Source organism: Candidatus Ichthyocystis hellenicum (genome assembly GCF_001460935.1).
GTDB lineage: Bacteria > Pseudomonadota > Gammaproteobacteria > Burkholderiales > 2013Ark19i > Ichthyocystis > Ichthyocystis hellenicum.
Window position 1 is genome coordinate 877310 of the sequence record NZ_LN906597.1, and the last position, 57671, is coordinate 934980.

A 57671-nucleotide genomic window follows, 5' to 3' on the forward strand; every position below is an offset into this window, starting at 1 on the left:
TTTTAAAAATATTGACAATAAATTAATATGTTTGATTGCAAAAGAATACAATTTAATAATTGATAAATAGGAAACTAGATATATATTTTCTAATGAATTAATAATAGGTAGTTAAATTGAATCAGTAAATGACTTCCAAGGTAGTATTTTTTTGTTAATAAAATTATATTATTTAATATTTGCTTATTGAGAAACAGGTCCTTTTTACCTATAAGGATGTAATTATTACTAATTGAAAGTTATGGTTTGGTATTTACTCTGACGTTGAGCATCGTATTTGTTTTTAGGGATATATTTTTCTTCTAATGTTATAAATTGAGTACATAATAAATTTTGCGGAATTTTTAAAGAAAGTCTTATTCTTATTAATATGGTTAATTGCTTTGAACGTTTTACTTATAAGGCCTATGATAATTGCAAATTAGTGTTTATATATTCCAAAAAGAAAATTGAGTTAATTTTTGTTAATCTACGGCTATTATTTTCTAGGAATTACTGTATTTGAAAATATTAATTTGGGAGTGGGAGCAAATATAGTATGACTTATGGAAGTTTGCTTTTTACTAACATTAATTTTTACTATAAAAATGTAGATTTATCTATCAGAAATTATGTTTCTGACGGAATTTTCTAAAAATTAAATTTGAGCTTTTAGATATGATTGATAAATATAGGTCATGGCTTCTGTTTTTTGATCTATTATTTGTTGCTAAAACGGATATTGCGAATCTTGTTAGTGACCTATGTTTAGGTTTGTTTTATAGTGTTAATAGAGGACAATAAATTTTTGTTACTACCATAGTTACAGCTGATGGGTTACTGCAGCATAAATAAAAGTTGTATGGTATGAAAATTATTGAGGGGGGGGGGTAATAGTCTGTTGATGCATATCGTTAGTATAGCGCCACTATTACTAAGTGATATTCGTCATCTTTGACCACATGCCTTCCTAAGTATAATGAAATTGTGTTTCCTATATCTATCACTGATTATTAGTATAATTTTATTTCAATTAATTACTTTAGTAAATCAACATTTGATCATGAGTTATTTTAGTGCCTAGTGATTATAATTTTTTTGGGAACAATGTGTTGGTACGGATGTATATGGTACAGATGTATATTTAGTTTATTTTGAACATGTTTTGGGTACACTGCTACCAGTTATAAGTAAAACTTGTTATAGATTATTTGCAGATAGAACGTTATCTGTTATATTTACTATAGCTATACACATATGATGAAGTGCTACATATTTTACCATGATTTATGGGAGGTATTGATAGGTGTAAGGATGGTATTACTGGTGCATTGTTATTTGAATCAATTGTTAACAAGTATACTTAGTCTTGTTTTTTATAGTTATTTTAATTTAGAGTTATCCCTTTCTATTTAATTGGATAGCTTTATAATGTAGTCTGTTCCTAGATGTTGTGTGTCCATTTATGATTTTAACATCTGTTCATCTAGGATAGGTGTCTGTTGTTGGGTAATTTGATTGTGCTTTTGTACGGCCTTTGAAAATCCAAAAATTATAGGTCTTTATAGGTCATTACATTGAGTAATTTTAGTGTCCAGTGTTTGAATCACCTAAATGTTGTAGTGTGCTCGGCACGAGTAAAATATTGATGGTTGCGGTTGATTTGGTTAGGTATAATTTAGAGCTACTGCTCCTCGCGCAAGGTTAGGTGATAAAAGATCGTCAGGGTTGTTTGCGAATCTATGCAGATACTATAATTTATAATAAAAAATGAGAGATATAAAATTTTTTTTATGCTAGTAATTGTAGTGCTGATCATTATTTTGATAATCTATGTGGATTATCAAAATAATTGCATACATTTTGCATAATTAATTGTAGTAGAATTAGGCCCTCATTGTTAATGCAATGCGTTTTTATATTTTTATTTCATTGAAAATTAGGGTAATTGTAATATGGACAATTTACAGGTGCATGAATTGAAATGCCGTTCTGATCAGATTGCCTGCGATTTATATCGTGGATTAAATGAAGGCGAATCTACGAGCGATAATAATTATACTGCAAATATAACTCAAAGTTTATTTGATCACAATGATGATATAGGTATTTTATCTGCCAAGAATAGTGATGGATATGGCAATGTAAATAATGTTCCATCTTTACATATTTTATTTACTCAACAAAATATAGGTGTTGAGGACGAGTGTTGTTTGCATGTTAAATCGATAGATGAGGTTTGTGACCGTAGATTTTTTCAATTATATGCTACAAAAAAAGGATACTGTCTTACTGAAAGTTTTTTGTCATCTATGAATAAATACAAGATGAATTTTATAGATGTAGTTGATAATGCTCTATCTGTGCTAGATGATAGTTTTAATTTTTTAAGAGATTCACTTAGTGGCACTGTAACAAATTTGGAGGACGAAGTTTTATCGTTTATTAGCAGGTATAAACTTAATTTTAGACCAGACTGTATTTCAATCCTGCAGTCTGATTTTATACCTTCAATGGTAAAAAGCATTTCTGAAGGCAAGGTTGTTTATTGTAATAACGACATTGAAGTTGAGGATAGCACTGGATGTGAAATGAAGTGCCTAGATATGGAACGGTTTTTTTTATACTCTGTTTCTGTCTTGGAGAGCATTTTAATGATAAAGGAAGAAATTTATTACAGAAATTTTTTTGATAAAAATAAGATCTTCTTATTGTCTTTTCCTAATGTTAGTTGCAGTGATAGTTTTATTTATGCTGCTTCTAATGATGGGTCTGGTACACCTAAGGTTGTTCATCCTGTTTCCTTAAGCAGTAGGTTTGGGGTATGTATATCGTTTATGGCAAGTTATAAGATAGATTGTATGGTGTCAGCTTTCATTGATGAATGTTCTTTTGTATTAAAAAATATTGTTAGTTCCAAATATAAAGATGTTCATGATTATGGTTATCCTACAGTTAGGGATCTTAAAAAGTTACGAGCGGAAATACTGAACTTAATTGAAGAGGAATTTTATAAAAATATATTTGAAAAATCAATTGCAGGTAAACTTAATGATTTTTTGACGGAAATAATAATATGTAATCAGCATGATATTAGCACTGAAGATGATCCTCTGAATAGGCTATTACTTCGTGATAAAATTATCAGTTATATGCATGGCTTAGTATATGATAGATTAACTAGTGATAATTGTATTGTGCTTGGAGATTTTCGTTGTAAATTAGAAAGATCTAAGAATTATTTATTGAAAGTAGAATCTATTGGTAGGGCAGATAAAGTAATTGCTTGTTTGTCTAATCTTCATCCTGATGACAGTAGTAAAATTTCATTCATGAGGAAAAAGTTTTTTTCAAATGTTGTTGAAGTCGTTATGAATAAGTTTTACAAAATTTTAGAAGAGAAGTATGTATTTTCGGATGGTACGATTATTAGAGATGTTTCTTGGAGTAAAGTTGCTAAGGAAATTCACCCAATTATTCAAGAAGAGGTCAGACCGTTTGTTGATGAAGAGCTCAATAAAATTTCTCAGGTATTATCTAAATCACGCATAGTAGAAAGTTCTGGTAGTGCCTGTGGTAATTTGGATTTTTCTGGTAGTTTTAGGGATGTTACTCTCGAGGAAAAAAAACAAATTATGAGTATCATTAGTAATTTTTTTGATGTTCGACTAGAATCTTTGTTTAGAAAATCGTGGCGTAGTTTGATTAAGATTAGGAGTAAAAATTGTATCTCAGGATACATTGGCGGTGAGATTTCAGAGTTATCTAGGGAAGGTCTTTCCAATGAGATGGCTTCTTCTACTTTGCCTGCTCAATCGACACTTGATGGTAATTTTTCTTCAGTGGTTGTAGATCTTACTGGGGAGGCAGAATCTTCTTCATCTGCGGATTTAGGACGTACTTCTTCAAGTACGGTAAGGCTAGGGAAAGTTACTAATACATGGGGATTAAATCTTTGCCCCGATGATAGGAATATGATTTTATTAGCTAGAAGAAGATTTTTGAGTGATATTAGGATTTATGTTAGAGGTGTTTTTTTCTATATGCTGGAAAGAAAGCATATTCTTCCTGACAGCTCGGTTTTGTCTGAATCTCCATGGAATTTAGTTTCCAGTTACCTATTACCAATTGCATTAAAATCAGTGAAATCAATTATCAATTGTCAATATATGGAGCTAGATTGTATCTTGTCTAAATGTCGTGTTGTTGTTTATGCAGATTCGCAATTATTTTGTAATTTTAGAAGAATTACAGATTATGAAAAAAATAATATAAGGATTATTTCTAAGAAATATTTAGGAAAAGAGTTAAGGAAGTGTATTAGGTTATCATGGTTGGATGTGCTTGGTTCTGCAAGGCGCAACCTAAAATTAGGTACAGTTGAATTACTTACTAGTATTCGTTTGGGATTAAATATAAGTAAAAGTGATAATGTCGACATTTTAAATATACGAAATGGATTTTTGTCTAAGATAGGAGATATCATATATGATAAATTTTATGAAATTATTAATGATAGGCATACGTTAAAGGAAGGTGGTTTTACTAATGCTAAAGGTTGGTCAGAGGTATCGTCTATATTGTTACCGATTGCTAGAAAAGAAATTAAATCTCTTGTAGAAAGCGAACATAGATTTATAGAGGGAGTTTTGTCTAGAGCGCGTGTGATTGTTGATTACGTTAATGATAGAAAAATTACTGATGATGAGATATCAGCTGTTTTAGAAAACATTAGAAGGTGGATTAATATAGAATTGGTTTCTTTGGCTAGTGACATATGGAATAGCATTCTCAGTTCTACGAAGGGAGGAAGTTTTAATACTAACATGAGAAATGATGGTGTTGTGGATTTATGTAATGATGATAGCGAGCTGGGTTTATATGATTGTATTCCTGATGAATTTGTCAAATTTGGTAATTTATATATTGATAAAGATCATGTTAGAGCCGTAGAAGCTAGGGTTGAGAGTAGTTTGGGTGATGCGCGGGACGTTGTTACTGATCTTATCAATGGTATGCATAAAAGCGATTATCTTGTTTTAGATTTTTATGATCTTGATTGTATGATGGGGGATGAATTTAGGTCTGCATCTGGACGTGTTTTATCTAAATTTATGGATGAGTTGGATCATTTTTTATCTGATTTTTTTGTATGGGATGATGGTATTAGGATAATTAGTGATGAGGAAAAACGTAACTTGTTAAAATATGTATATGTGTATGTTTCTGGTCAACATGATCAAATTGTATCTAGTGCAAAGCTAGATTTTTTCTCAAGTGTGCTTGAGAAAAAACATGTTTGTTAGGTAGCTATTTAATTTTATTAGCATTCCTGCTTAGTTGGAATAGTGCGTGAGTGATAGTTTTAGCATTGCCCATGTTGAGATTGTCCTTTATTGAATTGGGCAGGGTTTGTAGTTTGATTGTGTTACATGTGTTTTGGTTGTCTTAATTTTTCAAATGATATTGTCTGTCAATTTAATAATTATTGTAGATGGTAATTGTTGCTATGAACTTATTGTAATTGAGATATTAGCTTAGAGAAAATAATTCTTTGTTTATTACTGTCTGGATTTTCTATGAAGTGTTTGTTGTTTTTGCGTGGAACTCTTAGACATGTAAGTGTCTTCCTTGTCTCATAGTGCAGCATGTGAAAATAATAATTTGCTAGTTATTGGTAAAAATTTCATGTGCATATCAGTGCAATTAAAAATAGTATTTGAGTAGGCTATTTTTATTCTACTTCTAGGGATTTTAGAAGTGCATTGTTATAATTTATGAAATATAAATCACAATTTGAGATTGTTTGATATTTTTAATGTACAGATAATGAGTTATGTTTAATGCCAAGTACGTTTGAGTTGCTTTATTCCTAGTGTGTAAGTTTTTCTTCAACTTTTTTCTTCAATTTATATTTTTCATTGATATATTTGATATTTCATTCGTTTTAATTAGTCTAATAATATTAATTAAACTAGAAACTAGAAGGGAAATGTTTATACTTCTACTATTGGCACCAAGATCTCAGATGATCTAATTATAGATGCTGTTCGTTTTTTATGGTGATAATAGTTATTACTGGTTTAGTAACCACAACTAAATCTTATGATGTATAACTGCATTATGTTGTTTATTGATTTGGTATGTTATTTTATATCTTCTCAATTACTTGTATGTTGGTGCTATGGTTGGGGGTAGTTTATAATGCGGTATGATTAAAGCATTATGATACTAGCTGAGATTTGTTTTTCTTGGTTTTTAATCGTTTATTATCAATAAGTATGTTGATTATTTGATAAATTAAATTAGTTTGATGTGATATTTTCTCACACATGACAATATGTTGTGTCCAACTAAAGCAAATAATATTATCTGCTATGGTAGTTATTTGGGTAACAAATTTTTATTTGTAGATGGGAAAGTTGTGATGACATAGGTCTCAATTGGAGTATAATCTGGATACGATTGTTGGTATGTAGTGTTACAGTTATTTTATATAAAATGAATGCGGTGATGATATGAATAGTATAGGGTTGCAGAAAGTTTGTTCTTGTCCTAATTCAAGTGGTGAGTTTGTGGATCCTAGTCATGAGTGTTTGGAGTCTGGTCGTGTGCTTTGTTCTTTAAAGATAGTTGATGTCAAAGGGGGAGGGGCTATTGCGGGTGGTATATCTTCATCTTATGATAGTTCTGCTGTAGCTGCTTCTTCTATCACAGGTATTGGAGGTAATGAAGGTTCGGAGTCTGGTAGTGGACTTTGTTCCCTAAAGATAGTTGATATTCGGGGTCATGATGATAGTAGTACGGCTTCATTTTGTACAAGCTCTTTGCCTGATGAGTCGTTACAGGGTATATGCTATGGGTATGCTTCTTGTGATGATTTAGATGCGATCAAGGACGTTTATAAGGATGACTTTTTTCAACTGTATGCTAAGGGTAACGGGTATGAGCTTACTGAAGATTTTTTGTCCAAAATAAATGAATATAAAGCTGAATTTTCATCTAAGGTTGATCTTATATTATCTAATTTAAATGTGTTTTTGGCAGAAGAAGTTGTAACTACGACTATTGAAGATTTTATGAGTAAAGTTTGTTCATCTTTTTGTAGATCATTTTTTAGTATTAGACCAAAATGCATAGATTTTTTGCAGTCATATGTTGTTCCTCTTTTGGAGGAAAAGTGTTTAAATTCTAGTGTTATTTGTGCTGGAACTAAGCGCAATATGACTTATCCTGAAGTGGAGAGATTTTTTCTGTACTATGTTACAAGCTTGGAACGATTAGTTATGCTCAGGGCCGTTGGGTTCTGGGATAAATTCCGTAATGCTAATGAGTACGTTCTTTCATTAGCTTCTAGTATTGATTACAGTAATCCATTTAATCATTTCGATTCAGGATCTCAAACGGATATAACGAATATTAATCATCCATCTGCATTTGTATACAAATTTGGAAGGTATATATCGTTTGTAGCTTCTTCTAAAGTTGATTCCGTTGTGTCTTATTTAGTTAGTAAATGCTCTGTGGAGTTGAAAAAAACCGCTTATTCCAAATGTTTCAACATCGCTTTTAATGGACATGATCCTTATATTGGTATTAAGCAGTTTAGAAATGGTTTGAAAGCGTTTATTCTAAAAGAATTTAATGACAAGATGGTTAAAGAAAAAGTAAATGATACCTTGGGTAAATTTTTTGACAGATTGGTGGTTTGGGATGATGTTAATGCCATAGCTGTAGAGAGAAGTAGTTCGGTTGTATTCGACGATATTACTAAGTACAGTTACAAATTGTTAGAAGGTAATATACATAGAAGTATAGATGATACTGCTATGCATTTTCAGGTAGTGCTATCATCCTATAGAAAGTTTCAACTTAATGTTCATCCTGATGATTTTTTATGTGATAAGTATGGCTACATCATTGATCCGGGATCAATGGACGTTTATAAGGATGATTTTTTTCAATTACATCCTGAGAGGATGGGATATCAGTTAACCGAGGATTTTTTATCGGTTGTTAACAAATGCAGAGGGGAATTTATAACTAGGGTTGATACTATTCTTTCCAGTTTGAGTGGTATCTTTTTTGGTAGGTTCTCGAAGTCGACAATAGTTTGTTTTATGAATGGAATTAGCTCTTCTTTTTGTGAGGCAGTATGTGATCTTAGGCCGAAGTGCATTGAAGTATTGCAATCTTATGTTGTTCCTCTGATAATAAAGACAGTTTTTTATTGTAATGTTGTTGATAATAACTCCTCTCGTAGCATGACTCATAATGAGATGGAACAGTTTTTTATGCACTATGTTACCAGTTTAGAGCGTGTAATAATGCTAAGGGCAATTAATCATTGGCATAATTTATGCAAATCTAATGGGCATATTTTAGCTCTTGTTCCTGGTATTGATTATAGCAATCCGTTTCATCATTTTTATTCTGGCGAAAAAAATAGTGACAATCTTCTTTCTCACCCACCTGCGTTTGTGTATAACTTTGGGTCATATATATCATTTGTTGCATTTTATAAGATAGATGAAATTGTCTCAGATTTTGTTAAAAGAAACTCCATAGTATTAAAAAATACTGTTCATCGCAAATGTTGTGATACTAGCAAGTATAGTCGTGATCCTTATGTTGATTTTGGTAATTTAATAAAGGGATTGAGGAATTTTGTTTTAAAAGAATTTCGTAGCAAAATAATTGAAGAGGGAGTGATAGACAGTTTAGGTAGTTTTTTAAGTAGGTCAATAATATGGGATAAATATGAAATTGGATCCGAGGATGCAGAAGGACATCATTCTTCCATTATTGATGAAATAATTGATTATATGTATAAATCACTAGAATATTCTGTTTATGATGACATTCGTAATACTGCTATGCATTTTCAGTGTATATCGGTATTGGCTTCTTTTTCTAAGAAACCAAAGGTTATTTATAAATTGGGGGCTATTATTGACAGGTTTGAATTAAATGTTCATCCCGATGATTGTAGTCGTATTCTATTTGTAAGAGAAAAAACTTCACTCAGGATTGTGCGTCATCTTACTAACATCTTTTCACGTATGTTGAAGGATAAGGTTGCTCTCAAAAGTGGTGAGGTGGTATGCAAAGAATCATGGAGCAGAGATTATGACGAACTTAGAGCTGTTGCATTGAAATCTCTAGAACCGATTTTTAAAGATGAGCATGTAGAATTGATTAAAGCTTTATCTAAATCTCGTATAGTAGATATGACTAAGGGTGTTGTTGCCTCTTGTGTTATTAGAAAAATTTCGGATGATGATAAAATTAATATTGCAGAACGAGCTAAGTATAGGGGGAAAGAATTGGATTCTTCTATTAGGAGGGCTTGGTCGTATGCAATTAGTGATTTAGATTCGGAAAATGTTGATGGTAGTTCGTCTGTAAATGTTGGTTTGTATGAACCAGATTGTAAGTGGGGAGTAGAGTTTAGTTATTGTGATAGTTTTGTTATCAGCAATGCCAGGGAAAGATTTTTATCTAAATTTAGGGTAATTATCTACAATAAATTTTGTGAAATGTTAAAGAGCAAACATGAATTGTATGCAGATAAAGTTATTGATGATGATTATTTGAATGATGTGTTGAAGGAATTGTCACCTATTGTTCAGAAGGAATTTAGTAACTTTGTTGAATCTGGAAGTGCATTTGAAGAAATATCAAAAATTATGTCTGGTTTGCGTGCAGAAATAGATAGCGATAACGACAGAGAGCTTACTAATCAAGAAGTGTCTGTAATTTTGGGAAGATTTGTCAAACTTTCAGATAATGAATTAAAGTACTTATTTAGGAAAGTTAAGGAAGAATCTGTTAATTATGTTGTTTTACTTTCTGCTCCTAATTCTGAAGAAGGTGGTGTTTCTAAGTCATTGGATTCAAATATTTTGCTTAATGTTGTTGATTATGAGAGTAATAGAAAACTAGCTGATATTAGATTTTCGTTTATAGAAAAATTTAGACCAGTTGTAATTAAAACTATCAATTCACTATTTATGTCATCTGATTCATTGCTGGATAGTCTGGATGACATTTTGGAACATGTAACTCCAGGGTTAAGTAAACAGTGCCAAGATATGTTCAAGGATGAGGGCTTTTTGTCTAGAGCAGAGTCGTTGTTGGAAGATAGTGTGAAAGTTGAGTCATTTGCGAGTGGTTATCATAGTCTGAGCGATAAGAATAGAATTTTGGGTTCATTTATAAGTAGTATTTCTGTTGCTCTGGATTCTCTTATTAGGGAGTGTGCTACTTCGTTAATTGTTGGGGCTACAAGTTCTGATGATCAACAGTTAGATTTAGATCGAAATGTTTTGGTTAATAATGTTGATTCTGAGTGTAATAAAAAACTAGCCGATATTAGGTTTTCATTTATTGAAAGATTTAGACCTATTGTAGTTAGCGCTGTTGAATCATTGACTGTGAGTTCCGATTTATCTCCTCATAATGATTTGGATAATATTTTGAGCCGTGTAAGGGTAGGTCTGGTGGGTAAACAGTGTCATGATATGTTCATGGAAGAGGGTTTTTTTGCTAGGGCTGAATCATTAGTGGAAGAGGTCATGAAGGGTGGGGCATTTGTGAATGATGCTCACGTTCTGAGTGAGAAAAATAGAATTTTAGGTTCATTTGTAGGTAGTATCTCTGTTGCTTTGGATTGTCTCATTAAGGAGTGTGCTGCTTCGTTGATTAGTGTAGTTGCGAGTTCTAGTGAACGTAAACGGGTAGATGTTAGTCTGGGTGATGCTGATGATTTGGATGGTGCTGGTAGTAAAGACTTGGGTAAAAGGATAACTGTTTTCAAAGTGGAAGATGATGATGTTCCAGAGGTAGTCGTTAATTTGGATGATGATGGTAGTGAGAATATTGGTAGAAAAAGAACTAGAAAACGTAGGCACATAGATAGTGATTTTTCTTGTAAAGTAGAAAGTGATGGTGAACCAGAAGTAATTGTTAGTTTGGATGATGATGATTTTGAGTGCGGTGTTAACAGGAGTATGGTTAAAAGAGTAACAGGTAGACGGACGAAGCATTTGGACAAAGATAGTACTTCTTCTCATGGTGAAGATGTATTGTGGGTATAATGTTTTCATTTTCAAACCTTGGAGATATTATTATATTTACTATGATACAGTTTTTATGAAAAAAATTTAGTGAGTTATCGTGATGGTGTGGCAAGTATGAAGTATGCGGTGGTTATGTTATAGCGATTGGTTAGTTATTTTTTCTTCCTTAGTTCCGCTATATTATGTTTTTGGTGTTGTGTGATTAACTGGTCATGTTGTTTGCGTTGTGTTTAGTGTTTATTAAGGTGTAATTGTTTAGCTTAAGTAGATTTTTATTGTGTGGAAATGTGGCGTTGTCATTGCTGATGTGGCTTTGTGTTTCTTGGGTGTGTTGTGTGGTGATATTTATTTAATATTGTTGATTAGTAAGTGCTGAGATGTTGCCTAATATTTTTCTGTGTATTACTTGTCAAAAGGAGTTGTTACTTTTATGGTTGTCGTAGTTTTTTATGATGTTTGTATATTTGGGTACTGGTAAAATTATATTACAATTAATTGTTTTGTTGATATCCTTGCTGATTTATTTTGGTGGTGGTATTTTTATTGGTTGTGTATTGATATTTTTGATGGTGTTTATCTGGCTTTATGAGAGCAGTATATGTAAAAAGGTGTACCTATATAAATAGCTGTATTTTCTTTAAGAAATATAAGCAAGTTTGGTAAGGGTATTGAATGTTAATTAATAGAAAAACGATCATCGTATAGATAAAGATAATTTTGGCAATTATTCGTTGTCGTTTCTACTCAAAGGTGACGGCTTGTTGGATTGTATTCATTAGCATACATAGGGTTAATATTTTACACTTACACCAGTGGTGCCCATTTAATTGGGCATTGTTGTTATGCAGCTAATGCATATTAAATTGCTGCTAGGATGTAAATGTTGTCTTAAATAATACTTAGTTTTGCACCAAAAATAGTAAATTTGTAAGTGAGTTATTTTATCATTACGATTATTAATTAGACTAGGATTCATATTTAATTTTTACGCGGCCATAGTAACATTACTAAATAAAATGTGGGTGGTCTTAATGGATACTGTATATGATCATGGATTGCGATGTTATGTTTCCCATGCCAATAAAGATGAATGCCATACTATAGAGTATAAAGTTACAGATCATGATTATGCATCCGGAGATCGTGGTTGTAGTCTATACCAAGATCATAGTTATGCATCTCAAGGTAGTGATTCTATACTTCATGGCATTAGTCATGTATCTCAAGATCACAACTACACAATTAATAATCATGATTATGTAACTCACGATCATAACTACATGGCTAAAAATAGCGGTTGTGTATTTATTCATAATGTTAATGCATACATTAATGTAAACTACAACGATTCATATCATTTTGGTAAATTAGGTAGGGATCGCATTTGTTCTCCTTCAACGCCAGTGATGGATACTGCTACTTGCCATGCTAAAGATTTATATAATTTTTATGGATATAGAATAGATATTGGATCGATATCTGAAATTTGTAGTGATGGTTTTTTACAAGGCCATGCAAATAAATGTGGATACACTCTTTCAGAAGATTTTATGTCTATTATGGTTAAAAATAAGAATGACTTTATGGTCGTAATTGATTATTTCATACATAGTGGTTTTCCTTTCCTGAGGAATTCTATACAAGATATTACAAAGGAATCAATGGACAAAATTTGTTTTTCTTTTTTAAAAGAAGTTTATAATTTGAGATCTAAATTTATAAATATTATGCACTCTAGTGTTTTTCCTACAATAATAAAAAATATTTTTGATGCTAAAGTTATTTGTGGAGATTTTCAGCGCAAAATGACCTACTTTGAAATGGAACAGTTATTTCTGAGTTTTGCTTCTGTGTTGGAGGTGCTAATTATGTCAAAGATAATGGACTATTGGAATTATTTTTATAATGAAAAAAAAATATTCTTGCCACCATCGTTGAGTGTTGACTACAGCAATCCATTCTATTATGCACACTGCTCGAACAGGATTGACATGCCAAGAGTAACTCACCCATCTTCTTTTGTGTACAAATTTGGTGAGTACATTTCCTTTATGACTGTATCTAAGATAGATGATATTTCATATGATTTTGTAACTAAAATTATTGACGGACTGAAAAAAACTATTCATTACAGATGCATAAGCATACGCGATTATAGCACTAATATTAGCAGGGACGTTAAAAAATTACTAATAGAATCACAAGACCTTATCAGAAAAGAATTTGATAAAAAGATAGCTGAGGGAGGAGTGATAAATGATCTAAGTAATTTATTGAATGAATTAATAGTGTGGGATAGAGTTGAATTTAAAGTGAAGGTTACAAATGGGGGTGTGTCTTCAATTATTGAATTAATTGTTAATGATGTATATAAATCGTTAATGTGTTATGCCGGTAGTTTGTGTTCTATTATTAGAAATTTTAACTTTAAAGCTAAGTCTTTAAATAAAGCAAAGGCGATTTCAAGGTCTAGACGTAGGCGTACTGCAGAGGATAAGTGGGGGATTAGACTTCACCCAGACTACAGTCATAATATTTTATCTATCAGGAAAAGATATTCATCTAAATCTAGGAATGTTATTAGGAGTAAATTTTGTGAAATTATAAGAGAAAAATATAAAATTTCAGGGAATAATGCTATTCCAGATCTTAGTTGGAATAAAATTTCAAGAAATGTATTTCCAGTTGCTCAAGAAGCTATTGTATGTTTTCTGGACGAGGAGCGTTCAGAACTCAGCAGGCTTTTATCTAGTGCACGTGTAGTGGAAGATCCATGTATATTTGATGGCTCTTATCTTGGTACTAGAGAAGCTACATCTAGTGAAAGAGATAGTATCTTAAAGATTGCTATCAAAAATTTAGATCGACAAACGAAGGATTTGTTTAGGAAAATATGGGTAAATTTAATAAATATTTTAAAAGCTAATGCATCCAAAGGTGATGTTGATTTCAGTTGTAAAGCAGAAGAGTACATAGATGATATGTTTTCCAATTGTGAGTCAAACTCTGCATTACCAGTGATCCTTGAAAATGATGAATCATTAACTGACTATTTTTCATTGCAAAGAGAATCTTCTGCATTTATGTCAGATCCCATGGCTTTAAATTGCTTTTCTTTAGGAATCAAATCAGATAAGATTTATAATAGATGGGGATTAAATCTTCATCCCGATGATGACAAATTAATTTTATTTATAAGAAAAAAGTTTTCATCGGATATTAAGGGTAGGCTTCATGTTTTATTTTCTGATATGTTGGAAAGAAAAGTCATGCTCCCGAGTGGTAGGGAGGTTTGCAAATGTTCTTGGGCTTCTATTTCTAGTGAATTATATCCTATAGCTATGAAATCAATAGAATTGATTCTTGAAGAGCAACACAGAGAATTAGATAATATTTTGTCTAACTCACGTGTGATTGATATTGTTGCCAAAAATGTTGATGCCTGTGTTATTAGAAAAATTACAGATGACGAAAAAGGTTGCGTCATGGTGCGAGTTAAGGAAATCATACATAGAGGATTAAGATTTTCCTTTAGAGAGGTATGGATGGGTATAACTAAGATATCAAGGTATGGGTACAAAGAAACATCTGATAATGTTTATGGTGATATTTACGAAGATTATACAGAGTGCGGTAACTTTGGACCTAGGATTCGTTATAGTGATAGTATGAGCATTTTTCATGTTAGAAGAAAATATTCTTCTCGCATCAGGAAGCATATTTATAATAAATTTTATGAGATGCTAAAAAACAGGCATAAATTTGAAGATAATACTGTCATTGGTAGGTTCGCTTGGTTCAGGGTGTCAAAGAATTTGGTTCCAATTGCTCGAGATGAAGTTAAGTCAATTATCGAGGATGAAAATAAATCATTGGAAGAAGTTGTATCCAGGGCACGTATAGTGCTTGATTATGCAACTGACCGAGAAATTACAAGTGAGGAAAAGCATATTGTTTTGAAAAATGTTATTAAACTTGTAAGTAAGGAATTAAAGAATTTGTTTAGAAGGGCATGGTTAGATGTTATTGATTCTTTCGATGAAAATCTAGAGTCTTCTGTGGTTTGTGCTGCAGAAAATGTAGGTGCCGCTGAAGTTGGTTGTAGTAAAGAAACAGTTGTTGCATCAATTAATATTCCGGGTACTATAAAAGTAGAGAAGCAAGAACATAATGAGGCTAAGGATTATTCTTGTAAGGTTAGTTTGAGGTACGAGGATGATGTTGCTATTTTAAATGTCAGGAGGACATTTTCATCTTATATAAGCAAATGTATTTATAATAAATTCAGTGAAATGATAAAAAACAGCCATAAATTTGACGATGATACTGCGATAGGTGTAGTTGCTTGGTTCAGAGTATCTAAGAATGTATTTCCTATTGCTAAAAGAGAAATTAATCACATACTTGAGGATGAAGTTAAGCTGATAAAGGAAGTTGTATCCAGAGCGCGTGTAGTAGTTGGTTCCAAAATTGATAGAGAAATTACAAATGAAGAAAAATCTGCTGTTTTTAGAAACACTATGAAATGTGTAGATAGAGAGTTAAAAGCTTTGTTTAGGAGAGTTTGGTCGGATGTAGTAGTTTCTCTGGGATATAATAATATTATGAGTGAGGGGACATCCATGGAATCTGCTGTCTTTTCTCCCATAGGTTGTGATTTAGATATTACTGAAGTATTTAAAGATGATAATGACTATGTTCCTGTAGTTAATCTTCACTATAGGGATGATATTGCTATTTTAAATACCAGGAGAATATTTTCGTCTAGGATTAATAGGTGTATTAGTAGAAAATTTAGTGAAATGATAGAAAACAAACACAAATTTGATGACGGTACAGTTGCTGATTTATCTCCATGGAAAAGCATATCCAAGAACATGTTGCCTATTATCAAAAAAGAACTAGGGCCCATTGTAGAGGAGGAGCGCATAAGGATAAATCAGATATTATTGAAGTCATATGTTGTTACATCTGATTCCAGTTCGTCTTCTGTTGTGACTAGAGAGCTTACAACTAAAGAAAGATATTGTACGCTGGGGGTTACTATGAAAAATGTACACAAGCAAATCATGGATGCCATTAGTAGATTATGGGCTGGTATTGTTAAGTCTTCGGAAGAAAAAATTTCAGAATTATCTACGGGTACAGACTTGGAAGTTTATAATTGTGATACATCAGAGATGATTGGATTTATCGAAAATAATTCATCATCGGTAGGATTTATGGATCTTAGGGATGTGGATATAACAAATCTTGATAATATCCGGTTGGAATTTTTTGGGAGTTTGGGGCATATCATTGATGAAGTTTTTACCTCATTATTGTTAGAGTTAGATTTTGATAAATACTTGTATAGGTGTGGTGAATTAAATTCAACTATATCTAAAAGAAGTTACGCATTATTCAGGGAAGGGGGATTTGTTGAGAGAGTTGAGTTGCTGATATCTTCTGCTCTGATAGTTGAGAGTGTTGGTAGTAATAGATCTGTTACCGATGAAGAAAGTAAGATTATTTTTAAAACGTTCATGGATAGTATAGACAGAGATATAGATTACCTTATTAGAAAGCGTGCTGGGGTATTAAACAAACGCAAGAGTGAATTGGCTGCTGATAAAAATTGTCAAGTTGTTACCGTAAGTCAATAATTAATGATGTTTTGTTGATGAATGGTTTGGTTTTTATGATCATGGTTTTGTAGGGGAAATTGGATTGGATGTCAGTTTGGTATCTGGGTTACGCTGTGGTGCTTTAAATAGAAGTGGGTTAATGTTTTATTGATCATGTATTAATTTGTTGGTGCTGTTTATGTGTGCAATTTAAAAAGGTGTTGTTTTTGGGAATAAAATATTATTGTAACAACAAAGAGTTAATTGATCTTAGGTCACGATTTTTTTAGTAATCTTGGGTTGATTTGATTTTGCTGGTATGATTTCTGTGATTTTCAAGTGATGAATGGTGCAGTTGCAATGTCTGTCTTGGCCAACTAATTTTGGTAGTGTTGGTATTGATAATCAAAAAATTAATTAATTAGGATTATCTAACGGATCTGTATGTTAAAGACATAATTTGGTAGTGTTGGTATTGATAATCAAAAAATTAATTAATTAGGATTATCTAACGGATCTGTATGTTAAAGACATAATGAGGCAGTAAGTGTTGTTACAACAATATTATTTTGATGGTTGGATCTTACTGTCAGTAATATTGAGAATTCATTTAACAGTTGTATTTAAATGTGTACCATAATATATCTAAATCTAAATAAACTTTTTTATTAGTTGAGTTTTTACCTACTTGTTACTACATATACCATGTTTTGTTTTTGTCATTGCACTATTTTCAGAAAAAATTTCATATATATATCATAATTAATTGTAGTAGAATTCTACACCTAACTTGTTGCTTTGTGATGTCGTTGCTACTTAATAAATAGAGGGTGTTGTTCGTATGGATAATGTACGTATTAATTGGATGGAATATGACTCTGTCAGTGATGTTGGAGGTCGGGGTCGTAATCTGTATGGGGAAACTGAAAATGGTGTTGGATTCAATGCTGGTAGTATGTCTGCTAATTATGGTGCGGGCAATGTTAGGGGTGGATTTTCTCCATCTGATGAGTTAATGCAGGAAACGCAAGGTTTTCTCCAGTTACAAGGAGTTCCCTTTGTTGGTTGTAATTTGGCGGCAAGGAGCGAATTACCTGCATCTGATTGTTTTCTGCAGGGAATGCAAGGAATGCAGATGCAAGGAATACAGATGCAAGGAATGCAGATGCAAGGAATGCAGATGCAAGGAATGCAGATGCAAGGAATGCAGATGCAAGGAATGCAGATGCAAGGAATGCAGATGCAAGGAATGCAGATGCAAGGAATGCAGATGCAAGGAATGCAGATGCAGGGAATGCAAGGTGGGCAAAGAACACAAGAGTTTGGTCGCAGCTTTAATTTTGATCAGGGAGGGCAAGGAGGGCAGGGAATGCAAGGAGGGCAGGGAATGCAAGGTGGGCAAAGAACACAAGAGTTTGGTCGCAGCTTTAATTTTGATCAGGGAGGGCAAGGAAGGCAAGGAACACAAGAGTTTGGTCGCAGATATAATTTTGGTCATGGAGGGCAAGGAGGGCAGGGAATGCAAGGAGGGCAAAGAACACAAGAGTTTGGTAGCAGATATAATTTTGGTCATGGAGGGCAAGGAGGTCAGAGAATGCAAGGAGGGCAAGGAGCACAAGAGTTTGGTCGCAGCTGTAATTTTGATCTGGGCGATGGTGGGGAACATGAAATAGAAATAAGCATAACTGCTGATGTTGATGCTTCATTTACCCCATCTGAATCTACAGATGGTGTTTGTGCGTCAGTGACATTCTCTAGCTCCATATGTTTTAACCGGGTTTGATAAAAAATACTGAATAAAAAAGGTGTTGTTAGGTATGATGTTGCTAACAAAGATTTAATTAGTTTCAGTTGGTAGTTTTAGTTAGTTTGTGGATGTTGTTATAATTTCTGCGTACAGAGTTTTTTGTTTTATAGTGGGCATGGTAATTTAGTGCTTAGTCTGCTTTTGTGTACTGTTTGACGCTTATGGTGCTTTGTTTATCTATGGGTACTTTTTGTTTTAGCTGATATGTTGCTGAGTAATCAAGTAGGACGATATATTTATGCGGCACAGATATCTGTCTTTATGGTAGACGATTTTGTTTTGTGCTAGGGATCCTGTTTATCATAATTTATTTGACGTGATGACTGTATTTATTAATGTGAAAACCTATGGTTATGTTTGCTGTAACAAATTTGCATATCCACTTGATTTTTTTGGTTCATGAGTAGGGTATTTGTTGTCGTTGATTTTTTTTACCAAGTATTATATAAATTTATTTATAACTTATTTATAAGCTCTTGATCACTTAACAAGTTAAATATCGGTAATTATGTTTGGTTGATATTTTAGCTTTTATTTTTATTGTTGCCGGAAGTTATATTATTGTTGCCGGAAGTTATATTTTAGATGTAGGTGATTTAATTTGTGACTAGTCTAATAAAATTATAAAGAGATAGATAAAGAAGTAAAAACATTTTAGCCGTGATTTTCAAGTAATTAATAACATAGGTGCAATTTCTATTTGGTGACTCAATTTTAGTAGGCTTGCTCATAAAAATTATTTAAGTGTTACGCTTTTAGCATAGTTCAAGTTTTAACTGGGCATAGTTTAATTAGTATTAACTGCCATATTTATATATCTATGATAAGTAAGTTAATCAATTTTTTAGGCTAATGGGAAAATGTAATACAGCAACAAGTGTCATCATAAAAAATATTATTTTAATCCTTAAATCTAAATGGCATATTACAGGCTCAGCTATCAGGCGTATTTAAATGTAAGACGCTCTTGCTCTAACTAAACTAATTTTTTATTAGTTGTGTTTTTATCTATTTATTATTATAGCTACTGTATAATGTTTTTGTTATCACATAATTTTCAGAAAAAATTTCATATATGTCATAATTAATTGTAGTAGAATGTCATTCTAACTTGGCGCTAATTATACTGTTGTTGCTGTGTAAATAAGAGAGTGCTGTGAATATGGATAATGTACATATTGGTTCGTTAGAATATAACGGTGTCAACGATGTTGGAGGTGAGTTTTGTAATCTACATGGAGAAACTGAAAAAGGTGCTGTTGAATTTAATTCAAACAGTCTATTTTCTAATTATGATGTGAGTAGTGTCAGGAGTGGGTTGTCTATATCTGCTGAATTACTACATGAAATGCAAGAATTTATTCAGTTGCAAGGGGATCCAGTATCTCAGGGGTCGGATCTTGTAAGCGTAGAAAGTGGTTTATGTGAATCTAATCATTTGCTACAAGAAAAACTAGAATCTCACGAATTGCAAAGTGTGGGTTGTGGATACGGGCATGGTTTTGATATTGAATCTATAAAAGAAGAATCTAAAGTTGAAAAAAAAATAGTTTCTAATGAGATTGGGTTTCCTACATCTTCCGCTGTGTTTAATTATATAGATATATCTTTTCCTGATGCAAATAGTGTATTTGCTGATTGCGACTCTACGGCAGGTGGTGATTTATATTCGTTTGATTGTTTACTGCAAGGAGAGCAAGGAGAGCAAGGAGTGCAAGAGTTTGGTCAGATATGCAATTTTGATTTAGTGAAGGGAGGATCTGATGTTGAAAGAAGCATAACTTCAGATGTTGGTATTCCATTTTCCACATCTGAGGTTACAGGAAGCGTTTATTCATCAGTGAAGTCTTCTAGCTCCGTACTTCTTAACCGATTTTTATCAAATACTGAAGAAGAGAAAAAAATTATTGGCGAAGTAGGATTAAATATTCATTCTTATGATTACAGCAATATTTTGCTTATAAAAAAAAAGTTTTTGTCTAGTATTAAGGGGGATATTGGTAATTTATTTTCTGTTATGTTAGAGAGGGGATTTGTGTTTCCAAGTGGGAAGGTGTTATCCAGGTGTATGTGGAGAACTGTTTACGGAGAGTTATGGCAGATTACTGTTGGGTTGCTTGACCCAATAATTAGAGAGACATGCAAAAATATAGACGAAATTTTATCTCAGGCACACGTACTAGATGTTTGTAGTGTTGACCCTTTATATCGTGTTGCTAGGAAAATTACAGATACTGAAAAATGTTCTATTGTTGAGTGCGTCAAGGAATTTATTATATATAAAAGCTTAAGATCTAATATTAGATCAATCTGGTCTCGTGTTATTAAGAACTCAAAATATGATTTTGGAAATATTGGGTATGGTTATACAGAGAAAGATACTGCTGATGATAATTCTGGAATAGGTGGTAGTTGGGGGGTTAAGCTGCGCTACATAGATAATGCTGCTATTTTGAATATTAGAAGGAGCTTTTCTCGTAAGATTAGGATTTGTATTAATAGTAAGTTTAGTGAAATGATAGAAAATAAGTACAAATTTGAAGACGGTACTATTATTGATAAATCTCCTTGGTCGCTTTTATCTAAAAAATTGTTGCCGATTGCTAAAGAGGAAACTAAGTATATAATTGAAGATGAAAGAAAGGAAATAGGTGAGTTTTTATCTGAGGCACGTGTTGATATAGGAAAAGGTTCTGATAGGGAACTTACCAATGAAGAAATAGGGAGTGTTTTACATTCAATTATAAAGCTTGTACTTAAGGAATCTAATTCCGTATTTAGGAGTGAATGGTTAAAGTTAATTTGTTCTTCAGAAAAGGATGTCGCTGGGGTTTCATCTTCTGGTGTACAAGGGGATGATTTCAATAGTAAATCATTTTCTATGGTTAATAAAAATGATTATAGTACTGGTAGTTTTTTTTCTTTTAATAGAAGTGGTGTTAATGGTGCTAGACTTAAATTTGGCGCTTCATTTCACCATGAAGATGATTCTGCTATTTCTGATATTAGAAGTAATTTTTCACGCATTATCGGACGTTGTGTTAGTAGTAAATTTTATGAGATGATAAGAGGAAATTATATATTTGACGATGGCACTGCCATTGGATTGTATCCCTGGAGAGAATTGTCAAAGAAGTTGGTTCCTGTTATTGAGAAAGAGATAGAGCCTATTATTGAGGAGGAACGCCTAAGAATAAATGAAGTTTTGCTGGAGGCGCGGGTACAGGTTTGTTCACCTGATGGGTCTTCATCATATAGGGGGGTTACTTTTGATGAAAGGCCTGTTTTATTAGAAAATATATTGAGATTTTCATCTAGGCATGCTAGATCCAATTTTAGGAGATCGTGGGGGAATGTGATTAGGTCACTAAAATGTAAGCACTTAAAGGAAAATACAAATTTGGCCAAGGATCTGTCTTGTTTGTCGTCAACTGTGGTCAAGGAAGATTTCAAAAGTTCTTGGGAAAGTGTGCTTAAATCACTAGAGGATAAATCTTGTAGCAAAGTTAATAACTTATCAGGTGATGTGTCGTCGACTGTAGATAAGACAAGTACTGATTATATTTTGGGTACTAATGTTGATTATTGTTCCTATGATTTTTATAGTGTTAGCAAAGATGATAGCCTTCAAAAAATTTCTTTTGATGATGTAAGGTCAAAGTATGATGAATTGGGTGTTGACGATCTCAAAATTGTTAAGGAGTGGAACCTAAGTATTTATCCAGATGATTATGTAGATATTTTGTCAGCTAAGAAAAAGTTTGAGAATAATATTGTGGCGGGAATTCGCTATTTCCTTTTTGATATGTTTCAAAAAAAGTTTGTTATTCCGAATGGCAAGTTTTTATTTAAGTGTTCATGGAATAGTGTTTCCAGTATGTTATGTTCACTTTTAAAAGAATCACTGAGCTCTGTTATTAATCATGCATATAAAGAATTGGATGCGATTATATCTTGTGCGCGTTTGGTGGTTATTGGTGATAGGAATGATTTGCGCATAGTTAGAGAAAGCACTGATAATGAAAAGAACATCCTTAGGGAACGTGCTAGGTCTATTGTATCTGAAATATTTAAATCTCACATTAAGTCAGAGTGGTTAAATATTACTAATGATAATTTAAAAATAACTGAGCATATATATTGCTATGATGTAAAAGGTAATTGTAAGATTGATATTAGCTGTGGTGATGCTGCTTCTATTTTTAACATCAGGAAGAAGTTTGCAAGTAAAATTTCTAGTGTTGTTGATAATAAGTTTTATGAAATGGTAATTAATAAACATGAGTTTTGCGATGGTACAGTTATTAGTTTGTCTCCATGGAGATCTATATCTAAAAAACTTTTGCCAGTTATTAAAAAGGAAGTGGATCCTATTATAAAATGTGAGCGTACTGAAATAAGAGATGTTTTGTCTGTATCGCTTGCGATTGTTTATAATTATGGTGATGGTTCTAGTACAACTAGAAAGCTTATTCCCGGAGAGGTGTCTAATTTTGTGGAGATTGTTATGGCATCTGTAGATAAATCTATGTATTTAGCTTTTACTAAATCGTGGAGGAGTGTATTAAAATCCCTAAAGGGGTAATAAAATATTGACCCTATATAATATGGTGTAGGCGGTTAAATGGAGTGTTTTTTTGTCGTCCAATGATTATTGCTTTTATATAATTTCTGGTGGTTGATTGTTTTGTTAAGATAAATGTGTTGTTTATTGCTTGTCGCGTTCTTTGTTCGTGTTTTCTTATAGATAATATATTTTAAAAGCAACTTATGTGTGTTGCGGCTAGTATTATCCTGCTGTTACAGTAATATCCTCATTCCCCTCCTATTACTGTAAATAGATTAAAATTATCGGTCATAAATAATCAGGAATTGATTTGTAATTTATTCAGTGCTTTTTATTTTTAATTTTGAGTAATGTTAGTCTGATACTTTGAGTACGAAATCATTGTTATTAATTATATTTTTATCATAATATTTATTATGCAATTAGATTATTTGTGTAACATCGTATTTTACGATTGTATGAAAATTACTATTTTGTGATTTTTAAAATAAATTTAATGCATATGAGATAATTAATTGGAGTAGAATACAGTCATAGCTATAAGTAATTTACGTTGCTTTATTGATTATGATAAAGGCTTGGATTGAGTATGGAACCTTTGTTTATGAATGAGGGGTGTGATTCAGAATATTTGTATTCTAATTCCAATGTTGCTACTGCTACTGCTACTGCTACTGCTACTGCTACTGCTAATTTTTCTCAATTGATTTCTGAGCTGGAGTCTTCTATCGATTGTAGTACATTAATTGTTCCTACTTCTAGCTTTGCCAATGGGGTGTCTGATTTAGAATATACTTATGATTATTCTCAGGGTGATTATAATTGTATGGCATTGGTTGATGGGATATCTCAGGAAGGTCTTTGTGAGTATAGTTTTGACAATAAGACCTCTGAGGAGCATGGAGTTTTTAATGATGATGTATCTTTGGAGCCTAATTATTTACTTGATTCTAGCCAAATAAGCAATTTATCTTTGATTGCTTTGTCATCTTTAGTACCTATTTATAATTATTTAGGTATTGATAGAAGTAAAGTGATTAATATGTGGGGATTGAATTTGCATCCTAATGATTACAATGGCCTTATGATTTTAAGGAAAAATTTTTTATCAAAAATCAGAGAACATATATACACTTTATTTTACGGTATGTTTAATAATGATACTTCTCTTTCTTGTGGTAAGGATTTGCGCTTTTCCTTATGGGATGATATTTCTAGTGAATTGTGTTCAATTGTGGAGGCTTCTGTTGTTTCGATTGTTAATGATAGTTGCGCAGAATTGGATAAATTTTTATCTAATGCTCGTGTGGTAGATGTTGATACGTGCAGTTTTAATGTTGGTCATATTAGGATAGTCACGGATTTTGAAAAAAGTGATATCATCGATCGTCATGTAGAATTTTTTTATAGAGGACTAAAGGTATCTGTTAGAGAGGTTTGGTTGATTTCAATTAAGAGGTTTTTAAAAAAAAATGAAGATAATAATACATTATACGAAGGGGGTTGTTCTGGGGGTGATTGCAGCAATCTAAAAGTTAACCTCAGATTTAGTGACAAGTTTGCTATCTCTTATGTTAAAGGTAGTTTTTTATCTAAAATCAGTTCCATCATACACAGAAAATTTAGTTCAATGCTTGAGAGTAACCATAGGTTCGAGGATGGAAATGTTCTGTGTAGATTTTCTTGGATGAGAGTGCACAGAAGGTTGTTTCCGGTTGCTGTAAAAGAGGTTAAACGTATTATTAAGGATGAAGAAGGGGAAATAGAGGAAATTTTGTCTAAGGCTCGTGTGGTTACTGATTCTTTGAGTGATAGGGCTATTACAAATTTGGAGAAAAGTGTTGTTTTGAAAATTATTATGGGAGATATTACTAGATCGATAAGGAATATTTGTAAGAAAGTTTGGGGGGGGATAGTTTCTTCCTCACTTGATGAGGTTGTCGTTGATGATAGCGTGAAGTCTGATGTTGCTGGGTGTGGTGGAATAGATATGAATAGTGATATTTGTTTTCCTAAATTTAATCTTCGTTATGAAGATGATAGAGTTATTCTAAATGCTAGAAAAGCTTTTACATGTGAGATTGGAGTCTGTATTAGGAGCAAATTTTGTGAGATGCTAGAACACGGCTATGTGTTTGACGATCACACGGTTATTGATAAATCTCCTTGGAAGAGAATGTCTAAAAAATTATTACCTATAGCTAGGGAGGAGGTTATGCCTATTATAGAAAGGGAACGAGAAAGCATAGATGAAATTTTGTTGAGATCTCGCTTGATAGTTACAGAGACTTGTGATTCTTCGAGAATAACTAAAGAAAGACAGCTTACGTCTGAAGAGAGGTTAAGTCTACTTGAAAGTATTATGAAATCTGTTAACAGGAAATTAACTGATACATTTAGTCGGGTTTGGGTAAGTTTAACTAAGTGAAATTAGATCTACGTCTTACGATATGGTTGCATGAATGTTATCGATGATTGTGTGTCTTCAAGTGTTCCATAGAAATTTTTGCTAGTGATACATTTTTTGTAGTTCTTTAGTTTGTTTTAGTTTGTGTATTTTTATTAAAAAATTTGAAAAATAATTAAATGTTTTTAAAGCTCGAATAAAATGGTTGGTGCCAAGTCACAAGTAGGTTTTCATAGAAACGACTCATTTGTTAGTTATGTTACGTGCAATTGTTTATTAGTATAAGATCATGACGCATTTATCTCTCCCTTTTTATTTAATTGCTGTGCTTGAAATTGACGGACCAAATAGATTTGGTGTAGTTATTTTGTTTATGCATTATATTTTTGTATAATACAATTTTATTTTGAAGAACGTGATAGTGGTTCATTATAATCCTTTAGTTTGTAGTGCAGATGTTGAAGATTGTTTTTGATAGTTAATGTTTTTTAGTGTTGCTGTGCTTTGAATTTTGTGTGATATAATTCGACGTTAATTTTTTTCTTTCTATGTGTTTGTTGAGTGCCGAAAATACTATGATTGGTGTTGATTGTGATAAATTTATTTAGGCTATAATACGAGTTTTTCTTGTTGCTGAAAAATAAGGTTGCGTTGCCGGATATTATACGTATACCATACACCATACGATAGTTTTGTTTGTTGTTGAATTTAATAATTTTTGTGTTTTTGTATAAAAGGTACGTAGTTTATTGGTTGATGTTTATGTGTTCTGATTGTAGTGCAGTTTTGGGTTTTGGTTATAGAGTTTCCGATATTTTTGATATGCGTTCGGAGACTGTTGGTTCGTCTCCATCTTACCGTTCATTGCAGCAAGATTATTGCGTTAGCTATAAATGCAGTGACAGTGCTAGTTGTGGAGTGACGGCGGCGTGTGAAGAAAGTGCAGGGGATGTAAAATTAGCTTATTCTTATCTAGGTTCTTTGGCTGCGGGGAGAAAGGAGATATTTGATAATTTTTCGCTAAATCTCCATCCTAAGGATTACAGTACTATATTGCTTGAGAGGAAAATTTTTTTTTTACGTGCTAAGGAGCAGGTTGGTAATTTGTTTTCTAGTATGCTAACTAAAAGTATTGTTTTTAGGGAAAGAGAGTCTGTTCATCTTCGGGCTTGGAGTGAAGTTTCCGGTAAATTATTTCCAATAGCAGAAAGATTAGTGTGGTCGCTTTTTAAAAAATATACAGTGTTTGATGAAATATTTTCTAATGCGCGTGTAGTTGACATCGTTGATGGTAGCTCTTTGGATTTTGTTATTAAAAAAATTACAGATATAGATAAGTGTCATCTTGTTAATCATACCAAAGAGTTCATACATAAAGAATTGTGTGTTCACGCTAGATTGCTGTGGGAATGTATAATGAAGTTTTATAAGAATATAAATTGTTGTTGCAGTTTTTCTGCTTCTGAAGTTTTTAAACTTAGGGGTGTAGATAATGCCAGTGTAGTTTGTTGTAGGATGAGGTTTTTATCCAGAGTTGAGCAAGCTGTCTACATTAAGTTTAGCCATATTGTGAAGAATAGAGATCAATTTAGCAGTTATGTTGCTATCGGTGTAATTCCTTGGATGGTGGCTTATAAGAGAGTTTATAGGATTGCTAGGGGAGTAGTTGAGTCTATTCTCGAGGGGCAAATTGTAGAACTGAGGGGAATTTTATCCAGGTCGAGAGTGGTGTTTGACTGTGGAGTTGTTAGGGAACTTACGGATAAGGAAAAAGATGGTTTTTTGGAAAGGATTATTAAATTTACAAATGTGGAATTAAGGTATTTATTTAAGAAGGTGTGGATTGGCATTATCGCTCCTTTGTGTGATGGTTATGTTGATGTTATACGATGTGCTATGAATGTAGGGATATTGTATACGCATGATCCATTGGGGGTTCATCTTCGTGCTGAGGATAATCTTGAAATCTTGAACGTCAGGAACAAATTTACAATTGAGATGAATTTGTGCATGTACAATAAGTTTCTTGAGATGATAAATGGTAATCATAAGTTCGGTGACGGCAAGATTGCCGGTGTTCATTCTTGGGATAAGATATCAAAAAGTGTTTTGCGTATAGCCAAAGATTTAGTTGGTCCTATTTTGGAAAGGGAAGTTTCTGAGATAGTATGTATATTGACTAGTAAATCTCGAGTAGTGATTTCTCTTCCCGGTGGTCTTTACTCAATTAGAAGTCTTACCTCCAGTGAGGTATCTGATGCTTTGCAGAAAATAGTTGAGTATTTGCGTAAGCAAGAGGTTTATAGTGCAGATGTATTATGGAATAGTATAATTAAGTCAAGTAAATTATCTAGTAATAATTGCGAATTTGATGTTTTAGTTGGAGACAGTTTTCCCGTTAAATGCTCTTCGTTAGTTACTAGTTCTGCAGAATGTGTAGATCGTGATATTGGTCTTCAGGAAGAGGCATCTGTGGTTAATTGGGAGTATCTGAAGTCTGTCTACTTTTCTTTGGGTATTGACGAGGGTAGGTCTTTTAGGAAGTGGAGTTTTAATATTCATCCTGAGGATTTGAAACGTATTTCATCTATTAGAGGAGTTTTTTTAAAACAGGTTAGGAAACAATGTATGGGTTTGTTTTCTGATATGTTAGATAGAAGGGATGTTCTTCCAAGTGGTAGAGTGCTACTTAGTACTTGCTCGTGGTTTGATGTTTCTAGTGAATTACAGCCTATTGCTATGGAATTTATTAAAGGTACCATCGAAGAAGGGCATAGAGAGTTAGATAGAGTTTTATCTAACTCTCGCATAATTGATGTTGATGCCAATAATGTTCTTTATCGTATTATTAGAAAAATTAAAGATGATGAGAAAAATCATATTAAAGTTATTGCTAGTAGTATTGAATCTAAAAGCTTGAAGTTTTATCTAGGGTTGATATGGTTGCGTGTGTCTAAGACCCATACTGATTGTGGTGGTGGGAGCGATTCGGGTAAAGATATTCCTGTCTCGGGTAGGAATTATAACTTCGGCGTTAGGATTAGGAAAAGTGATTGTATTGCAATCTGTAGTGCCAAATCGAAGTTTTCACCAATAATGTATGAAATTTTGGATTCTAAATTTAGGGAGATGATAAAAAATAAATATAGATTTGATGATAATACTGTTATTAGTAAACTTGCCTGGTTTAGGCTATCTGAAAAATTGTTTCCTGTTGCTAAAAAGGAAGTGGATCATGTTATTTCAGATAGGAGAGAGGAACTGGAAAGAATTTTGTTTGGGGTGCGTGTGGTGGTTGATTACAAAACTGATAGAAAAATTACGGATGAAGAAAAAGATGTTGTTTTGCATAATGTTTTTAAGAAAGAAAATGTGGAATTGAGGCGTTTTTTTAGTACCGTGTGGGTTAATGTTATATCTTCATTATTTGGTGATTCTTGTGATCAGGAGAATAATGAAGAACAAAATGCAGATGCTAGCATGGTTAATTTGGTTAATGAAGGAAATGAAAAAATAGCAGTTAATATTTATTACGAGGATGATATTAGTATTTTTAATGTGAGGAGGAGGTATTCTCGTGAGATGCATAAATGTATTACTAACAAGTTTTCCAAAATGGTAGCAAATGGATATAGATTTGATGGTGGTGAGGTCATAGAAAGACTTCCTTGGAGAAATATTTCAAGGATAGTATCACCAATTGCTAGGATGGAGGTAGCTCCGATTGTCGAAAGGGAGCGTTTAGAAATATATGAAATTTTATCAAGGTCGCGTGCTGTTGTTGCTTTGAATGATGATCGTAGTGCTGTTAGAGCTTTTACATTTAGAGAAAGATCTTATTTTTTGGACAAATTTATGAAAGTTGTATATGAAAGATGTGGTGTTATGTTTAGTGAAATTTGGTCAAAGGTAGTTAGGTTGTCAGATGGTTAGTTTTAAGAATTATATGAAGATAAGTAATACGGACCAATGCCGATGGTTGTCTATTGTAGGTCGTGTAACTTTTGGTATTCTGTTTTAGTAATTATAATTATTAGTAGGATTATTCTTTATTACCATTTCATTGATTTTTCCTTGTTTGTTTTTTTCTAGAACCGTGATAGCTTAAACCATTACTGAAGAGATGTATGCAAAATAAATGTGTTAATAGATACTTTAGTTCTTAGTCATGTAATGGTTGGAAAAAGATAGTATTTACGTAATTATAATTGATGATTTTTTCCCGTTTTTATCTTTCTATAATTTTATATTTTTCGGTTTATGTTTGATAGGATTGGTGGAACTTTTATTCCATGATATGTTCATATTAATAATGTAGATGGTATTAATTTCTGGGACCCATTGTGTAAGATATAAACTATATTGTATTTGTAAGCTTATGTAGTAGTAAGTTTTTGTAAGATGTGATAGGCAGGCTTACGTGCGATGATACATATTATTTTGTGATGGGGTATTGGTGTCATTATCAGTATAGAAGTTGTAACTAATTTATGTAAATTTCTTGCTGATTTATATTTTTCACCGGATGGTTGCTGAATATCGTTATCTCATTCAAAGAAAAAGGTCAGAGTTTGATTAATTTATCAATGCTGGTGTAATTAAATTATGTGAAATTATAAACTTAGATAATGGCACTGTTATTGCTGGGTATTATATTTTATCAAAGTAATGACATTTATTTTGTAGTGATGCATGTTATTTCGGTAAGACTTATTATTATTTGATATAGAGTTATGATGTTATTATTTTTAAGCTAATATTATCATCCTCGTTTGAATGTCTAGATATGCGATGCAATTTGTGCAAATTAAATACAACAATACAATAGTGGGTGGTAACGTTAAAATTATGCGTAGGTATTGATGTAGTGATTAAAAATAACTTATGCATAACATTCTTATTTTTATGCTACTAGTATAGACGTAATTTTTCTAAAACAAATCTAATATGATTTAGTTCTTATATCATTCATTGTTGTGATAAAATTGGTATTCGATTTTTTGGGAATAGTATTATCTTTTCTGGTTTATGACAAATAACGCAACGAGGAATTGTAGGTATTATGGATAGCTTATGTGTGAATGAACTTGGATGCCATATTTCTCAAGTTGGTGATGTTGAGAGTAATTGCGCGTCAAGTAAAGATACAGATGACTTTAAGTTGGTTGTCTGCGAGTTTGATGAAGATAGAAGTTATTCCCCTGTATTCATTGGGTTGCAAGGTGCTCCGGAAGCCAAAATCACATCAGAAAAAAAACTTACACCAGAATTGCAATATACGCCGGGGTCGCAGTGCTTGCCTTCACTAGAAAGAGACGGTGATAATAATTATAATTTTGGTAATTCTTGTTCTGAGTACAAACCGCTTGTTGTAGATTGTTGTCGGTTGATTGATAAAACTCTTTTAAAGAGTAATGGGTTTCTTTTAGTTTCTTTAGAAGATATGAAATACTCTTATGATTCGTTGAACATTAAACCAGATAAAATGTTTAGTAAGTTTGGGTTGAATTTATATCCCCAAGACTATCATTCTATTTCAGTTGTCAGGAAAAAATTTTCAGGCTACGTTAGAGATAGTCTTTGTTCGTCTTTTTCTGGTATGTTAAGGTCTAGAGCTACTCTTCCCGGTGGTGGGGTAGTTGAGGAATGTTCGTGGCGCAAGATATCTATTGGATTATATCCTGTTGCAAAAGAGTTTGTTGATTCAATTATTAATGATGAATATACCCAGCTGGATGTTGTCGTATCGGAACTATGTATAGTTGATTTTAGTGATGATAATGGTTTTTGTAGTGTTAGAGAGTCTACTAGTGAAGAAAAGACTCATGTTATGGAGTGTGTTAAAAGGATTGTTAATAAAGATTTAAGATTTTGTGCGAGATCAGCTTGGGTAGATGCATCTAAAATAGTATTTAGCAGAAGTAAGTGTGTTGAGTGCGGAAAGGATGATTTTGGGGTAATACTTCGCGGTAGTGACAATAGCAGTATTTTAAAAACTAGAAGGAAATTTTCACGTAATATTTTATCAGTTGTTGGTGCTAAGTTTCGTGAAATGCTAAGAAATGGATATAAATTTGAAGATGATACTGTTCTAGGTAAATTTTCCTGGTTTAGGGTTTCCAGAAAATTATTGCCCGTTGCTCAAGAAGAAGTTAAGCATATACTTTATGCTCAAAGGGTAGAGCTGAAGAGAATTATATCCGAATCGCGAGCGGTTGCTAATAATAAAATTGATAGGGAACTTACTGTTGAAGAAAAAAGCAGTGTTTTCAACAAAATTATGAAACTCGTGGATGTAGAAGCTAGGTATTCTTTTAGGAAGGTGTGGTCGGATATACTTAAGTCTTTTTTGCATGAAAGTGATGGGAGTGCTAGATGTTCTAACGATATTGTTGTTGATGGTAAATTTGAGAATAATCTCCATTATGAGGATGATGCTGCTATCTTAAATATAAGAAGGAGATTTTCATCTGATATGTCTGATCTTGTCAGGAAAAAGTTTTGTGAGATTATATCTAGTGGATATGTAGTTTCTGATGGTCGTACTATTGACAATTATTCTTGGCCAGAGATTTCTAAGGTTATTTCTCCCGTTGTTAAGGAGTTAGTGAGACCGCTTTTGGAAAAAGAGAGAGAAAAAATATATGAAGTTTTGATGAAAGCTCGGGTAGTTGTTTCTACGCCTGGGATTTATTCTAGTGCAACCAGAAAGCTTACTTCTTCTGAAAGGGAAGTTATTTTTGGAAAGATTATGGCAACTGTGAGAAAAAGATGTACAAGTTTGTTTTCTAACGTGTGGCGCGGTTTGGTTAATTGACAGTTTTGGCAGATTCTAGATGTTTTTTAATATTTTTTGTTATTTAGATCTTGAGGTTTTGTATATATTTAATTAATAATTTTTAAAATAGTTCTCATAGGAAGGATGTTATTAGTGGGTGTGGTTTGTTTAATTCTTGTTGTTGCTATAATTTCTGTTTCATGTTCCGGGATTATATTGTAGGTATATTTGGTGTAGTGATTGGTTTTAAATTTTTAATTTGGGTTAGAGTTTTAGTGTTTGTTTTTGTTGTAAATTTGTGGATTGACCACGGTGTTTTGGGGCATGGTGTGTTGTTGTGCTGGTATTTTTTTCTTGCTTGTTATTGTCATAAGTATGGGATAATGATGCTTGTAGGTTGATTGTTATTTTGTAGTGCATATATATAACGACTTGTGTTTATATTAGATTTGCTGCACAACTGCATTGATGCTTAATAACGATAATACTAAATCCTAGTTTGTGTCGAATTTTGAAGTGCTTTTACCTATGTATACAGAAGAGTGTTATTGGTATGAACAATATTAGCCATTATGTATTTCAGTGCCATCTTTATCAACGTTTTCGGAGTTCTTGTTCTTACACAGACAATGTTTTTTTAGGTAATGGTGATGTTTCCGTTGGTGGTGATTTGCAACCATTATTAGTACAAGCTATACCAAATACAGATTCCACTGTTGTTAGTTCCTATCCCCATAGTTACAATGCTAATGGCGTTTCATGTTTGTCCAACGAGTTACTGCGAGACTTGTGTTCTGGATATGGATATAGTGTGAGTTTCGATGAGATATCTCAAACTTATGATGATAATTTTTTACATGTGTATGCTGTCAAATGTGGCTATGAACTTACCAAAGATTTCTTATCAACTATGCTTAAAAGTAAGCGTAACTTTATGGAAAAGATTAATTCCATTTTAGTTGATTTATGCGGCAGTTTTTCTTTCTTAAAAGACTTAGATGGTGACACATTAAGCGTAACTGATTTGGTTAACAAATTTTGTTCTTCTTTTTCCAAAAACGTATATGATTTGCGACCTAGGTGTATCGAGGTTTTACGGTCTGATATTATTCCTGTGGTAATAAGTAGTATTTTGGATTCCAAGGATATTGTTTGCATTTCAGAACGTGAAATGACATATCAGGAGATGGAGCAATTGTTTGTATATTTTATTACTGTATTGGAGAAATTAATTGCAGTAAGGATAATGGAATACTGGAAAGATTTTTGTAATAAAAATAAATCTCTCTTCTTATTAACTCCTACTGTTAATTATAGCAATCCGTTTGCTTGTGCGTATTATTCTGGTGTTCGGTTACCCAAAATTAATTATCCTGCCGCTTTTGTACATAAGTTTGGTGTTAATATTTCTTTTATGGCTCTTTATAGTATTGATGTAATGAAGGGTAATTTTGTTAGAAAGTGTGTAGATGTATTGAAAGATACTGTTCATTGTAGTTGTTACTATATATATAATTATAGTTCTAGAGTTTATTCTGATGTTATAGCTTTGCGTAATGGTTTGCATATCTTAATCAAAGAGGAATTTGATAGAAAAATAAGTGAAGAGAATTTTGTAAAGAATTTTGCTATTTTTTTTGATAAATTGATGATATGGGATTCTCCTAATTGGGGGGGTAAGGTCGTAAAAAAGAATACACTATTGATTACTAAATTGGTTGTTAATGATATATATAAATCATTAATGTACGATATGACGAATTACATGTGTTCAATAATTAAAAATTATCAACCAAAGATGATTCTTCTATCTAAAATAGATTACTCTGCGGATAGCAGTTTTTTATGTGGCATTGAAAGTAAATGGAAAATTAAGCTTCATCCAGACGACAACTATAATATTTCTTTTATCAGAAGTAAGTTTTTGTCTAAATCTAAATTAATTGTTTGGGGCAAATTTTGTTCTATGATAAGTGGACAATATGAGTTTTCAGATGGCACCCATATTGCTATGGTTGATTGGGAGGAAATTTCAGGAAGATTGCTTCCAATTGCTAAAGAAACTGTTAGCTTTCTTATTGATGACGAATTATTAGAGATACGTAGAGTTTTGTTTAATGCTCGTGTTGTAGAGGATGTTGGTATATTTGATGGATTTTGTGAAGGAACAAGAGAAGCTACATCTGATGAAAAAGATAGTATTTTAAGAATTGCTGCTAGTGATTCTAATACTCAAACTGAGAATGTACTTAGAGACGTTTGGGGGGATTTAATAAAATATAAAAAAACTAGTAGCACTGGTAGCTTTAGATGCATTAGTTCTATTTATGATCTTAGTGAATGCTCTAATAATTATGATGCAGATTTAGGTGTTGATGTAGATTGCACGTTATTGCCGTTTATAGTTAAGAATGGAAGTTTGTTGGTTCTTACTTCATTGGGACAAGGTGAGTTACCTATAACAACTGAAACTATTGATCGTATAAATTACGCCTCATTAGGTAATGCTTTTTTATTCATTAGAAGAAACTTTTCAGAAAAAATTAGAGATCACATTCACAGGCTACTTCATAGCATTTTTGAGGGAGAAATTACACTTTCTGGGGGTAAATTTGTGTCTGACTCTCATTGGAGTATGGTGTCTGGTGAGTTGTATAGGGTTGCACTGAAATCATCTGAGTCATTTGTTAATAGTGAGTGTGTGGAATTGGAGATTTTTTTATCTAAGTCTCGTATGGTTGATTTATGTAAAAATGATGTTTCGTCGTTCATTTTTAGGAAGGTTTCAGATGATGAAAAGAATAATATTATCAAACGAGCTAAGGTACTAATGTATAGGTGGCTGAGGATTTGTGTTAGAGAAATTTGGATAAATTTATCTGCTGCGTCAGTGTCAAAAAATTCTATGGATGAATCAGAATTGCGCTTAGTTAGCTCAGTTCCTGCAGAGTTAACCTATGTTTCTTCAGTAAGTGAGGCAAATCTAATTATTAGTAAATGGGGGTTAAATTTGCATCCTGATGATGACAGAAAGTTTTTTTTTTTAAAAAAGTCTTTTCAAGAGTTGTTGCCAACAATCTTCGTGCATTATTTTCTGGTATGCTGGATCGGGCTGTGGTTCTTCCTAGTGGTAAGGTGGTGTCTTGCCTTCCTTGGAGGCTTGTTTCTGGGGAATTATTCCCAATTGCGTTGAAGTCACTTAAGGCTGTTATTGAGGGTAGGATTGCAGAATTAGATTCTGCATTTTCTAAGGCACGCATAGTGCATTTTACTAAGAATTGTAGTTTTTTTTACATCATAAGGGAAGTTACAGTTGATGAAAAAAATCACCTTATGAGACGTGTAAGGAAGTCTATAGATAAGGGCTTGGTGTTTTCTGTTAGGAGAGCATGGGTAGCTGTTACTAAGACTTCGAGGGGTATGAAGTATGGGTATAAGGAGACGTCTGGAGAGCTTGATGGATGCTCTATAGGAGGTAGTTGGGGAGTTAAACTTCGGTATAGTGATAATGTTGCCATACTTGCTTCCAGGAGGAAATTTTCGTCTAAAGTTATGTTCGTTGTCCGTAATAAATTTATCTTAATGATGAAAGATAATTATAAATTTGATGATGATACATTTATTGGTAGTTTTGCTTGGACTAGGCTTTCTAAAAAACTTTCTCCTATTGCTAGAGATGAAGTTAAGCATATTATTGATGATGAAAATAAAGAACTAGAGGAAATTGTTTCTAAGTCGCGAGTGTTGGTTAATTCTAAAGTTGATAGAGAGATTACAAACGAAGAAAAAGGCGTTGTTTTGAAAAAGATTGGCAGGCTTGTAAATAGAGAATTAAGGAGCACATTTAGTAAAGCATGGGTTGAGGTTCTTCATTCTTTAGAAAAAGACTGTGTTAGTGTTAGATCTTCTGTAAGATCTACGAATGAGGTCTGTGCTGGCAATAAATATTCTTCAAATATTAATGTGGCAAGTGCTATGTGCTTAGACTCGGAAGATACAGGTAATATTTTAGGCTCAGGAGATAGAGATGGTGGTCTAGGAGTTGATTTATATTATGAAGATGATATGGCTATTTCAAGTATTAGGAGGAAATTTTTATCAAAAGTTGGTAAATGCGTTAGCGATAAATTTATCAAAATGATAAAAGAGGGGAAAAAATTCGGAGATGGTATGGTTGTTCATAGATCTTCTTGGAGTAGAGTATCGAAGAATATGTTGCCCATAGTTAGAAAAGAAATTAAACCAATCATAGATGATGAGCGTGTAAAGATAAATGATGTTTTGTTGAAATCGCGTGTAGTTGTTTATTCTCCTGGTTGTGCTTTTGCTACTAGATCTCTGCGATTGGATGAAGTATCTAATGTTCTTAATATTATTATGAAACATGTGTATAGAAGATCTATGGTGCTATCTAGGAAGGAATGGGGTCGTGTAATTAAGTTTCTAGGAAAAGATAGTTGTAATTTTTCTGAAGTGGAAGTATCAAAAATGGCTGAATTAGACGATGATAATCATTCATCAGTGTGCTTACTGGATCTTGCAGAAGTAGATATAGCAGAGCTTGATAACATTAGGCTAGAATTTATTGGAAATTTGGGGGCAGCTGCTGATGAAACTTTTAGTTCATTGTTATTAAATGTTGGTTCGCAAGATCTATCATCTGCTTTGGTTAATGTGTCCTCAGATATAGTTAAAAGAAGTGATAGTTTATTCAAAGAGGGAGGTTTTTTTGACAGAGTTGAATTATTATTATCATCTGCAAAATTAATCAAATATTCTGAAAATAGTAGATCTCTTACTGCTGATGAGAGGAGTTCTGTTTTTAAATTGTTTATGGATAGCGTTGCTAGTGACAGAGATTACCTTCTTAGAAAACGTACCGTGGAATTGATGAATGCCGTTTTCCCCAAGCTTGAGTCTAAGGGCAGGTCATCTGTTGATTCTATGATTTAACTATCATCAATGAATAATATCTTTTAATCATATTTGCAAATGTAAATGTTTTTACATTTTTTTTCTGGTTATAGTATCTGTGCCCTTACGAAAAGGGTATTGTATAATCCTAAAAACGAATTATCTTTGTATTCTAGATGTGGTGAACTTCTTAACCAATTTTGAAGTTGTCATACTGCTGTTGCTGTGAGGAATAAAAGTATTGTTTGTATGGATAATGTTTCTAATAATGTATGTCGGTATTATTTTGATCAAGATTGTAAAGTCACGTTGTCTGAACTAGTTACTACACCCAAAGATGACTGCAAGTTAGTTAAAATCAATGATGAGTCTTCGTTTACACTGGTACTAGCTAAAGAATCACTTCCCATTAATTCGGTTATTGGGTATTCATATAATAAATTTTTGCAAGATTTATGTTCTGGTTATGGGTATTTCGTTAACATTAATACAATATCAGAATCTTACGATGATAGTTTTTTACAAGATCACGCTATTAGATATGGATATAAATTTACCGAACATTTTTTATCAGTTATGGGTGAGCATAAGAGTAACTTTCTAAATAAAATTGACTCTATTTTAACCGATTTATGTGGGAGTTTTTATTTTTTAAAAGAGCTAGGTAATGGCAGTGTAAATATAATATACCTAATGAATAAAATTTGTTCTTCTTTTTCTAAATGTGTATACAATTTGAGAGAAAAATGTGTTGATGTTTTGCAATCTGAGATTATTCCTATAACAATAAAGAGTATTTTTGACTCTATCGTGATTGATGGAGGTTGTCATCGTAAAATGACATACTCTGAGATGGAACAATTATTTTTGCGTTTTATTACCACGTTAGAAAATTTAATAATGTCCAGAATAATGAAATACTGGCGAGATTTTTGTAATCAAAATAAAGAGTTATTATCATTAATTCCAACTGCCGACTATAGCAATCCATTCTATTATGCTTACCATTATGATGGTATTAATTCGCCCAATATTACTCATCCTGCTGCTTTTGCCTATAAGTTTGGGGAATATATATCTTTTATAGCTGTTGCTAGAATTGATGTAATGATGAGTGATTTTGTTGAAAAGTGTTCTGATGTTCTGAAAATAATTATCCGTTCCAAGTGCACACATATCTGTAATTATAGTTCTGATTCCTATAGTGATATTAGAGAATTAGTGAAAGAATTGCAATTTTTGATAAAAGCAGAGTTCGATAAAAGAATAATAGAAGATAGTATTAAGGATCATTTTAATGATTTTTTGAGTGGGTTAATAATATGGAGAGATCAAGTTGTAGACTATAAAGTTGCAGAAGTAATATTGGAATCAATTATTAGTGATATGCGCAAATCATTGGTATATTTTTTGCATAATTATTTGTATGACATGATTAGAAATTTCCATCCCTATATAATGGTTTCTGGAAAAATTGTATCCAGTAGTAGTGATTATTTGCGCTCTATAGAAAATAAGATGGGGATTAAAATTCATCCTGAGGATAGTTATAATATTATATCTTTAAGGAGAAAATTTTCTTCTAAATATGAGAAAGTTGTTTGGAATAAATTTGTCGAAATGTTAAGGGAAAAGCATGAATTTTCTGATGGTACAGTTATTAGTAAAGTTGCTTGGAGCAAGATTTCAAGAAAATTGTTTCCAATTGCTCAGGGGGCAATTAGACCCCTTCTTGACATGGAACGTTTAGAGTTATCTAGAATTTTATCTAGGTTGCGTATAGTGGATGATATTTGCACTTTTGATTTTTCCTCATCAGGCACGAGAGAGGCTACATTTGGTGAGAAAAATATTATTTTAAAACTAGCTACTAGGATTACAGATCTTAAAACAAAATGTTTGTTTAGGAAAATATGGATAAATTTAACTAAGATTACAGAAGATAATAAAGCCAAAGAGAAATTGAATCATGTATTTGATTCTACCGTAAAAGATAAGGATTCGTTGATTTTTGATTCCTCAGTCGTACAAGGCAAATTGCCAGTAGCTGTTACATCGCCTATAGAATTAAACTGCTACTCGTCTGATGTTAGTACACGTAAGATTATTAATAAATGGGGATTAAACCTTCATCCTGATGATCATAAAGTTATTTTATTTGTCAGGAGAAAATTTTCTGTAGATACTAGATATAATATTTATAGATTGTTTTCTAGTATGCTAGAGAAAAAATCTATACTTCCTAGTGGTAAAGTTATTTGCAGGTGTTCTTGGTCTGTTGTTTCTGGAGATTTATGTTCAGTTGCTATGAGTTCACTTGAACCAATTATTAAAGATGAGTGTGAGGAATTAGAAAGATTTTTATCTGAGGCACGTGTAGTTGATGTTGATGAAAATAATTCTTCTTCGTTTGTTGTTAGGAAGACGACAGAAGAGGAAAAAATTCATCTTATGAAACGTGCTAAAATTTTTATAGATAAAGAACTAAAATGCTCTGCTAGATTAGCATGGTTGGATATAGTTAAAATATCAAAAATTGTTGAGGGCGGAGGAAGTGACAATACTGGGTCTATTGGTGAAGAGAGCATGGATAGAGCCCATCATAATTCCACAGAATCATCGTCGTCACAAGCATTGTTAACTAAGGTGGATTCATTTGTTTCTAACCCAATTTCTAGTGCAGTTGGTGTCCCATATTTACATCATCAACTATTACAAGATTTATGTAAAGGGTATGGATATAATGTTAATTTTAAAGAAATATCAAAAGATTGTGACGATAATTTTTTGATGGCACATGCTGTTAAATGTGGGTATCGGTTTTCTGACAATTTTTTTTCTACTATGATCAAGCACAAGATCGATTTTCTAAATAAAGTCGATTCTATTTTAACTAATTTATGTTCTAGTTTTTATTTCTTAAGAGATTTAGGTAGTAAGAATGTAAATGTAATCCTATTAATGGATAAAATTTGTTATTCTTTTTCCCAGCATGTGTATAGTTTGAGAGATAAATGTATTGATGTTTTGCAGTCTGAGGTTATTCCTGCAACAATAATAATTATTTTTGATTCTGTTGTTACAGTTGGTAGTTGCGAACGAAAAATGAGCTATTCTGAGATGGAACAATTATTCTTGCTTTTTATTACCAAATTAGAGAAGTTAATTATGGTTAGAATAATAAAATATTGGCATGATTTTTGTAGTGAGAATAAAGAATTATTATCATTAGTTTCGTTTATTGATTATAGTGATCCGTTTTTTGCTTCTTACCGGTATAGTAGAATTAGTTTGCCTCATATTACTCATCCCGCTGCGTTTACCTGTAAGTTTGATGAGTATATTTCTTTTATGGCTGTTACTAAGATTGATATGATGGTACGTGATTTCGTTGAACGCTATAGTGATGTATTGAAAAAAAATATTCGTTCCAGGTGCATGAGTATTTGTAGTTACAGTCCTAATCCTTTTAGTGATATTAAAAAAATCTTAATAAATTTGAGTCGTTTTATCAGAAAAGAATTTGATAAAATGTTAACTGAAAAGGCAGTAGAGGATAATTTTAGTAGTTTTTTTAATGAGTTAATAATATGGAAATATCAAATTTATGAGGCTGATGTTATAGAAAGATGTAGATCATCAATTGTTAAATTAGTTACCAATGATATGTACAAATCATTAATGAGTTTTTTATATACCTCTTTGTATGATATGGTAAAAGGTTTCTGTTCTCGTATTACTTCTTCCTGGAATCATGTATCTAAAGGTGGTAATTATCTTCGCACTATAGAAAACAGGCTAAAATTTAAGATTTATCCTGAGGATGGGTATAATATTTTATATATAAGGAAGAGCTTTTCAGCTAAATCTAGGAAAATTATTTGGGATAAGTTTTTTTACATGATAAGTGGAAAGCATAAATTTTCAGATGGTACCGTTATTAGTAGAGTTAGTTGGAATAAAATTTCAAAAAAACTATTTCCAGTTGCTCAAGGATTGGTTAAGCACTTTCTAGATATGGAACGTTTGGAATTATCTAAACTTATATCTAAAGTACGTATAGTGGAGGATATCGGTGGGTTTGATATTTCTTCATTAGGTACTAGAGAAGCTACATCTAAGGAAAAAGCTAGTATTTTGAGGCTTGCTATCAGTAGTGCGGATCGTCAAACTAAAGATTTGTTCAGGAAAGTATGGGTAGATTTGGTTAAGATTACGGAAAATTATAAATCTAAAGCCTATACAGATTCTACGTCTGAATCTACAGTTAAAGATGTAGATATGTTAGATGTTACAATGCCTGTGGAATTAGATTGTTGTTCTTTAGGTTTAAGTGCAGATAAAATTATTAGCAAGTGGAAATTGAACCTTCATCCTGATGATGATAAGATCATTTTATTTATAAGAAGAAAATTTTCAACGGAGATTAAGAGTAGTTTTCGCTCATTGTTTTCCGGTATGTTGTCTACAAAAACTTTGCTTTCAAATGGAGAAGTATTGCGCAGTTGTTCTTGGCCCCTTATTTCTGGTGAGTTATATCCGATTGCTTTAGAATTTATAGACCCAATTATTGAAAATGAATATAAAGAGTTAGATGCGTTTTTATCTAAAGCGCGTGTGGTAGATTTTGATAAAAATGATAGTTGTTCGTGTGTTGTTAGGAAGGTTACTGCTGTGGAAAAAAATAATCTTATGCGGCGTGCTAAGAAGTTTGTATATAGAGAATTAAGATATTCCGCTAGGTTGGTGTGGTTGGATGTAGTTAAGAATTCAAAATGTGGTGACCATCATTATACATCAGAAGATATTAATGAAGAAAGTGTAGGTAATGCATGTGACACATGTGGGGTTAATATTAGTTGTGTTGATAATGCAGCTATTTTAAGGATTAGAAAAAAATTTTCGTCTAAAATTGTACCTGTTATTTGTGCTAAGTTTAGTGAAATGCTAAAAAATAGGTACAAATTTGATGATGGTACCGTTATTGATAAGATTGCTTGGTTTAGGATATCAAAGAAAATGTTTCCAATTGTTGAAGAGGAAATTAAGTGCATTGTTGCAGATGAGTATAAAGAATTAGACGGAGTTGTGTCTAGATCACGTGTAGTTATTAATTGCAAGCTTGATAGAGAAATTACAAATGAAGAGAAAGTTACTGTTCTAAGTAATATTATGAAACTTGTTCATTCTTCATTAAAAGCTTTGTGTGGTAAGGTTTGGGAAGATGTAGTTACTTCTTTGTGGGATCGTTATGATAATATTGGTTCTACTGTAGATATTTTTCCTGCCACAGAATATAGAGGTTCTGGAGGTTCTGGAGGTTCTGGGGAGTTATTTTCTCTTGATTCCTTGTTAGGATCAGCAGAGTCTGATAGTACAATTGGCTCATTAGCTGGATTCAATCTTCGTCGAGAGGATGATAATGCTATTTTAAACATAAGGAAGAGGTTTTCTTCCAATATGAGAAATTGTGTTCGAAATAAGTTTTGTGAAATGTTAAAAACAAAATATGAATTTGATGATCATACTGTAATAGATATGTCTCCTTGGGTAAAAATATCGAAAAAATTGTTACCCATTGCTAAAAAAGAAATTATGCCAATAATGAAAGAGGAGTATGTGAAAATAAATGAGGTTTTGTTGAAGTCAAGCGTGGTGATTTCTTCACATGATTGCTCCAGTATAGATGTAAGAGATCTTACATCTAAGGAAAGGTCAAATATTATAAAAATGGTTATGAAACTAGTATATAGGCAATCAATAGATGCTTTTGGTAGAGTATGGCGTAGCGTAATAAGATCATCCAAGATTAAAGGTTCAGTGGATGATAGTGATGCTGTGGCTAATAATGTTAATGAATCAGAATTAGAAATGACTAAATCTATCGATAAGCCATCTCCAGTTGGTTTATCAGATCTTAGGGACTCAGATAAATCTGAACTTGACAATATTAGGTTAGAATTTGTTGGGGGGTTAGCATCTGTTATTGATGAAGTTGTTAGGTTGTTGTTATTAGATCTTGATCTTTCTTCATCTGGTAGAGGTGTTATTTTAGATAAAGTGATATCAACTATGGCAGATAGGAGCAATATTTTATTTAAAGAAGGAGGTTTCTTTGATCGGGTTGAATCAATTTTATTAGATGCAATGGTAATTGAATCATCTGAAAAAATGAGACTTCTTGATGAAAAAGAGAGGAAATTTATTTTTCGAGTGTTTGTTGATAGTATTGATAGCGACAGAGATTATCTCGCTAAGAAACGTACTGGAGAATTGATGAGTTTCCATATGTTTGGGTAGGAATATACCTGTTAAATTATTTTCTGATTCTGCGATTGAATTGTTATTGATTTGGGATCAAAGAAATTGTATTTTTTGGGAGCTAATGTTTGTAGTATATTGTTTGCTTATTTGAAAAATTAACTCTACTTTTTGGCAATGTAATTGAGTTGTTATGAGGTAGAAATAAAAATAATTTGATTTCTCCCATGGATATAATATGCTAGGCAATATATCTACGTTTTCAATAAATTTAATAATGTTACTGTTTTTTCTCAAATAATTTGTCTTGTTCTGTGTAGTTTATAATCATAATTTTTCCTATTATAATAGTGCTTGATCTAGAGATAGTTGTTTGATTTTCTATTTTTGGTAAATTTTGTATTTGCTGCTGATGATTATTCAAAGACGGATATTTTTTAGTAGAGTGAAGTTATTGTTATCGGGTTTATAATTACTTGATTTATTGGGGGGTGATAGATTTGGTGATATTGTGAGCAATAGATATGGGTTTGATGGTTTTATAGTTATTGATATGTTTGCTTTTTTAGGTGCTGGAAAATAGTTATTTATAATGATAAGAATAAATTTTTATCTAAGATAAATAAGCATATTTGTAGTGAATTTATCAGTTTGATAAAAATATTCACAAATTTTATGACAGTACTATTATAGGTATGTGTTTCTGGAGCGCTATTTCTAAAAAATAATTTCCTATTGCCATATAATGTATTAAGATAGTTATATAAAAGTAATATTCAGAAATAAATAATGTATTATCGCAATCAATATAGTTATTTTATAAATTTTATGGCGCTAATATAATAATTTCACGATAGGCATGTTACCTTGTTGATTGCTATGATGTCGATATACTAGATTTAAATATCAACTTTGTTTATATCACGAGGTTTAGTTTCTAAGTTGATAAAAATCAATTGCCATGAATCAGATAGTAGATTCTTGTTAGATAGGTTACTGTTTAATCGAAGACGCTTTTATTTTATTAATAATACTTACTATTAGTATAATATATAAATCAGATACTGATAATATTCGCCTAGAATTTATTGTAAATCTAGGTTCTAGATAAAGTTGGTAGTTTGTTATTCTCTCGACAATTAGTATCTTATTTAAGATGGTATAATGTTATCTTTTTAATAGGAGCTACCATTTTTTCAAGAAGGTGGTGGTTTTTTATAGTGTTTTGTAGGTTTTTGTGAATTATGTTTTTATTAGTAATTTAGTTAGTCATGGTTTTATGAAAAAATATGATATATATGTGTTGTAATTTATGATTTCAGAATTATAAGTTACTTAATAGTATTGCTTGCCATGTGAATTATACAGGGTAGAAATATGGATATTGTTTGTGATCATGAAAATAAACATTATTTTGATCAGGATACTTATAGTGCATGTTCTGATAAAGATGATGAGAATGATCATTATCTTCAGAAATATAAATTGGGTACAGACCCTTCATTAGCACCAATAGTTGATGGTGTTTCGTTGTCTGATTTTCCTAAAGTGCATTACAGATCAGAAGTAGTTTTCTTAGTTCCTTTGGAGTTAAATTGCTCTTCATTGGGAATTAAATTAAATGAGTTTATTATTGATATGTGGGGGGTAAATATACATCATGATGATAATAAACTTATTTTTTTTATCAGGAAAAAATTTTATAACATAGTTAATGACCATCTTCTTAGGTTATTTTCCAGTGTGATGAATGGTGACTGTGTTCTTACAAGTGGAAAGGTGATATCTAATTGTGATTGGTATTTTTTTTGTGATGAATTGCTACCAGTTGCCATTGAATCACTTGAGCCAATTTTAGAAAGGCAGGATAAAGAATTATATGAAGTATTTTCTAAAGCACGCGTGGTAGATTCTAATAAAAATGGTGGTTTTTATAATGTTATTAGGGCAATTACAGATGATGAAAAAAACATTGTTATGGAACGCGCGAAGGAATTTATATGTAGGATAATTCTAAATTCCATTAAATTGTCATGGGAGAGAGTAGCTAAGATCCCACAATCAATTGATAACAAAAGTATCTATAAATATCTTGATAGAGGATACATAGAAGGTGAATTTGGAGTTAGACTTCGTTGCAGTGACTATATTGCTATTTTTAGTTATAAGAGGAAATTGTTGTTTAAAATTAAACCAATTATACGTAATAAATTTTATGAAATCATGAAAAATGAATATAAATTTGATGGTATTAATATTGTTAATAATTTTTCTTGTTTCAGTGATAACAAAAAATTGTTAACAATTGCTAAAGATGAAGTAAAGTATTTCCTTAACGATGGAAGTGAGAAAATAAAAATAATTTTATCTAGATCACGTGTAGTGATTAATTACATCTCTGATAGAGTAATTACAAATAAAGAAAAATCTATTGTTTTGAAAAACATCGATAAAATTGTAAATATGGAACTAAATAATTTGTTTAGTAATGTTTGGGATGATTTAGTTGAGTTTTTTAGGGATAAAAGTGAGGGTGTTGAAGATGTTTTGTCAAATGCTATTTATAATATAATATCGGTAAGATGCGCCGGTAGTGATGGTAGTTTGGAAATTAAACTTAAGGATGAATCCATTTCTTATTGCAATGATTGTTATGTTAATGATATCGAAAGAAGTATTTTATTTGATTTAAATAAATGTATCCGTGCTAAATTTGTTGAGATATTAAGTGATAAAGATAAATTTGATTGTTTTAATTTAGTTGATAAATCTCCCTGGGGTAAGGTATCAAAAAAAATATTGCCTGTTGTTAAGGAAGAAATTAAGCCAATTATAGAAAGAGGTCGTGCAGAAGTAAATGAGGTATTATTAAAATCGGAAGCAGTATTCTATAAATATAACGGGAGCAGTATTACTAGAAATTTTAAATATGAGGAGGTATGTCTTGTTCTGAAAATTGTTATGAAATGTATATACAAGAAGATTAATTTTGGCAAGTTGTGGGCTAGATCTATCAAATCTCCAAAGTATTTTGAAGAAGATGTTTCTGAATCTATTAACTTATGGGGGGTTAATCTTCATCCTGATGATAGTAGGCTTATTTTGTTTATTAGGAAAAAATTTTCAGTAAATATTAGATCTCATCTTCGTAAATTATTCTCTAATATGATTAAAGATGGGTCTATTTTTGCAACTGCCAAGCCACAAGGAGACTATTCTTGGGCACTTTTTTCTAATGAATTGATTCCAATTGCTAAAAAATCAGTTGGGAAAATAATGGAGGAACAGTATAAAGAATTAGATGAAATTTTATCTAAATCATATGTATTGGATACTAATAAAGGTGATGTTAATTTTTGTGTTTCTGGGAGAAGGATTACAGATGATGAAAAAAATAATATCATGGTTAGAGCTAAGGCTTTTATATGTAGGAGATTATATAATTCTATTAGGGTATCATGGATATCTGTAACTAATTCTTCAGTTTTATGTAATCATAAAGAAAAAGATATTGTTCCCAAAGTTAAAATTCGTTATGAAGATAGTGTTGCTATTTTAAATACTAGGAGAGAATTTTCCCGCAAGATAAAATCTACTATATATTGTAAGTTTACTGAGATGATAAATAATAAATGTAAATTTGTTGATGGTACTGTTATTGGTATTTTTTCTTGGCCTAGAGTATCTAAAGACGTACTGCCAATTGCCAAAGGGGAGGTTAAACACTTTCTAAAAGACGAACGTGCAGAGTTGAGATCTATTTTATCCAAGGCACGTGTTGCTCTTGGCCCTATGGTTGAGAGAAAGCTTACAAACAAAGAAAAGAGTATTGCATTGGCAAATATTGAGAAATTAATAGATAGGGAGTTAAAGCAGTTATTTAGAAAAGTATGGTATGACGTTCTTGAATTTGTTAGATATAATTATGTTGATATTGGCAATTTTGTTGATACTGTTAGTTTCGAGGAAGGTACTTATGAGTGTGATAAAGTCGATGATTCCGCGTTTAAGCTTTATCATGAAGATGATCGTGTTATCTATAGAGTTAGAAGAAAATTTGCTGCTAAGATGAATGAACGTATTAGTAGTAAGTTTTGTGAAATGATAAATCTTAGGTATGAATTTGATGATGGTACTGTAATTGGCATACAACCTTGGGGTGATATATCTAAAAATATTTTTCCCATTGTTAAAGAAGAGGTTAAGCCAATAGTTGAAATGGAGAAAATAGAAATAAATAAGATATTAACGAGATCGCGAGCTGTGTTTCCTAAACCTGATGGGACGAGCATAATTAGAAAAATAACTTCTAAAGAGCGATCTATTATGTTGAGAGCTATTATGAGATGTGTCTGTAAACTGCATAATTTAAGTAGACTTTGGCGTAGAGTTACTAAATCTTTATCGAAAAAATCATCGGTAGGAGAATTTCCAGGAGGACACGGTAAGTGTATTCCATGTAGTACTACTGTATATGAGATATCTAAATATAATGATGATGGTAAATCTTTAGCATCGGTAAAGTCAATAGAGCTAAAGGATGTATATAAAGAAGAGCTTACTAATATAAGGATAGAATTTATTGGAAACCTAGGTCCAATCATAGATGAAGTTTTTTATTCTTTAACAAATATTGATACATTATCGTCAGGATTAGATGATGCAATATTATCTGTGTCAGAAAGGAGTTATAATTTATTTAAGGAAGGAGGTTTTTTGTATAGAGTTGAGTCATTATTGTTGAGTGCAAAAGTGGTTAATACATTTGGTGATGACAGGTTTATTACTGATGATGAGAGTAAAAATATTTTTAAATCATTCATGGATAGCATAGATAATGATAGAGATCATCTTGTTAAGAAACGTTATCAAGAATTTATTAGGTTATTGTCGTCACCTAATATTGTGGATGGGTTTGCTGTGGTTGAGTGTGATGGCAAGAGTGAAATTTAGGAAATTAAGAAAAATTTTATGAATGAAGTAGTCAGTATTATCTAATTGTCATGTTTATAAAGTATGTAATTGCAATTTAGGAAATATAGATTGTGAGCCATGATCTGTTGTGTTCGAATGTATGTTGATTTCTATTGTTGCGGCAATTAATCATGTATTAAAGATGGAAGTTTTATACCCTTAAAGTAATGTTCTTCATATTTAGTTCAATTGAGTATTAAATATTAATTGTGAGTACCACACCATAATATTGATTTTAATACAGTAAGTTATTAAATTTTATGATCAAACCATATGAAGTATTGCTGGTATATTACGAGTGTGTATGTTTTTTAATAAATTTATAAGAATGGTGTGATTTAAATCACTTTAAAAACATTTGAAGACCTAAGTATAGTTAATTATAATAGAAGGGGGTTGTAAGTTGGTGTTTGATATTTTTATTTGTTATGAGCGATTAAAATGTTGATGTCATGATAGTTAGATAAAAAATATGTGTGATAGGTTAATATGTGTATTAATGGTATTTTTGTCTAAGTATCTGCAACTAAAAAAGTTAAGTGGTATTTTGATTTTTAGTGAGTGTAGAGTTATTTTTGTGCTCGTGTGAGTATAAGGATTGTAATTATTAATATGAATGGTACAAGTATGTGTTTTAAAAATATGGCTGCTACGCCTAAAGGTGACTTTAATGTAGACGATGGACGTTATAAGTTAGGGGCTTCTGTGGCTGAAAGCAGTAATATATTGATTAGCAACACATTAGTTGGTTGTTCTTCATTGATACCACCTGTGTCATCAGATGAAGATGATTTATCTTCTGATGACGGTTATTCTTTATTGATGCCACCTTTATCATCAGATGAAGATGATTTATCTTCTACAAGTTCAGAATTTGATCAATCTATTGTTAGTCGGTGGGGATCAAATATTCATCCTGATGACGACAAATTTATTTTGCAAATAAGAGAAAGGTATTTGCTTCAAATAAGAGATAATTTTACAAAGCTATTTTTAGGTATGTTAAAGGATAAGATGGGCTCCACAAATAATAATATAATTAATGATTATTCTTTGTCTATTATTTGCTCCGAGTTTGTGTCAATTGCGACGAAATCGGTTAAGCCAATCATGAAAGAACAGTATAAAGAATTATATAAAATTGTATCTAAGCTACGTGTGGTAGATATTTGTGAGCATAATTCTTATATACATGCTGTTAGAAAAATTAAGGCTGATGAAAAAAGGGATGTTATAAATCGTGTTAAGGTAGTAACGAATAAAGGATTAGATGAGATAATTGATTCTCTTGTTGAATTTGCTATTGAGTTTTCTAAAGATAACGATTATAGGGAATGTAAAAATGGTATTGTAAAAATTAAGGGCAATGAAAAAAATAATATTACAAATGAGATTAAGGTAAGTTTATCTAGAAGATTATCTGAACTAATCAGTTTACTATGGGGGGTTGAACCAGAAATTCCACCCAAAAGTATTTGTGATGATTTTTGTGGGGATGAGGAGTGTGTTAATGGCATTTCATTAAGTGATCTTCGTTGCGAGGATAGGGGGGCTATTAATGCTGTTAGGAGCAAATTCTTGATCCATGCTAGACATAGATTATATGATAAATTTAATGCCAAGATAAAAGATAGGTGTCAATTTAGTGATCATAATATTATTGGTAATTTAACTTTGCCACGCTTATCTAGGGAATTAATTTCTATTGAACTAATTTCCATTGCTAGAAAAAATTCCAAAGATATTATCGAAGATGCAGCTAAAAAAATAGAGGTAATTATATCTAAATCTCGTGTGATGGTTGATTCTAAAAGTGATAGAGAAATTACATATGGGGAAAAATGTGTAATTTTTGAAAAAATTGTGAGGTTTTTGGATAGATCATTAAAGGACTTATCTTGCAGGTTGTTTAGAGAAATACTTGATTCTTTAGGATCTGGTCTTTGTTGCGAAGATAAGGTTGCAGTTAATATTGTTAAGGGAAGATTTTTATCTAGTGTGAAAGATATGTTGCGTGATAAATTTATTGTTATTATGACTGATAAATATAAATTTGGTGACAGTGATTTCACTGGTAAATTGAAATGGTCAATTGCATCTAGGGATTTGCTTACAGTAGCTAAAATAGAAATTAAAAACATTACCGAGGATACAATTAAACAGATAGAGGTAATTGTATCTAAATCTCGTATGATAGTTGATTCCAAAAGTGATAGAGAGATTACAGATGAAGAAAAATCTTTAGTTTTAGGAAAAATGATTAAACTTTTGGATAGTTCATTAATTGATTTGTGTCGTAGGTTATTTGCAGAAGTACTTGATTACTTAGAACTTGATCCTAATGATAGTATGATTAACAGGTGGGGATTAAATATCCATTCTGATGATGACAGGTTTTTATTGCAGATAAGGAGAAAGTTTTCATTAACGGTAAAAGATTATCTGAGTGAACTCTTTTCTGGCATGTTGAAAAAAAAATTTGTGTTTTCGAGCGGAAATGTAATAAGTAATTGTTCGTGGCGTCCTGTTTCTTGTGAGTTGATTTCGATTGCTCTTGAATCGGTTAGGCCAATTATTGAAGAGTATTCTAAGGAATTATATGAATCTTTATCTGAAGTGCGAGTGGTAGATATTTATGAATATGACTATGTTTTTGGTGTTGTTAGAAAAGTTACGGATGATCAAAAAAAAGATCTTGTGGAATGTATAAAAGTATTTGTATATAAAAACTTACATATTATAGTTAAGCTAGTGTGGACGGATGTTGTTAAAATTCCAATGGGAATATCGGATAAGTGTCATAAAAAAATAGTACCTGTAATTAATCTTAGTTATAAGGATAGTGCTGCTATTTATAGTGTTAGGAGGAAATTTTCATCTCTTACTAGGGATAAGTTACATGATAAATTTATTGTCGCGGCTAAGGACAGGTATAAATTTAGTGACCGTAGTGTCGTTGGTGTTTTTTCTTGGGTAAAGATGTCTAAAGAATTGCTTCCAATAGCTAAAGAGGCAGTTAAGTATATTATTGAAGATGAAATGATGGAAGTAGAAGAAATTTTATCTAAAGCACGAGTGATGGTGGATTGTGAGTTTGATAAAGAAATTACAGATGAGGAAAAATCTATTGTTTTGGAAGGAGTTTTGGTAATTATTAATAAATCGTTGAGGTATTTATGCAGTAGATTGTTTAGGGAATTTGTTATTTCTTTAAAATCAGATTACAGTGATAGTGCTATTTCTATGGCGGATACCAATTTCAGTTCAGTATTTACAGAAAGTAGAAGTAGAAGTAGAAGTAGAAGTAGAAGTGGAACTGGAACTGGAACTGGAACTGGAACTGGAACTGGAAGTAGAAGAAGAAGGTTAAATGTTTGTAGAATTAAATTCTCTCGTGAGGATAATATTATTATTTCCCATGCTAAGAAGGTTTTGTACGATGAGATGAAGTCATGCGTGATTGATAAATTTACTAGAATGTTACGTGATGGGGATATTGATTTATCGCCTTGGGAAAAGGTATCTAAAAGGATTTTGCCTGTTGCCAAAGAAGAAATTGGGCCAATTATGGAAAGGGGGATTGAAAAAATAAAAATTATCTTGTCCGACTCACGAGCTGTGTTTTGTAATGCAGATGGTTCTGCTGTTACTAGAGTACTTACTTTTGAGGAGGCAAGTTTGTCTTTGGGGAGAATTATTAAGTATTCGCGTGCGCGTATCTTAAACGATTTTAAGAAATTTTGGGATCTGCTGCGGGAAAGAAAATAGTTTTCCTATAACATCATGTACAGTATTCTACTGGAAGCTGCTATAGCAAATATTAAGATAATATCTGAGTGAAGCACTGAGGAAGATTTAGATTGAAATGATTAAGTTAGTTTTTTAGTAATTTTTGTATTAGTCTTGGTTTAAAAACCTTATATTTTCTATGTTGATTATGGTAATTTTTTAATTTCACATAGGTTGATCCTATGTTTGTTTGGTTGGTTGCTTTATGTGTTATATCAACGCTACTCTTGAAGGATAAAGTAGGCTGCTGGGGATGGTTACATCTAAACCTCATATTATTGTTAGTAGGGGGGATAATATATTAATAGATAAATGTCATTCTAAAGGGTGAAGGTTGAGTCTTCCTAATGAGAGTATTTTTAAAGTAGTAGGGAGAAGATTTTTATTTAAAAGATAATGTGGGTTATGTTGGTTTTTGTGGAGAGAAGATTGCAAAGTCAGTATTATGGATAGTATTTATGGTGTTAGGTAGAAAGTTTGGTAGCTTGATAAAAATAATAGCAAATTTAATGAGGTTTATTTTATAAAAAATTATATATAATTATTAATATGTTTTTATAAAATTTTAGTTTGGTGCTGTATGTCTTATTCATGAATTACTTATTTGTCTAGTTAGTGATAGAAATATGTTATTAATCAAAAAATAATTTGATGTTACCCTATAAAAGTAATGAGTAAGGAAAAGTTATTAATTTAATTAAATTAAGTGTATTGAGATTTATATTTTTTTCCTATTTTAGTTGAATCACCATGTTGTAGTATAGGTTTGTATTGTTGATAGTAAGTATAGTTTTATCAATAATGTTATTGATAATTAATTATGTAATTATGATTTATTGTCTTATATAATAATAAAAAATTTTCTATATTATTAATCAAACAAATTACATAAAAAAAGAAAAATATAATAGTATTAACAATCATGACAGTAGTATACGTATAGTTGTTGCTGTGATTTTTTAACATGGGCGGTTATTGTATGTTTGTAAAGCGTTGTTATTATGTTATTTATGAAAATGATTCCGGTGTAGGGAATAAAAGTAACCCAGAGTCTGTTGTCGTTGAAGGTAGTGATTTACTAATCATTTCCCCTTCTATATCACAACTTCAGTTAGGGGTAGAAGAAAATTACTATCATAGTTATTCTAGTGCTAGTGAAAATTTAGATTCTTCTTTGCTGAATTTGGAGTCGCACAATCTCATTGTTGATAGATGGGGTATTAATATTAATTCTGATGATGATAAACTTATTTCACGAATAAGAAGGAAGTTTTCACTGAAGATTAAAAAATGCCTTACCAAGCTTTTTCTTAAAATTTTGAATGATAAATCTATAATTGTGAATTCTAGTATGGAAAGCACTTGTTCTTGGTATCTCGTATCTCACGAAATCCTTCCGATTGCTATTAAATCCGTTGAGAAAATTATGAAAGATCAATATGAAGAAATTGATAAAGCTTTATCAATGGTGCGTGTAGTTGATATTTATGAGTATGGTGTTTCTTCTTTGCATATGGTTAGAGTAATTACTAACGATGAAAAAAATGATCTTATGGAACGTGCCAAAGTGTCTATTAATAAAAGATTACATGGCATTATTAATTTTACATGGAGGCGTTTGGCTAAATTTCCAAAAAGAAGAATTGACAGAAAATATAGAAATGGTATTTCTGGAATTAATCTTTCTTGTAAGGATAAAAAATATATTTGTAGTATCAGGAGGAAGTTTTCATCCCGTATTAGATCTAGATTGTGTGATAAATTTAATGCCATGATAAGTGATAAGCACCAATTTAGTGATGGTAGTATTATCGGTGTATTTACCTGGTCTAAGGTTTCTAAAGAATTGTTTCCTATTGCTAAAGTGGAAGTTAAGGATATTCTTGAAGATGAAATCAAAGAATTATATTCTGTTATATCTAGGGCACGTATCGTAGTTAATTCTGAAACTGATAGATTTATTTCTGATGATGAAAAATTCACCGTTTTAACTGACCTTAAAAGAATTGTGGATAGATCATTAATGTGCTTATGTAGCAAATCCTTTGGTGAGGTTCTTTCTTCTTTGGGTGGGAATTTTAGCGATAGTGTGGCTTCTGTGGTAAGTGACGATGTTGGTGCGGTGTATGGTGGTGTTAAGGGTGGTGATTTTAGAATAAATTTTTATTTTGAAGATGATGTTAGTATTTTTCGTGTTAAGAAGAAATTTTATGCTGAAATTAAAAGGTGTATCATTAATAAATTTACTGAAATTGTATGTGAAGGAAGAGTTGATTTGCTGCCTTGGGTGAAGGTATCGACTAAGTTATTACCTATCATCAAAAAAGAAATTTATCCAATTATGGAGAGGAAACGTGTGGAAATAGGTAGTATTTTATCTAAATCAAGGGCATCGTTTTGTAAGCTTGGGGGCGATAGCATAATTAGACGTCTTACTTATAAAGAGAGGTGTATGTCTTTGAGTGATATTATGAGAAAATCTTATAGGTATCTGTTAAGTAATTTTGGTCGATTGTGGAGTACGGTTATAGATAGTAAAAAATATTCTGATGAGTCTGGTGTTTGTAATTTTATCGAATGTATAAGTGATGAAGATGAGTAAGAGTAAGAAATTTATGTTGGATAATAGTTTATTTAAATTATGAATTTTTATTATAAGATGTTTGTGTATATTGGGGTGTTTTGATAGTTGATTTTATGTTTTTTAGGGTTATAGTTTTTGTATGGAAATGATTGCCGTAAGGTAGATTTGAGGTAAATATAGTGTAACTTAAAATTTGTACCCTATTTTGAGGATGATGAAGAATGTTTATTGGTCGTCTCATTATAGAAAAATAAAAATATTGTGGGTGTATTACATGGCTTCAATTGGTATATCGTAGTGTTACTAACTATTGTCTTCATATTAGTAATAGATTTTTCGCATCTTGATCTGAGAAAAATTACGTTAATAAATTTGCAATCGTAAAGTTTATGTTTACAATTCATAATAAAATTTTAATGCTATTAACTATAATGGAATTATATAAAAAATTTCTTCTGCATCAGTGGATAATACAATTTAATATGGGAAGAGATTATACATAAATTTATTATTTTTAAATCACTAGTAATCCTTTATTAGATTTGATATTAATATCACAACTATGGAAATACATGAGCATGTGATTTATAGTTTGCTTATGGCATCTTTGACTTAGTAATTTTTAATATCCTAGTATCTGGTAGTTATTATGGTAATGTGTTGCCGGAGCTTGATAATATGAATCAAAGTTTCTAGGAAATTTTATTGCAAATTAAGTTTTTGTACTATTAATTTTTGATGGGTAGTTTTTATTTTATTGGGAGTATGGATATAATTGACCGTTATGTGTGTGGTTTATTTTTTGAAATGATAGATGTATCTTATTGGCATATATTTTTTAACCTATCATATTAAATGTTGATGGTGCTTCTGATCGTAATATTGTTTTGTTATTTAAGTTTACTGATATCATACGTATTGATAGTATAGAAATTTTTAATTTTGTAAATAATTATCATCATATGTGACAATTCATAGAAGTAAGATATTACTACCTTTCTCCTATGATGATATTGCCTTTGTGAATTCATGGTATAAGTATGGATACTATATTTGTTTGTGGGAATCAGTATTGTTTTGATCAAGGTGCTTGTAATTCACACTCTGACAAAGATGATGAGGATAAGAGGTGTTGCGATGATAAATATAAGGTAGATACAGATTATTCTGAACGTAATAGTTTATTGTGTTCTTCTTCAGATGTTTCTGTAAAGATAAGTCATTATTTGCCTAAATTTGAACCAAATAAATCTATAATGGATATATGGGGTGTAAATCTTCATCCCGATGATAATAAGGCTATTTTATTTATAAGAAGGAAGTTTTCAATAGAAATTAGAGATTATCTTCGTAAACTATTTTGGGATATGCTGAATGATAATACTGTACTTTCAAGTGGTAAGATGCTGCGCAAATATTCTTGGTCTCTTGTTTCTAGTGAATTATTCCCAATTGCCATGGGATCAATTAAATTAATTCTGGATGAACAATATAAGAAGTTGGATTTAATTTTATCTAATGCATCTATACTAGATTTTGATGGAAATAATGATTCATCTTTTATTACCAGAAAAATTAAAGATGATGAAAAAAATATCCTTATGGTGCGTGCTAAGTCATTTATCTCCAGACGACTTATTAGTATAGTTAGATTGTCATGGTTAGATGTAGCTAAAACTTCAATAGGATACGATTGTGGAGCAACGTCTAAAGCTGAAAAAGTAGATTTATGCATCAATTTGGGGGTTAATGTTCGTTGCAGTGATGTTGTTGATATTTTAAATGTAAGTAATAAATTTTCTTGTAATATTAAGTCTAAGATCCATGATAAATTTAGTGATATTATTCGTAATAAAAACAAATTTGATGACGGTACTGCTATTGGTAAGTTTAATTGGTTCAGGGTATATAGAAAATTATTTCCAATTGCTCAGGAGGAAGTTAGGTGCATTCTAGAAGATGAAAATAAAGAATTAGAGAAAACTATATCTAGGGCACGAGTAGTTGTTAATTCTACAGTTGATAGAGAAATTACAGGTGAGGAAAAATCTATTATTGTTATAAATATAATGAGGTTTGTTCACTCAACGTTAAAAAGATTATGCAAGATAGTTTGGGACGATATAATTAATTCTTTAAAATGTGATTCTAACTGTTCTGAGTGCAATGTAAAATCTTCTGATTATAAAGAAAATTCTATTGTTGACGTTTTTTCTTCTGCTGCTGAAGTTGAAGATTTATCAAAGGTTAAAGTATGTGATAACAGCGATAATTTAAAAGTTAATATTTGTTATGATGATGATCTTGCTATCTATAGAGTCAGGAAAGATATCTCGTTTGAAATAAATAGATGTATCTGTAATAAATTTATTAATTTTATAAAGAATAATAATAAATCCAGTGATAATATTATTTTCTCTTCATGTTCTTGGAAAGATGTATCTAAAAGCATGTTGCCTATTGCTAGAAAGGAAATTAATTGTGTCATAGAAAAGGAGTCTGTAAAAATAAATGAGATTTTATTAAAATCGCGTGTAGATATTTGTCCATATGATATTTCTATTGCAACTAAAATGACGAGAGAAATTACCCTTGCTGAGATATCTACTGTAATGAAAAGTATTATAAATTCTATATCTAAGCAGGTATTACATAATTTGGGTCGAGTATGGAATAGGGTTGTTAAATCATTAGGAGATGGATGCTACGTATCATCTAACGTTAATACTACATCAGAAGAATTTAAATCAGAGGAAGGTTGTGTGCAATCCTTTGGGTTGTTAGATCTTAAGGAATCTCATAAGGAAGCTCTTGATAATATTAGAATAGAATTTATTGGAAATATAGATGAAATTATAGAAAAAGTTGTTTGTTCGCTATCGTTAAAAATTTATACTCCGTCCGATATAGACAGTATAATTTTA

Annotated in this window: 15 protein-coding genes (1 of these 15 cut by a window edge); all 15 read left to right on the top strand. The window is 31.6% G+C overall.

Annotated features, from left to right (window positions below; all coding sequences use genetic code 11):
- Nucleotides 1-1934: 1934 nt before the first annotated feature.
- Nucleotides 1935-5285: a hypothetical protein gene (locus Arg41_RS04055; RefSeq protein ID WP_092343500.1), complete on the top strand. Its 3351-nt coding sequence runs from the start codon at nt 1935-1937 to the stop codon at nt 5283-5285.
- 1212 nt (nt 5286-6497) lie between these two features.
- The gene (locus tag Arg41_RS04060; protein WP_092343501.1) at nt 6498-11078 is read left to right on the top strand and encodes an EF-hand domain-containing protein; all 4581 of its coding nucleotides are present in this window, start codon (nt 6498-6500) and stop codon (nt 11076-11078) included.
- A 1013-nt stretch (nt 11079-12091) separates the two neighbouring features.
- Nucleotides 12092-16705: a hypothetical protein gene (locus Arg41_RS04065; protein WP_092343502.1), complete on the top strand. Its 4614-nt coding sequence runs from the start codon at nt 12092-12094 to the stop codon at nt 16703-16705.
- An 802-nt stretch (nt 16706-17507) separates the two neighbouring features.
- The gene (locus Arg41_RS08550; protein WP_242641397.1) at nt 17508-18449 is read left to right on the top strand and encodes a hypothetical protein; all 942 of its coding nucleotides are present in this window, start codon (nt 17508-17510) and stop codon (nt 18447-18449) included.
- A gap of 1186 nt (nt 18450-19635) precedes the next feature.
- A complete protein-coding gene (locus Arg41_RS04080) occupies nt 19636-23058 on the top strand; it encodes a hypothetical protein (RefSeq protein WP_092343503.1) in 3423 nt (1140 codons plus the stop codon).
- Between the two features lie 571 nt (nt 23059-23629).
- The gene (locus Arg41_RS04085; RefSeq protein WP_092490495.1) at nt 23630-25468 is read left to right on the top strand and encodes a hypothetical protein; all 1839 of its coding nucleotides are present in this window, start codon (nt 23630-23632) and stop codon (nt 25466-25468) included.
- Nucleotides 25469-26209: 741 nt separating this feature from the next.
- The gene (locus Arg41_RS04090) at nt 26210-29380 is read left to right on the top strand and encodes a hypothetical protein (RefSeq protein WP_092343505.1); all 3171 of its coding nucleotides are present in this window, start codon (nt 26210-26212) and stop codon (nt 29378-29380) included.
- 1129 nt (nt 29381-30509) lie between these two features.
- A complete protein-coding gene (locus Arg41_RS04095) occupies nt 30510-32264 on the top strand; it encodes a hypothetical protein (protein ID WP_092343506.1) in 1755 nt (584 codons plus the stop codon).
- Between the two features lie 514 nt (nt 32265-32778).
- Nucleotides 32779-35418 carry a hypothetical protein gene (locus Arg41_RS04100; protein ID WP_092486041.1) on the top strand — a complete coding sequence of 880 codons (2640 nt, stop codon included), beginning with the start codon at nt 32779-32781 and terminating at the stop codon, nt 35416-35418.
- Nucleotides 35325-37178, top strand: a complete 1854-nt coding sequence (locus Arg41_RS04105) for a hypothetical protein (RefSeq protein ID WP_172792665.1) — start codon at nt 35325-35327, stop codon at nt 37176-37178. Before Arg41_RS04100 ends, Arg41_RS04105 begins: the two co-directional genes overlap by 94 nt.
- Nucleotides 37179-37364: 186 nt before the next feature.
- Nucleotides 37365-43439 (top strand): hypothetical protein, encoded by a 6075-nt coding sequence (locus Arg41_RS04110; RefSeq protein ID WP_242641398.1) that lies wholly within the window; start codon nt 37365-37367, stop codon nt 43437-43439.
- 1338 nt (nt 43440-44777) lie between these two features.
- Nucleotides 44778-48353 carry a hypothetical protein gene (locus tag Arg41_RS04115; RefSeq protein WP_092343511.1) on the top strand — a complete coding sequence of 1192 codons (3576 nt, stop codon included), beginning with the start codon at nt 44778-44780 and terminating at the stop codon, nt 48351-48353.
- A 648-nt stretch (nt 48354-49001) separates the two neighbouring features.
- Entirely contained in the window at nt 49002-52142 is a 3141-nt protein-coding gene (locus tag Arg41_RS08160) for a hypothetical protein (RefSeq protein ID WP_092490497.1), read from the top strand.
- A gap of 1000 nt (nt 52143-53142) precedes the next feature.
- Nucleotides 53143-54765, top strand: a complete 1623-nt coding sequence (locus Arg41_RS04125; protein ID WP_092343513.1) for a hypothetical protein — start codon at nt 53143-53145, stop codon at nt 54763-54765.
- A gap of 1022 nt (nt 54766-55787) precedes the next feature.
- Nucleotides 55788-57671 carry the 5' end (the start) of a hypothetical protein gene (locus Arg41_RS04130; protein WP_092343514.1) on the top strand. 2232 nt of this gene lie beyond the right edge of the window, so only the first 1884 of its 4116 coding nucleotides appear in the window; the start codon lies at nt 55788-55790; the stop codon falls past the right edge of the window.

What these genes read in the sequence shown, in the direction of transcription:
- Arg41_RS04060 (WP_092343501.1), top strand. Translation starts at nt 6,498, where the DNA reads ATGAATAGTATAGGGTTGCAGAAAGTTTGTTCTTGTCCTAATTCAAGT.
- Arg41_RS04125 (WP_092343513.1), top strand. Translation starts at nt 53,143, where the DNA reads ATGTTTGTAAAGCGTTGTTATTATGTTATTTATGAAAATGATTCCGGT.
- Arg41_RS08160 (WP_092490497.1), top strand. Translation starts at nt 49,002, where the DNA reads ATGTGTTTTAAAAATATGGCTGCTACGCCTAAAGGTGACTTTAATGTA.
- Arg41_RS04115 (WP_092343511.1), top strand. Translation starts at nt 44,778, where the DNA reads ATGGATATTGTTTGTGATCATGAAAATAAACATTATTTTGATCAGGAT.
- Arg41_RS04090 (WP_092343505.1), top strand. Translation starts at nt 26,210, where the DNA reads ATGTGTTCTGATTGTAGTGCAGTTTTGGGTTTTGGTTATAGAGTTTCC.
- Arg41_RS04095 (WP_092343506.1), top strand. Translation starts at nt 30,510, where the DNA reads ATGGATAGCTTATGTGTGAATGAACTTGGATGCCATATTTCTCAAGTT.
- Arg41_RS04100 (WP_092486041.1), top strand. Translation starts at nt 32,779, where the DNA reads ATGAACAATATTAGCCATTATGTATTTCAGTGCCATCTTTATCAACGT.
- Arg41_RS04055 (WP_092343500.1), top strand. Translation starts at nt 1,935, where the DNA reads ATGGACAATTTACAGGTGCATGAATTGAAATGCCGTTCTGATCAGATT.
- Arg41_RS04085 (WP_092490495.1), top strand. Translation starts at nt 23,630, where the DNA reads ATGGAACCTTTGTTTATGAATGAGGGGTGTGATTCAGAATATTTGTAT.
- Arg41_RS04080 (WP_092343503.1), top strand. Translation starts at nt 19,636, where the DNA reads ATGGATAATGTACATATTGGTTCGTTAGAATATAACGGTGTCAACGAT.
- Arg41_RS08550 (WP_242641397.1), top strand. Translation starts at nt 17,508, where the DNA reads ATGGATAATGTACGTATTAATTGGATGGAATATGACTCTGTCAGTGAT.
- Arg41_RS04105 (WP_172792665.1), top strand. Translation starts at nt 35,325, where the DNA reads ATGCTGGATCGGGCTGTGGTTCTTCCTAGTGGTAAGGTGGTGTCTTGC.
- Arg41_RS04065 (WP_092343502.1), top strand. Translation starts at nt 12,092, where the DNA reads ATGGATACTGTATATGATCATGGATTGCGATGTTATGTTTCCCATGCC.